General features: G+C 35.8%; 59 protein-coding genes and 1 tRNA gene (1 of these 60 running past the window's edge). 56 read left to right on the top strand and 4 right to left on the bottom strand.

Features of this window, described 5'->3' with window-relative positions; genetic code table 11:
- Positions 1–876, bottom strand: an 876-nt coding sequence (locus HR057_RS01825; protein WP_173729708.1) for a GNAT family N-acetyltransferase, incomplete at its 3' end; no start/stop codon positions are given.
- Between the two features lie 397 nt (positions 877–1,273).
- Here HR057_RS01825 and HR057_RS01830 point away from each other — a divergent pair.
- The 5 genes from HR057_RS01830 to HR057_RS01850 all read left to right on the top strand — a co-directional run bounded on the left by HR057_RS01830 (position 1,274) and on the right by HR057_RS01850 (position 7,091).
- Positions 1,274–2,839, top strand: a complete 1,566-nt coding sequence (locus HR057_RS01830) for a multicopper oxidase family protein (protein ID WP_173729709.1) — start codon at positions 1,274–1,276, stop codon at positions 2,837–2,839.
- A gap of 418 nt (positions 2,840–3,257) precedes the next feature.
- A complete protein-coding gene (locus HR057_RS01835; protein WP_173729710.1) occupies positions 3,258–4,640 on the top strand; it encodes a sensor histidine kinase in 1,383 nt (460 codons plus the stop codon).
- Entirely contained in the window at positions 4,637–5,302 is a 666-nt protein-coding gene (locus HR057_RS01840; RefSeq protein WP_173729711.1) for a response regulator transcription factor, read from the top strand. Before HR057_RS01835 ends, HR057_RS01840 begins: the two co-directional genes overlap by 4 nt.
- A gap of 435 nt (positions 5,303–5,737) precedes the next feature.
- Positions 5,738–6,469, top strand: coding sequence for an urease accessory protein UreH domain-containing protein (locus HR057_RS01845; RefSeq protein WP_173729712.1), 732 nt, complete (start codon positions 5,738–5,740; stop codon positions 6,467–6,469).
- Between the two features lie 448 nt (positions 6,470–6,917).
- Positions 6,918–7,091 (top strand): hypothetical protein, encoded by a 174-nt coding sequence (locus HR057_RS01850; protein WP_173729713.1) that lies wholly within the window; start codon positions 6,918–6,920, stop codon positions 7,089–7,091.
- 639 nt (positions 7,092–7,730) lie between these two features.
- Here HR057_RS01850 and HR057_RS01855 read toward each other — a convergent pair.
- Complete coding sequence (locus HR057_RS01855; RefSeq protein ID WP_173729714.1) at positions 7,731–9,239, bottom strand: long-chain-fatty-acid--CoA ligase; 1,509 nt, start codon at positions 9,237–9,239, stop codon at positions 7,731–7,733.
- Between the two features lie 226 nt (positions 9,240–9,465).
- On the opposite strand from HR057_RS01855, the gene HR057_RS01860 reads away from it, so the two are divergent.
- The 11 genes from HR057_RS01860 (at position 9,466) to HR057_RS01910 (ending at position 20,372) form a co-directional block, all read left to right on the top strand.
- A complete protein-coding gene (locus HR057_RS01860) occupies positions 9,466–10,659 on the top strand; it encodes a thiolase family protein (RefSeq protein WP_173729715.1) in 1,194 nt (397 codons plus the stop codon).
- Positions 10,660–10,670: 11 nt separating this feature from the next.
- A complete protein-coding gene (locus HR057_RS01865) occupies positions 10,671–11,453 on the top strand; it encodes an enoyl-CoA hydratase-related protein (protein WP_173729716.1) in 783 nt (260 codons plus the stop codon).
- Between the two features lie 11 nt (positions 11,454–11,464).
- Positions 11,465–12,610 (top strand): acyl-CoA dehydrogenase family protein, encoded by a 1,146-nt coding sequence (locus HR057_RS01870; protein ID WP_173729717.1) that lies wholly within the window; start codon positions 11,465–11,467, stop codon positions 12,608–12,610.
- A 20-nt stretch (positions 12,611–12,630) separates the two neighbouring features.
- A complete protein-coding gene (locus HR057_RS01875; RefSeq protein ID WP_230474322.1) occupies positions 12,631–13,503 on the top strand; it encodes a 3-hydroxyacyl-CoA dehydrogenase family protein in 873 nt (290 codons plus the stop codon).
- Between the two features lie 101 nt (positions 13,504–13,604).
- The gene (locus tag HR057_RS01880; RefSeq protein WP_173729718.1) at positions 13,605–14,246 is read left to right on the top strand and encodes a TetR/AcrR family transcriptional regulator; all 642 of its coding nucleotides are present in this window, start codon (positions 13,605–13,607) and stop codon (positions 14,244–14,246) included.
- Positions 14,247–14,667: 421 nt separating this feature from the next.
- Positions 14,668–15,945: an ABC transporter substrate-binding protein gene (locus HR057_RS01885; RefSeq protein ID WP_173729719.1), complete on the top strand. Its 1,278-nt coding sequence runs from the start codon at positions 14,668–14,670 to the stop codon at positions 15,943–15,945.
- A gap of 70 nt (positions 15,946–16,015) precedes the next feature.
- On the top strand, positions 16,016–16,888 hold the full coding sequence (locus HR057_RS01890) for a branched-chain amino acid ABC transporter permease (RefSeq protein WP_173729720.1): 873 nt from the start codon (positions 16,016–16,018) through the stop codon (positions 16,886–16,888).
- A 6-nt stretch (positions 16,889–16,894) separates the two neighbouring features.
- Positions 16,895–17,890: a branched-chain amino acid ABC transporter permease gene (locus HR057_RS01895; protein WP_196237820.1), complete on the top strand. Its 996-nt coding sequence runs from the start codon at positions 16,895–16,897 to the stop codon at positions 17,888–17,890.
- Positions 17,877–18,650, top strand: a complete 774-nt coding sequence (locus tag HR057_RS01900) for an ABC transporter ATP-binding protein (RefSeq protein WP_173729721.1) — start codon at positions 17,877–17,879, stop codon at positions 18,648–18,650. The genes HR057_RS01895 and HR057_RS01900 overlap by 14 nt, the downstream gene beginning before the upstream one ends.
- Entirely contained in the window at positions 18,637–19,341 is a 705-nt protein-coding gene (locus HR057_RS01905) for an ABC transporter ATP-binding protein (protein WP_173729722.1), read from the top strand. The genes HR057_RS01900 and HR057_RS01905 overlap by 14 nt, the downstream gene beginning before the upstream one ends.
- Positions 19,342–19,745: 404 nt before the next feature.
- Entirely contained in the window at positions 19,746–20,372 is a 627-nt protein-coding gene (locus HR057_RS01910) for a sunset domain-containing protein (protein ID WP_173729723.1), read from the top strand.
- A 258-nt stretch (positions 20,373–20,630) separates the two neighbouring features.
- On the opposite strand, the gene HR057_RS01915 is transcribed toward HR057_RS01910, so the two are convergent.
- Positions 20,631–20,702, bottom strand: a tRNA-Val gene (locus HR057_RS01915).
- Positions 20,703–20,782: 80 nt separating this feature from the next.
- Here HR057_RS01915 and HR057_RS01920 point away from each other — a divergent pair.
- The 39 genes from HR057_RS01920 to paaX all read left to right on the top strand — a co-directional run bounded on the left by HR057_RS01920 (position 20,783) and on the right by paaX (position 56,633).
- On the top strand, positions 20,783–21,667 hold the full coding sequence (locus HR057_RS01920; protein WP_173729724.1) for a fumarylacetoacetate hydrolase family protein: 885 nt from the start codon (positions 20,783–20,785) through the stop codon (positions 21,665–21,667).
- A 34-nt stretch (positions 21,668–21,701) separates the two neighbouring features.
- Positions 21,702–22,373, top strand: coding sequence for an SOS response-associated peptidase (locus HR057_RS01925; protein WP_173729725.1), 672 nt, complete (start codon positions 21,702–21,704; stop codon positions 22,371–22,373).
- A gap of 222 nt (positions 22,374–22,595) precedes the next feature.
- Positions 22,596–23,294: a DUF3889 domain-containing protein gene (locus HR057_RS01930; RefSeq protein ID WP_173729726.1), complete on the top strand. Its 699-nt coding sequence runs from the start codon at positions 22,596–22,598 to the stop codon at positions 23,292–23,294.
- A 628-nt stretch (positions 23,295–23,922) separates the two neighbouring features.
- On the top strand, positions 23,923–24,720 hold the full coding sequence (locus HR057_RS01935) for an enoyl-CoA hydratase/isomerase family protein (protein ID WP_173729727.1): 798 nt from the start codon (positions 23,923–23,925) through the stop codon (positions 24,718–24,720).
- Positions 24,721–24,924: 204 nt separating this feature from the next.
- Entirely contained in the window at positions 24,925–25,374 is a 450-nt protein-coding gene (locus HR057_RS01940; RefSeq protein WP_173729728.1) for an acyl-CoA thioesterase, read from the top strand.
- A 113-nt stretch (positions 25,375–25,487) separates the two neighbouring features.
- Complete coding sequence (locus HR057_RS01945) at positions 25,488–26,360, top strand: PaaX family transcriptional regulator (RefSeq protein ID WP_173729729.1); 873 nt, start codon at positions 25,488–25,490, stop codon at positions 26,358–26,360.
- A 39-nt stretch (positions 26,361–26,399) separates the two neighbouring features.
- Entirely contained in the window at positions 26,400–27,641 is a 1,242-nt protein-coding gene (locus HR057_RS01950; protein WP_329955825.1) for a benzoate/H(+) symporter BenE family transporter, read from the top strand.
- Positions 27,629–28,405 carry an enoyl-CoA hydratase-related protein gene (locus HR057_RS01955; RefSeq protein WP_173729730.1) on the top strand — a complete coding sequence of 259 codons (777 nt, stop codon included), beginning with the start codon at positions 27,629–27,631 and terminating at the stop codon, positions 28,403–28,405. The genes HR057_RS01950 and HR057_RS01955 overlap by 13 nt, the downstream gene beginning before the upstream one ends.
- Before the next feature lie 20 nt (positions 28,406–28,425).
- Positions 28,426–29,196 (top strand): enoyl-CoA hydratase/isomerase family protein, encoded by a 771-nt coding sequence (locus HR057_RS01960; RefSeq protein ID WP_230474323.1) that lies wholly within the window; start codon positions 28,426–28,428, stop codon positions 29,194–29,196.
- Between the two features lie 18 nt (positions 29,197–29,214).
- On the top strand, positions 29,215–30,189 hold the full coding sequence (locus HR057_RS01965) for an MBL fold metallo-hydrolase (protein ID WP_173729732.1): 975 nt from the start codon (positions 29,215–29,217) through the stop codon (positions 30,187–30,189).
- Between the two features lie 22 nt (positions 30,190–30,211).
- On the top strand, positions 30,212–31,429 hold the full coding sequence (locus HR057_RS01970; protein ID WP_407926107.1) for an ABC transporter substrate-binding protein: 1,218 nt from the start codon (positions 30,212–30,214) through the stop codon (positions 31,427–31,429).
- Positions 31,430–31,463: 34 nt separating this feature from the next.
- Positions 31,464–32,330 carry a branched-chain amino acid ABC transporter permease gene (locus HR057_RS01975; RefSeq protein WP_173729734.1) on the top strand — a complete coding sequence of 289 codons (867 nt, stop codon included), beginning with the start codon at positions 31,464–31,466 and terminating at the stop codon, positions 32,328–32,330.
- Complete coding sequence (locus HR057_RS01980) at positions 32,330–33,337, top strand: branched-chain amino acid ABC transporter permease (protein WP_329955813.1); 1,008 nt, start codon at positions 32,330–32,332, stop codon at positions 33,335–33,337. Before HR057_RS01975 ends, HR057_RS01980 begins: the two co-directional genes overlap by 1 nt.
- Before the next feature lie 42 nt (positions 33,338–33,379).
- On the top strand, positions 33,380–34,150 hold the full coding sequence (locus HR057_RS01985; protein ID WP_173729735.1) for an ABC transporter ATP-binding protein: 771 nt from the start codon (positions 33,380–33,382) through the stop codon (positions 34,148–34,150).
- The gene (locus tag HR057_RS01990) at positions 34,143–34,841 is read left to right on the top strand and encodes an ABC transporter ATP-binding protein (protein ID WP_173729736.1); all 699 of its coding nucleotides are present in this window, start codon (positions 34,143–34,145) and stop codon (positions 34,839–34,841) included. The genes HR057_RS01985 and HR057_RS01990 overlap by 8 nt, the downstream gene beginning before the upstream one ends.
- Before the next feature lie 179 nt (positions 34,842–35,020).
- Positions 35,021–35,875 (top strand): 3-hydroxyacyl-CoA dehydrogenase NAD-binding domain-containing protein, encoded by an 855-nt coding sequence (locus tag HR057_RS01995; protein ID WP_173729737.1) that lies wholly within the window; start codon positions 35,021–35,023, stop codon positions 35,873–35,875.
- Positions 35,862–36,626, top strand: coding sequence for a 3-hydroxyacyl-CoA dehydrogenase family protein (locus HR057_RS02000; protein ID WP_173729738.1), 765 nt, complete (start codon positions 35,862–35,864; stop codon positions 36,624–36,626). The genes HR057_RS01995 and HR057_RS02000 overlap by 14 nt, the downstream gene beginning before the upstream one ends.
- Complete coding sequence (locus HR057_RS02005; protein ID WP_173729739.1) at positions 36,623–37,825, top strand: thiolase family protein; 1,203 nt, start codon at positions 36,623–36,625, stop codon at positions 37,823–37,825. Before HR057_RS02000 ends, HR057_RS02005 begins: the two co-directional genes overlap by 4 nt.
- A gap of 81 nt (positions 37,826–37,906) precedes the next feature.
- On the top strand, positions 37,907–39,385 hold the full coding sequence (locus HR057_RS02010; RefSeq protein ID WP_173729981.1) for an aldehyde dehydrogenase family protein: 1,479 nt from the start codon (positions 37,907–37,909) through the stop codon (positions 39,383–39,385).
- Positions 39,386–39,485: 100 nt separating this feature from the next.
- A complete protein-coding gene (locus HR057_RS02015) occupies positions 39,486–40,283 on the top strand; it encodes an enoyl-CoA hydratase/isomerase family protein (RefSeq protein WP_173729740.1) in 798 nt (265 codons plus the stop codon).
- Between the two features lie 177 nt (positions 40,284–40,460).
- Positions 40,461–42,041 carry a benzoate-CoA ligase family protein gene (locus tag HR057_RS02020; protein WP_173729741.1) on the top strand — a complete coding sequence of 527 codons (1,581 nt, stop codon included), beginning with the start codon at positions 40,461–40,463 and terminating at the stop codon, positions 42,039–42,041.
- A gap of 246 nt (positions 42,042–42,287) precedes the next feature.
- Positions 42,288–43,220, top strand: coding sequence for a Phenylacetic acid catabolic protein (locus tag HR057_RS02025; RefSeq protein ID WP_173729742.1), 933 nt, complete (start codon positions 42,288–42,290; stop codon positions 43,218–43,220).
- Positions 43,221–43,222: 2 nt separating this feature from the next.
- The gene (locus HR057_RS02030) at positions 43,223–43,552 is read left to right on the top strand and encodes a metal-sulfur cluster assembly factor (protein WP_173729743.1); all 330 of its coding nucleotides are present in this window, start codon (positions 43,223–43,225) and stop codon (positions 43,550–43,552) included.
- Positions 43,549–43,785, top strand: coding sequence for a hypothetical protein (locus HR057_RS02035; RefSeq protein ID WP_173729744.1), 237 nt, complete (start codon positions 43,549–43,551; stop codon positions 43,783–43,785). Before HR057_RS02030 ends, HR057_RS02035 begins: the two co-directional genes overlap by 4 nt.
- Complete coding sequence (locus HR057_RS02040; RefSeq protein WP_173729745.1) at positions 43,782–44,402, top strand: Phenylacetic acid catabolic protein; 621 nt, start codon at positions 43,782–43,784, stop codon at positions 44,400–44,402. The genes HR057_RS02035 and HR057_RS02040 overlap by 4 nt, the downstream gene beginning before the upstream one ends.
- Positions 44,395–44,595 carry a PaaD-like zinc ribbon domain-containing protein gene (locus HR057_RS02045; protein WP_173729746.1) on the top strand — a complete coding sequence of 67 codons (201 nt, stop codon included), beginning with the start codon at positions 44,395–44,397 and terminating at the stop codon, positions 44,593–44,595. The genes HR057_RS02040 and HR057_RS02045 overlap by 8 nt, the downstream gene beginning before the upstream one ends.
- A gap of 373 nt (positions 44,596–44,968) precedes the next feature.
- Complete coding sequence (gene paaK, locus HR057_RS02050; protein WP_173729747.1) at positions 44,969–46,294, top strand: phenylacetate--CoA ligase PaaK; 1,326 nt, start codon at positions 44,969–44,971, stop codon at positions 46,292–46,294.
- 145 nt (positions 46,295–46,439) lie between these two features.
- Positions 46,440–47,405 (top strand): 1,2-phenylacetyl-CoA epoxidase subunit PaaA, encoded by a 966-nt coding sequence (gene paaA / locus HR057_RS02055; RefSeq protein WP_173729748.1) that lies wholly within the window; start codon positions 46,440–46,442, stop codon positions 47,403–47,405.
- Positions 47,406–47,422: 17 nt separating this feature from the next.
- Positions 47,423–47,779 (top strand): 1,2-phenylacetyl-CoA epoxidase subunit PaaB, encoded by a 357-nt coding sequence (paaB, locus tag HR057_RS02060; RefSeq protein ID WP_173729749.1) that lies wholly within the window; start codon positions 47,423–47,425, stop codon positions 47,777–47,779.
- Positions 47,779–48,612 (top strand): 1,2-phenylacetyl-CoA epoxidase subunit PaaC, encoded by an 834-nt coding sequence (gene paaC, locus HR057_RS02065; protein ID WP_173729750.1) that lies wholly within the window; start codon positions 47,779–47,781, stop codon positions 48,610–48,612. The genes paaB and paaC overlap by 1 nt, the downstream gene beginning before the upstream one ends.
- A gap of 120 nt (positions 48,613–48,732) precedes the next feature.
- Positions 48,733–49,224 (top strand): 1,2-phenylacetyl-CoA epoxidase subunit PaaD, encoded by a 492-nt coding sequence (gene paaD / locus HR057_RS02070; protein WP_173729751.1) that lies wholly within the window; start codon positions 48,733–48,735, stop codon positions 49,222–49,224.
- A 28-nt stretch (positions 49,225–49,252) separates the two neighbouring features.
- On the top strand, positions 49,253–49,561 hold the full coding sequence (locus HR057_RS02075; RefSeq protein ID WP_173729752.1) for an EthD family reductase: 309 nt from the start codon (positions 49,253–49,255) through the stop codon (positions 49,559–49,561).
- The gene (locus HR057_RS02080) at positions 49,554–50,330 is read left to right on the top strand and encodes an enoyl-CoA hydratase/isomerase family protein (protein WP_173729753.1); all 777 of its coding nucleotides are present in this window, start codon (positions 49,554–49,556) and stop codon (positions 50,328–50,330) included. Before HR057_RS02075 ends, HR057_RS02080 begins: the two co-directional genes overlap by 8 nt.
- 11 nt (positions 50,331–50,341) lie before the next feature.
- Entirely contained in the window at positions 50,342–51,115 is a 774-nt protein-coding gene (locus HR057_RS02085; RefSeq protein ID WP_173729754.1) for an enoyl-CoA hydratase-related protein, read from the top strand.
- A 21-nt stretch (positions 51,116–51,136) separates the two neighbouring features.
- Positions 51,137–52,654 (top strand): aldehyde dehydrogenase family protein, encoded by a 1,518-nt coding sequence (locus tag HR057_RS02090; protein WP_173729755.1) that lies wholly within the window; start codon positions 51,137–51,139, stop codon positions 52,652–52,654.
- Positions 52,655–52,758: 104 nt separating this feature from the next.
- Positions 52,759–53,619, top strand: coding sequence for a 3-hydroxyacyl-CoA dehydrogenase (locus HR057_RS02095; RefSeq protein ID WP_173729756.1), 861 nt, complete (start codon positions 52,759–52,761; stop codon positions 53,617–53,619).
- A 16-nt stretch (positions 53,620–53,635) separates the two neighbouring features.
- Positions 53,636–54,838, top strand: a complete 1,203-nt coding sequence (locus HR057_RS02100) for a thiolase family protein (RefSeq protein WP_173729757.1) — start codon at positions 53,636–53,638, stop codon at positions 54,836–54,838.
- A gap of 29 nt (positions 54,839–54,867) precedes the next feature.
- Positions 54,868–55,644 (top strand): enoyl-CoA hydratase-related protein, encoded by a 777-nt coding sequence (locus HR057_RS02105; protein ID WP_173729758.1) that lies wholly within the window; start codon positions 54,868–54,870, stop codon positions 55,642–55,644.
- A gap of 125 nt (positions 55,645–55,769) precedes the next feature.
- Entirely contained in the window at positions 55,770–56,633 is an 864-nt protein-coding gene (gene paaX / locus HR057_RS02110; RefSeq protein WP_173729982.1) for a phenylacetic acid degradation operon negative regulatory protein PaaX, read from the top strand.
- Between the two features lie 12 nt (positions 56,634–56,645).
- Here the strand turns inward: paaX and HR057_RS02115 are convergent, their stop codons facing one another.
- The gene (locus HR057_RS02115) at positions 56,646–57,179 is read right to left on the bottom strand and encodes a gamma carbonic anhydrase family protein (RefSeq protein WP_173729759.1); all 534 of its coding nucleotides are present in this window, start codon (positions 57,177–57,179) and stop codon (positions 56,646–56,648) included.
- A 72-nt stretch (positions 57,180–57,251) separates the two neighbouring features.
- Here HR057_RS02115 and HR057_RS02120 point away from each other — a divergent pair, with 72 nt between their 5' ends.
- A protein-coding gene (locus HR057_RS02120; RefSeq protein WP_173729760.1) for an NAD(P)H-dependent flavin oxidoreductase crosses the window boundary here: on the top strand, positions 57,252–57,671 show its 5' end (the start). Its footprint extends 540 nt past the window's final position; 420 of the gene's 960 nt are visible here — the first part of the coding sequence; the start codon lies at positions 57,252–57,254; its stop codon lies off the right edge, out of view.

The raw sequence follows: 57,671 nt of genomic DNA on the forward strand, positions 1-57,671 counted from the left end.
AAAGGAGTCGATGGCAATGTTCAGTACTTGTTCTTGTTTCGTTTCCACATTGTTTTTGTAGGCAGCGATTAAAACCATTCTCCAATATTCTTCAATGATTTTGGCATTGTTAAAGAAAATTTTTACCCATTTTGCGAAAGACGCCGGAACATGATCGCTTGTATATGTATAGTCTAACTGTTCAGTTTGATGGTTGGTTTCTTGGTTCAATTTGGGATTTTTGCGCTTTATTTCTCCGTTTGGATCTAATAACTTCCAGTAGGAAGGCCGATCATCTACAACATTTTCTTGCATTTGCGAACTATAAGATTGATAACTTTGGTTTACACTTTCTTTTGATTTGTCGTCTGTAGTCATTCCGTGCTGTGTGTGTTTGATTTCACCGTTATTTTTTACATCTTCTTTGTCATTCGAACGTTTCTTACGTTTATTAAAAATATTTTTAATAGTTTTTAATAAATATTTAGTTTTATTTGGCTGGTTCATTTTTTCCCCATCCGGTAGTTCATTGCTTGGAAAACGATTGAATACATACAAGTTGCTAGATTGGGATCCGTCTTTTCTTGAAGTTTCATAGACCGTTAAAATGCCGAGTTTTTTTGCTTTACCAAGCATTCGTTTAAATGTTGAGCGAGAGATGCCGTTGCCACGATATTCTTCATGAATAGCCTTCAAAACTGTTCCGATCTTTGCATTTGCCACGCCAGGAACTTTAGCTGCAAAACGAGCGAGCCACATGAAGCCGATGAGTTCTCCTTTTGTAAATTCCCTTTTATATTTTTCGCACCATTTTTCCATATGAGAGTTAAATTCTTCTAGATTGGAGAATTGAGAGTACTTTTGGAATTGTTCGATTTCGCTAGATATGATTTTCATAAATTTGCACCACCCTTTCACCATAGAAATAGTGAGTTTGAGCAAAAAAGGGGCAAGGGTGGGAAAATTTTTTTGTTTTTTTAAATTTGACCTAGGGGGCAACTTACAAATGGGTATGTAAAGAATAAAATTTGTATACCGAGGTAGTTTCATTTTTGAAAAAGGGAAGTAGGATGAATGGGGATAGTTTTCGGGCATTTGGACTAGCGCAGAATGAAGGAAGAAAAGTAACAAACTCTCGTTATTAAAAATGAATTTATTTGTGAAATTTTTTAGCAATTTTAAAAAAATGTGATAAATTTCCTTTACTTATTGAATTTTGTATTGTTATATCCATAATTTCTGCAAATTTATTTATTAAAATCCTCCTTGAATCAAAGAATTGGAGGGTTTTTAAATGATGTTAAAGCACACGGCATTATTAGCATCTGCTATTATCGCACTTTCAGCATGTGCATCCAATCAAAACAGCGAAATTAATCAAAAAAAGGAAGTAAATGTAGTACAGACTTCAAAAGAAACTAATCAAAAAGCTGGCACGACTACCAATATTGAGACTTTAAAAGGAAATGAATTTACGATTGTTGCAAAAGAAGCAACTCATCAATTAAATAGTAAACTTTCTGTAGAGGCATGGACATTTAACGGTTCAGTTCCAGGATCTCAAATTCGGATAAAGGAAGGGGAAAAAGTCAAAATAACATTGAAAAATGAACTTCCTGAACCTGTATCAATCCATTGGCATGGAATTCCTGTACCAAATATGATGGATGGCGTACCGGGTGTAACTCAAGATGCTGTCCAACCGGGTGAATCCTTCACGTATGAATTTACCGCAACCCATCCAGGTACGTATATGTACCATACCCATCAATCAGCAGTACATCAAATGGACAGAGGATTATATGGTTCCATCATTGTTGAACCAAAGGAAAAAACTTATGATCGAGATTACACCTTAATGTTAGATGAATGGATTGGCAATCCCTCATATTTTAATTCAGCCATGAATGACATGAGTGGAATGGATCATGGTAATATGCACCATGGTGCTTCCAGTCCTAATGACATGCACGGCAGCCCAACAATGGTCCATGATATGTCCATTTACGATGTATTTACTATAAATGGTAAAAGCGGTGATTTAGTAGAGCCTTTAAAGGTAAAAGAAGGGGAAACGGTTCGAATTCGTTTGGCGAATGTAGGGTTTTTATCACATAATATTCATTTACATGGACATAAGTTTAAGGTTGTAGCTATTGACGGTCAGGAGTTAAATGAACCGCAGGAAATTAAAGATCAATTAATTTCTATAGCTCCCGGTGAACGTTATGATATTGAGTTTGTAGCCGATAACCCAGGCATTTGGTATCTCGAGGATCATGGGGATACAAAAGGGACTGAAGGAATGAGAGCAATGATCCAATATGAGGGAGTTTCTGAATCAAAGGAACAATCTGATTTTAGAGAGCATTTACCGGTATTTTCATTTGTAAATTATGGGGCCAAGAAAAAAGGTGATTTCACTTTAGATCAAAAGTACGATGTGGAATATACAATGAATCTCGACGGAAATAACATGGATAATGTATTCACGATCAACGGTAAAACATTCCCTAATATTGATGGTCTATCTGTAAAAGAAGGAGATTTAGTAAAAGTAAAATTAGTGAATCACTCACCAGAAGGTGTGGACCATCCAATGCATTTGCATGGACATTTCTTCCAAGTATTAAGCAAAAATGGCAAGCCTTTAGAAGGTTCACCAATTATCAAAGATACGATTAATGTAAAACCGGGTGAAGAATACGTTGTTGCATTTAAGGCTGATAATTCGGGGAACTGGCTATTCCATTGTCATGATTTACACCACGCAACAGCAGGAATGGTGGATATAGTTAAATATAATGGATTCAAATCAAACTATACCCCAGATCCAAATGCAAACAATAAGCCTGAATAAGAAAAATGCGGTCGGTTTTTTGCTGGCCGCATTTTTCATGACTTCAATAGAGCATTAGGCAAGTTAAAAGTTTTTGCCGGGCTAACATATTCCAAGCGAATCCTATCCTTCTTTACTGCAACGGCCAGTACCAGTCTGTTAGGAATATAAATGTTCGGGTTTTTTAATGAAATTACTTTTTATAATTAAAATATCTATTTTAAAATGTAAAATCTCCCTAACCTTTTACTATTTTACTGTTTTTGAACTTTTAATGTATTTTGCACCCTCTCGAAAGTTTCTGCAAATTTTTCTTCTATATTTGAAATAAAAGAAAATTGTACTTTTACTGGGCAATAGGGAAAAGAAGTAAAATGACTCAAACAACCAACAATATGGTTCAATTAATTATAATTTGAAGTATTTGAAGGAGAATCTTATGAATAAACTTTCAGTTTGGTTAGGATTGTTATTTTTTATTTTTATATTATTAATTGAGACGATGCTGTTTTTCTTTTTATATCAAGGAATTATAAGTGAAAGAATTCAGAGTGAGACAGGAAATCTCCTTGCAAGAGGAACAACTCACCGAAATGTTTTAGAAAAGAATTTTCACGAATCAACAATCGAACATGTTGCATTAATGGAAACTGAAGCAGCAACAGATGTTGTTATTACCGATGAAAATTATAAAGTTATTCAATCTTCAAATAAAATAACAGAAGGTATGCAAGAGTTGATAAATAATAGTAAAACTATAAGTTATACGCATCATGGTATATTGTTGGAAGACAGATGGAAAACAGAAAAATATTTAGCAACTGTCAGTCCGATTGTTGTAAATAAAAAGATTGTTGGATTTGTGTATATGTTCCTAGAAACAGTGCCAATTCGTAATATGATCCATCAATTAACGAACCAATTTTTATTAATTGGTGTCATTTCAATATTCATCACTTTAATTACAATCTTCCTTTTATCGAAATTTATTGTTTCACCATTGCTAGAGATGAAGCGGGTCACAGAGCAATTAAGCAAGGGAAATCATGAAATTAAATTGAATACAAAACGTGATGATGAACTGGGAGATTTAGCACGTTCGATTCAACTTCTTTCCGATAATCTTCATCGCTTAAAAAAAGATCGCAACGAATTTTTATCAAGTATCTCCCATGAACTTAAAACACCGCTAACTTATTTAAAGGGCTATGCGGATATTGCAAGAAGGCCAAACATTACAAATGAACAACGGGATGAATACTTATCCATTATCAAAGAAGAAGCAGAAAATGTTGTTGTATTAGTAAACAATTTATTTGAATTGGCGAAGATGGATGAAAATCAATTTACGATTAATAAACAACCAGTAAGGTTGAAAGATCTTTTAGAAAAAATTAGACAAAAATTCCAGCCGGCCTTTCATGAAGAAAAAATTGATTTGAAAATCATCTGTCCGCCTAATATATCGGTTTCCGTCGATGCAGTACGATTTAGTCAAGTGATTAGTAACCTTTTAGACAATGCACTTAAACATTCCCCAGCTAATACAACAGTAACTGTTGAAGTTAAGCAAAATAAAACTGGAACGACTATTACCATTTCTGACGAGGGAGAAGGAATTCCAGAAGAAGATCTTCCAAATATTTGGGACCGACTATATAGAGTAGAGAAATCCCGATCCCGTTCAACCGGAGGAAGTGGAATTGGGCTTGCGATAGTAAAAAAAATTGTAGAAAGCCATGGCGGTGAAATATCAATTAAAAGCATCGTTAATAAAGGAACAACCTTTACTATTCATTTGAAGGATGGTGGTGCAATTTGAAAAAATTATTATTAGTAGATGATGAAGTGAGGATGTTGCAATTGTTAAAACTCTATTTGGAGCCACATGGTTTTGAATGCATGACGAAAACAAGTGGAAAGGAAGCCATCAAATATCTGATGGATCATAAGGTTGATTTAGTTTTACTAGATATTATGATGCCAGAAATGGACGGTTGGGAAACTGCTAAAAATATAAGAAGTTTTTCAAAAGTCCCAATTATTATGCTAACAGCAAGGGATCAAAGCTCTGACATGATAAAAGGACTGGGAATTGGTGCGGATGATTATATTACCAAGCCTTTCGAGGAAGAAATACTTTTAGCACGCATCAAAGCGTTACTTAGAAGAGTTAGTCCTCCAAGTAAGATTGAAGAGAACGGCTTAATTTGGAATGAGGGTAGCCATGAACTAACGTATAATGGGGAAGAAATCAACCTCACTCCGAAAGAGTTTGAAATGATTGGACTTTTAATAAAAAATAAGAAAACTGTTTTTAGTCGTGAAAAGTTAATTGAAATTATATGGGGTTTAAATTCTAATACCGAAGAGAGAACAGTAGATTCCCATATTCGAAATATACGAGACAAATGTAGAAAAGCTGGATTTCCAATTGAGGAACATTTAAAAACCGTGTGGGGTCTCGGATATAAATGGGAATGAACTCTTAAGTGTAGACCCCTAAAAGGCGATGAGACGGAAGAAATGATGAACTGGCTTGACCACTGTCTAGGGTCCAAGGCGGTGGTATGATGATTAGAATGATAATTTTTTGGATAATATTGATTTTTCTTGGGTTCTATTTCTTAAAAACATTGCTGAAGGAAAAAATCTAAAGGTCAGACACATATGAATATTTTAAAAGAACGATTGGTTAGGGAGAGAAATATCTGAAGAAGAATATAATCGTTTAAAACAAACTTTAATAGAATAAGAGTTGCCACCAATTCAAAAACAAGCTGAGAGGCAAGTGGTTGTTCAAACAGTCGTCGTATTTTCGAGGGTGATGTGTCCTTCTCCTAATTTTGTCCATTGGCAAATAAGCATTTTCAACCTAGAATTTTCGAACCCCCCCTATCGGTAGAGGTGATTATAATAGTGTATGAAGTTTTTAGTCAAATAAGTAATTTTCTAAGCCAACCATTGATGCGTTTTGCGTATGGATTTGAAGGTACTCCAATTCTCGCTGCATTGTTTTTAGGATTAGTGGGGGCAGTTGCGCCTTGCCAATTTACAGGCAATTTAGGAGCAATTGCGATATACGGCAATCGTTCATTACAGAACAACATCCCATGGTTTCAAATCATTTGGTTTACATTAGGAAAGATCGTTGTCTTTTCAGGATTAGGTTTGTTCGTGTGGTTACTTGGGCGAGAATTTCAAGATTCGTTAACGTTATTTTTTCCATGGATCCGAAAAACAGTAGGACCTATTCTCATCTTTATCGGTCTTTTCATGATTGGAATCATTAAAATGAATTGGTTTTTTACTCTTGGGAAAATTCCTGAAAGATTAAAAGAAGGACCATTAGGAGCATTCTTTTTAGGCGTTGGGTTTTCATTAGGCTTTTGTCCAACGATGTTTATCTTATTTTTTGTAACATTAATGCCTATTGTTTTTTCAACATCTTACGGCGTCATTTTACCGAGCGTTTTTGCAATCGGTACATCTTTGCCATTAATAATTGCCATTTTCTTCATTTGGTATTTCGATATGAGCGGTGTCAGCATGAAAAAGAAGGGCCGAAAAGTAGGGGCCATCGTTCAAAAGATAGCTGGTTGGATGATGATTATTTTAGGAATTTTAGATGCGGTGACTTATTGGGTTTAAATATTAATCTTGTTTCGCTCACACCATTGGATGAAAATTTTAGAGGAAAATTCAAGAAGAAAAAGGAAGAATAATATTTTTTTCGTTTAACGGATCTGTTCCATCTAGAAGTATTTATGGAGAGAAATTTAGACTTAAGACAAATAAAAACAATTTGTTCATTTATTTAACTGTTCTATTGACTATTTTTTTAACTTTTACATTTTTACGGCCATTAATAAATGTAAAATTCGTTAATAACGAGGGCTTTCTCTTCCAATATCAGTGTTCTTGCCCCCCCATATGGGGATCCTTATAGATACGTTGCCCTTTCATCGTTCAAAGGTAAAACTAGAAGAATTGTTAGAAATTCCACAGGAATGGTTTCATTAGGCACATGTTTGTGATGCAACAGGAGAAATACCATTAACATAGAAAAGACCTTATACATACAGCAAGAGAAGAGCGATTGTACTTGGGAGAAGGAAGGATTGATGTTGCCTCCATTCTCAGCCGGATGCCGGACATTCCTTATTCTTTAGGAATTCCTCATATTAAACGTGCGAGTGAATTAGGATACGAAGAATATGCGCGTCAATGCTTACAAACAGCAAAGGCATATTTTAACAAAAATGACTTCTAAAAAGAAAGCAGAAAAATAGGAACATGTTCCATATTAAATGATCTTTTAACAGTGTGCAAACAAATTGAATTTTTAAAAGGAAAAATTATCGCCTATCTTCTCCTTTTTTGGTTTCTTTAAAGTCACAAATTTAAATAGTCAATAAGAGCTATAAAGACTTCCTGATAGCTCGATTAGAAAAACTAAAAATTAAAAACATATGTATTATAATTTTATTTTTAAATAAGAAAGCCTAAACCAATTGATTTCAACGGTTTAGGCTTTCTAATGATTATTGATTTATTTTTCACTTGTTTTATTAAAACGAAAGCCAGGAGGGAACTTAGGCTTCCTATTGGACTTGACCTTTTCTGCTAATTAGTTTTTCCTAACCTCCTATCATATTAGTGCTAGATTTAACTGTATTGTATGTTATACTCGTTGTTCAGTATTTTGGAGATTATAGAAAGAAAATCTAATCATTTCATATAGTGGTAGGAGCTCCAGTTTTCGTATTGTACAGACTGTTATAATTAAAGCAAATCATTTCTGAATTTGTACTTTAAAACATTAAAAAAATACCCAATCCACCTCTTAATCTCAAAAGATAATTCGGAAATCTAATAGAATTCATTGTCCAAACAAATGTACAGTTTCAGGTTATGAATGTGAAAGCGCTCTTAATTTTTGTTTTAAAATTTTACCACTCATTGTTTTAGGGAGTTCATCCATTTGTTCAAAGTATTTTGGAATTTTATATGGAGCTAAATATTTTTTGCAAAAGTCGCTTAACTCCTCCTTAGTGATTGGCTTTGATGTATCTTTTAATGAATAAAAGGCTTTTAATTCTTCGCCCATAATTGGATCCGGAACACCAATGACACTAGCTTCAAATATATTCGGATGGCGATATAATACTTCTTCAATTTCCCTAGGATATATATTTAGGCCACCTCTTATGACCATATCTTTTTTTCGATCTACAATATAGAAATAACCATCCTCGTCTTGATAGGCAATGTCTCCTGTATATAACCAGCCATCTTTGATTGTTTTAGCTGTTTCTTCAGGTCTATTCCAATAACCTTTCATTACGTTAGGACCTTTCACGATTAATTCGCCTTTTTCACCAAATGGTAATTCATTTCCTTCTTCATCTACAATTTTAACTTGGACTCCTGGTATTGCAGGGCCAATAGAGCCTACTTTTTTAACGTCTTCTGGCTTATGGTTACATACGATTGGGGAACACTCAGTCAATCCATAACCTTCAAGCAATTCAAACCCAACAATTTCTTTCCAGCGATTTAATATTTCAGCAGGCACAGGAGCAGCTCCAGTAAATGCGATTCGTAATGATAATTTTGTTTCATAGATCTTTGGATGTTTTAATAACATTGCATAAACACTAGGTGGCCCAAAGAAAAATGTGATTTTTTCTTTTTCGAGCAAATTTAATACTTTTTCAGTTGAAAACTTTGGGATCACCATATTTGTTGCCCCAGCAATAAACATCGTTAACATACAATTTGTTTGGGAAGCGGAATGAAACAAAGGGGCATATATTAAACTTTTATCTTCTTTGGTGCAATGCAATATTTCTTTATAAGTCTTAGCGTTACTATATAATCCATAATGTGTTAACATCGCACCCTTTGGTTTTCCGGTTGTCCCAGAAGTATATAATATTTCACATACATCGTCTGCATTTGTTTTGTAAGGTTCGAAAGTTTCTGAGTAATTTTGGATGAAATGTGAAAAATGGTCGGCTACCTGATTAGAATCGATAACATAGACACCTAATAAATTTTTACTTACATTTTGAACAACTTCTATATTTTGCCTTGCAGTTTCCTCGCATATGTAAAGAGACGGTTGGCAATCTTGAGCAATAAATGAAATTTCATTTTTTGTAAATGCTGGATTTACAGGTACGACAATAGCCCCACACTTTATTGCAGCAAAAAAGTTGTAAACAAATTCGAATTTATTTCCAATTTGTAAAAGTACACGGTCACCCGGTTTAACTCCCTTATCGACCATTGCATTTGCCACTTTATTAATAAATTTTTCAAGTTGAAGGTAAGAAATGAGCCTATCCTCATTCATTAACGCTACTTTATTAGGGGAGGAAATAGAATGTTCAGTAATAATTGATGCTAAATTCATTTTTCTCGCTCCTTTATACAAAATTTGGGTATTTTTGTGTAAATGTCTTACAATTTCAAAACTTATTATAACAAATATGCTTAAAAAATCAAAAAATTCAAATGATTAAAAATATATTGACAACAAAAAGAAAGTTAGATTAATATTATTTGTGAGGTTAACCTCATTTGTTGGTTGTTATTATAAAAAATTTTCAAAACCACCACACATTGATTAGGAGGAAGGTATGGAAGACGTTTACATTGTTGATGGAATTCGAACTCCAATCGGAAAGTTTTGCGGTTCACTAAGTGATTACTCAGCAAAAGATTTGGCGAAAGTCGTCATGAATGAGGTATTAATAAGAACTAATTTAAATCCAGAGTACATAGATGAAATCATTACAGGAATTGCCAACCAACCGACAGATGCTTCGAATATAGGACGTGTTGCTGCTTTAGAACTTGGTTTTTCAAATAAAATTCCTGCTTATTCTGTAAATCGCAATTGCGGGTCTGGTATTCAAGCAATTTACAATGCTTTTCAATCCATTCGTTCAGAGGAATCAAATATAAATTTGGTTGTTGGGACTGAAAATATGAGTCAGTGGCCGTATCTACTTCGTGGTGCCAGACAAGGATTTATAATGAGAAATCAAGTTTTAGTTGATAGTCTTTGGGATTCATTAGAAGACCCAGTTGTTCATTTAATGATGGGGCAAACAGCAGAAATTGTTGCCAATGAGGTTGGCATCACCCGTGAGGAACAAGATCAATATGCCTTTGAAAGCCACCGAAAAGCAATCAATGCTAGAAATCAAGAAATCTTTTCGAAAGAGATCGTAAAAGTCGTTAAAAAGGACAAACGTGGAAATGAGGTTATTATCGAACATGACGAAGGACCGAATGAATTGACCACAGTGGAAAAATTATCAAAGTTACCTCCTACCTTTGAAAAAGGTGGTACGATTACAGCTGGAAATTCCTGTGGTATTAATGATGGAGCAGCTGCTTTGTTGGTAACTAATTTCAGAAGTTTACAAGAACATAAATTGAAACCAAGAGCTAGAATAGTATCCATTGCTTTCGCTGGATTAGAGCCTGAAAGAATGGGCCTAGGACCTGTTTACGCAGTTCCAAAAGCACTTTCAAAAGCAGGGCTAAGCCTCCAAGATATTGACTTAATAGAATTAAATGAGGCCTTTGCTGCACAGACATTAGCTTGCATGAAATTGTTAGAGTTAGATTCTGCAAAAGTAAATATTCACGGGGGAGCAATCGCATTAGGTCATCCAATTGGTGCGACTGGTGTGAGATTAATTATATCGCTATTGAATTCTCTTGAAATGTTAAATAAGAAATATGGTGTTGCAACTCTCTGTATCGGTGGAGGACTTGGTGGGGCGATTGTAATTGAAAATTTAAACTATAAAAAAGGGTAAAGGAGAGTTCGATGAAAGCTATTGAGCATATACGATTAAAAGTTGAAGGAGCAATTGCAATTATTACGATAGATCATCCTCCTGTTAATGCATTAAGTATGCAAACGATGGCTGAATTACATGAAGTGTTAACTGAAATTGAACAAAAAAAAGAAGTGAAAGTCGTTCTATTAAGAGGAAATGAAAAGTTATTTGTTGCAGGTGCTGATCTGTACGAACTATTAAAAACTGAGACTAATGAGGAAGCATATAAAATGTCTAAACTTGGTCATGAGTTAATGGATCGTATTGAAAATTTTCCAATTCCAGTCATTGCTTTAGTTGAAGGAGCATGTCTTGGAGGTGGTTTGGAATTAGCCATGGCGTGCCATATTAGAATTGCGAAAGATAATGCTATATTTGGGTTACCGGAAATTACTCTGGGCATCATCCCTGGTGCTGGAGGGACACAAAGGTTACCTAAATTAATAGAAAGTTCCAAAGCAATTGAAATGATCTTAACTGGTCGTAGAATTTCAGCTGGTGATGCGAAAAATTTAGGCTTAGTGCTAGATGTATATTCCGAGGAATCTTTTGAACAAGAAGCCTTTTCGCTTGCCAACAACATTGCAGATAAAGGGAAAGTTGCCATAACTTCTGCTTTAAAAGCTATTCAAGCAGGTCTTCATCATTCTGAACAAGAAGGATTCGAAGTAGAAGCAAATCTTTTTGGATTATGTTGTACGACAAATGATAAACAAGAAGGAATTAGTGCCTTTTTAAATAAAAGAAAAGCCAAATTTGAAGATAGATAGGAGAGAGCTTTATGGTGATAACAAAACAAGAACTAGATATTTTTTTAAAAACTATTCGTCAATTTGTAAAAGAAAGGATAGCACCACATGCTGCTTCTATTGATGAAAATCAAAAAGTACCAGAAGATTTAATGCAAGAAATAAGGGATATGGGATTATTTGGAGTGGCATTTCCAGAAAAGTATGGTGGTAGTGGCATAGGTTGGCGTGCTCAATTATTAATGACAGAAGAAATCGCAAAATATGAAGGTTCCATTCCATCTATAATAGGAGCTCATACGACAATTGCCGCTAATTCGATTTATATTGCAGGAACCGAAGAACAAAAGCAAAAATATTTAAAACCTTTAGCGGAAGGAAAATATTTAGGTGCATTTGCTTTGACTGAGCCAGGTGCTGGATCAGATGCAGCCGGCATACAAACAAAAGCAATTAAAACCGATAATGGATGGGTTCTAGATGGAAGAAAATGTTTTATTACTAATGCACCATCAGCAGATGTATTTATTGTTTTTGCAGTTAACGATCCTTCCAAAGGTTCACGGGGTGGAATTACAGCTTTTATTGTCGAAAAAGGTGCTCCTGGGTTAACGATTGGAAAGATTGAACATAAAATGGGAATCCGCGGATCGGAAACAAGTGATGTCATTTTAGAAAATGTTGAAGTAAAAGATTCGCAAGTATTAGGAGAAGTAGGGCAAGGTTTTAGAATTGCTATGCGTGTAATGCAAAATGGTCGTTTAAATATTGCTGCAATCTCCCTTGGAATGGCGAAAGGAGCCTTTGAACTTGCTTTGAATTATGCGCGAGAAAGAAAACAATTCGGTAAAACTCTTTCAAACTTCCAATCTATACAAAATAAAATTGCTGAAATGAAAATGAATATTTTTGCAATCGAATCTATGCTAGATCGGGCAATTACGCTAATGGAAGAAGACAAACCATTTAACTTAGAAGGAGCGATTTTGAAAGCATTTGCTTCTGAAAAGGCAGAGTGGATCATTAATGAAGCTTTGCAAATCTATGGTGGATATGGGTACATGAAAGATTATCCTTTAGAAAGAATGCTTCGTGATGTGAGAATTAATAGGATTTTCGAAGGGACAAGCGAAATTCAAAGAATGGTTATTGCCAAAGAAGTATTTCGGAATGAATAGAATGATGGAGAGTGGAGCATTTGCAAACAAATCATCTATTTTCTAAAGTAGGTGTTATTGGTTCAGGTATTATGGGGAGTGGGATTGCTCAAGTCATTGCTCAAGCGGGTTATTCTGTAAAAATATTTGATTTAAAAAAGGAAAATTTAGATCAAGCTTTCCTGCTTATCCAGAAAAATGTAAGAAAATGGTGTGAGAAAAAAGGAAAAACTGCAGAAGCAGAAATGATAATTAGTAAATTATCTAAAGCTGATCATTTAGAACAATTCAATGATGTAGACATTATAATTGAAGCGGTGACCGAGAAATTAGAAGTGAAAAAAGATTTGTTTTCTACACTGGAACAAATCGTTGATCAAGAAACTATTCTAGCATCGAATACTTCTGGCATTTCTATTTCTAAGATAGCAGAAGGATGTGTGCATAAAGAACGTGTAGTTGGAACTCACTTTTTTAATCCTGCTCATAAGATGCCGTTAGTTGAAATTATTCAAGGATTTGAAACATCAGAAAATACAATTACTAAAGTTATAGATTTTGTAAAAACACTTGAAAAAAGCCCGGTTCGTTGTCTAGATGTTCCTGGATTTATAGTCAATCGTATCGTAACACCAATGTTGAATGAAGCAATACATGCTCTAGAAAAAGGAATTGCTACAAAAGAAGATATCGATGAAGCTTTGAAAAAAGGTATGGGGCATCCAATGGGGCCTCTTCAACTGGCGGATTACATCGGATTGGATACACTGCTTTACTTTATGGATCATGTATATAAAGAAACTGGGAATGAAGCTTATAAGCCAGCTAAATTATTAAGAAAAATGGTAAAAAATGGTGAAATAGGTATGAAGACTGGGAAAGGATTTTATCAATACAATTTAATAAATTCTTAATTGCAAATGTGTATCCGTATTCCCCCCTTCATAAATAATTAAATAGCCTAACGTTATGGTACAATTTATATCAAATCATATTGACAGATGAAGGAGTAGTTATGGCTAAAAAAACTGGAGAAAAAGTACCTATTATTTTACAAGCAGCAAAAGAAATTTTTGCGCAATCAGGTTATCATCAAACTTCGATTGCAGCAATTGCAAAGAAAGCGGGAATAGCTGAAGGAACCGTCTATATTTATTTTGAAAATAAGGAAGATATTCTTATTACTTTATTTGAAACAACAATAAGAGATGAATTTTTAAACAAATTGGAGAATCATTTACCTTTTTTTAAAGATGCTAATCTAGCATTATATGAAATAGTTCGAGCTCATTTTGAATTTTTTGGAAAGGATCGTCAGTTAACAAGGGTTATTCAAATTGAGTTAAGGCAAACAACCCCAACTTTTATTGAAGCGATTAAACCTGTATTAAAAAAGCACTCAGTTATTATTGAAGAAGTAATTAGAAAAGGGCAAGAACAAGGGGTTTTTCGAAAAGATATTTCTTGCAGAAATGCTCGAAAACTTGTTTTCGGAACACTCGATGAAATGGTTACTTGTTGGGTGTTATCTACGAAAGAGTATGACTTATTTGAAATGGTAGAACCTGCTTATAAATTGTTCTATCAAGCTTTAATGAATTTATCTGATGAACCACTTGTTTATAAAGAAAGAGGTTCCTATGAAAATCAAATTTAGTGCTAGAACATTTGGGGTTGTTCTTTAAAGGTGTTGATCAATCTTTTGAATTCAAGAAACATTTTTAGAATGATTATCTAAAGGAATTTGAAAAAAATAAACCGATTCAGTATTGGCATAGGTTTGACGAAAAGCGGTTTTAACACAGCTTCAGTTGATACAAAGATGGCCTATGCCAAAGGACATCGGTATATTTTTTCGATACATTCAATCAATCTTCCTTAGTATCGATTGTGAGGCAATAGATTCAGAAAAGTAAATAGAAAAGGAAATTCAATGGTTTTTTGCAAACTTGAAAAATTCAATTGTAATAAATTGAAATCAATGGAGATTAAAGAGCGGTAATGCCTATTGTTTTGCTTTTTGTTAAATTATCAGAATATTAATAAATATTAGTAAATTCGAAAAGGAGGAAGAATGGATGAAGTATCGTAATTCGTTTATTTTTTTGATCCTATTTGTGATATTTGTTTTATTATTAAGTGCTTGTAGTACTGGTAGTCAATCAATATCACAATCTACTTCTTCAAGTTCATCTTCAGAGAATAGGAAAGGTTACCCACAAGGGGTTAGCGATAATGAAATTGTAATCGGTCATTTTGGTCCTCAATCAGGACCAACAGCAATTTATGATTCTGCACGTAAAGCAGCTGAATCTTATATTAAATATATTAATGAAAATGGTGGTGTAAACGGTCGTAAAATAAAAATGATTTCATATGATGATGGGGGACAGCCGGCAAAGGCAACACAAGCTGTTAAAAGATTGGTTGAACAGGATAAAGTTTACGCAATTGTTGGTGCTATCGGTACTGTTTCAAATCTTGCTGTACTGGATTATTACAAGGAAAAAGGAATTCCTGTCATCATGATGGGGAGCGGATCAACAAAGTTAGTAGAACCACCTATTCGAAATGTAATTGGTCTAGGTGTTATTAACTATGGTGTAGAAGCAAAAATTCTTTTAGACTATACAGTCAATGAATTAGGAGCAAAAAAGATTGCGATTGCTTATCAAAATGATGACCTCGGTAAAGAAGGTTATCAAACAGTGAAAATTAATATTTCTAAATACAACGGAGTAGAAATTGTGCAAGAAGTGAACTTCTTAACTAGTGATGTAGAATTTACAGCTCATGCGCAAAAAATTGCAGAATCAAATCCAGATGTTGTTATGGTGTTTTCATCACCGAATCCCGTAGCAAACTTAAAGAAAGCTCTCTATAAACTAGGTATGAATAATGTTCCGTTTGTTGTGAATTCTGTAGGTGCAAATGATACAAAAATGTTTGAATTAGCAGGACCGGAAGTATGGGAAGGAACAATATCTGCTGCTACCATACCTATGCCTGGTACTTCAGATAATGAAAGCTTAAAACTATTTGTAGAAAGATTTAGTAAAGATTTTCCTAATGAGCCTATTGTTGGAGTAAGTCAATCTGGTTGGGCACAGATGGAAGTGTTTGTTGAAGCAGTAAGATTAGCGGGAGAAGACCTATCTTGGGATAATCTTCTTAACTCGTTGTATAAGTTTGACAAATGGAAAGGGTCTATGTATGCTGGTGTTTCCTTCTCTCCAGAAAATCACTATGGATCAACTTCATTATTTATGACGAAAGCTGAAAAAGGAAAAATTGTTCCAATCTCAAAGATTATGACATATGATCCAGCTACAAATACGATTTCGATCGAGCAATAAACAATAACTAAGTAAAGGGCAAGTCTTTTTCTTACTTGTCCTTTCTTTTAAAGAACTCTTTGAAAGGAAGATGCTCGTGCAAATCATTGTAAGCGGTTTAATATTTGGGTGTGTCTATGGTTTAGCTGCTCTTGGGATGGTTTTAATTTTTAAGACAACGGATGTTGTCAACTTTGCTCAAGGTGAAATGGCTATGGTAACGGCCTTTGTAAGTTATGTTTTCTTATCACAAATGAATTTGTCATATATTTTCTCATTTACTCTTTCTTTAATTTTTGCAGCTATTCTTGGAATTGTTTTATATTTAGTTTTCATGAAAAGGGTGCAACATGCACCACCGTTAAATCAAATGGTCGTAACTCTAGGTTTGTTTCTTGTGTTAAATGGTGTTGCTGGTTTAATTTGGGGGCATCATTCTGCCAGTTATCCAGAGGCATTTCAAGGGGAGCCGATTAGGATTGGAGGAGTTTTTATTTCACCTAATGAAATTTTCATTGTTATTTTAACAATTATCCTTATGCTTATTTTCTTCTTTATTTTTAAATATACGAAAATAGGATTAATGATGCGTGCGACCGGTCAAGATATGTTTGCGTCATATTTAATGGGAATAAAGGTTTCGAAAATTTTCAAGTTTATTTGGGGTGTTGGTGCAGTTTTAGGCGGAATTGCAGGGATGTTGACAGCACCAATTACGTTTCTATCACCCAATATGATGGTTGATGTCTTAGTGATGGCCTTTGCAGCAGCAGTTCTAGGGGGATTTGTAAGTTTACCTGGTGCTTTTATTGGTGGTCTAATTATCGGTGTATTTGAAAATCTAATCAGCTATTATATTTCACCAGAAATGAAGCTTGTGTATACATTTTTATTAATTGTGGTCATTCTTTATGTTCGCCCTCAAGGTATTTTTGGTGGTACGAAATTGGTGAAAAAGGTGTGATCAAAATTGAAATTAATAGTATTTAATCATAAACTTTGGTTTTATCTTGTACTTACCTTTTCTATATCTTTTCCTTTTCTATTTGGACAATCAGGCTATTTTTTGTCTTTATTTATATTAATTTGTATATTAAGTATTGCCTCCATGTCCTTAAACTTACTCGTTGGATTTGGTGGCCAAGTTTCTGTAGGAAATGCCGGATTTTTAATGATTGGAAGTTATACTGTTGCCATTTTATCAAACACCTTTCAATTACCATTTTGGCTTTTACTACCTTTAGCAGGAGTTATAACTGGAATTATTGGTTTGGCCATCGGAATACCTGCAGTTAGACTAAGTGGCCATTTTTTAGCAGTAGCAACCCTAGGTTTTGGAATATCCATCCCACAAATAGCTTTAAATTGGGATTCAGTTACGAATGGATATGCTGGTTTATCTGTATCTCGCCCAGCAATATTATCAAGTGACTTGAGCTTATTTTATTTTATTGTTTTTATGACAATCGCTATCTTTTGGTTCATAAAAAATATCGTATATAGTCCGTTTGGTAGAGCCTTTATTGCCATTCGTGATAGTGAAGTTGCTGCCCAAACGATTGGTATAAATATTTCTTTTTATAAAGCTATGATGTTTGCTATTAGCGCTTTTTTCACTGGTATATCAGGTGGTTTATATGCTTATTGGTATGGTTTTGTTAGCCCTAACGACTTTTCAATAATGACATCATTATTACTTTTAGCTGGAATTATCGTAGGTGGTTTAGCTTCTATTCCTGGAGCGATTATTGGGGCAGTCTTTCTTACATTAATTCCTCATTTCACAGCTGCCTATAATGGAATGACAAATATTGTGATTGGTTCACTCGTCATCCTTATTATCATGTTTAAACCAGATGGTATTGTTCACTTTTTTGATTTTTTAAAGAAACCTGTTGAAAATAAAGCGAAAGAGCAAATAGTTTTTACTGCGATGGAAGGAGGAACGGAAAATGCTAAGCTTTAAAAACGTTACAGTTCAGTTTGCGGGTTTAGTCGCAATCAATAACTTATCATTTGAAGTTCCTCAAGGGTCTATCTATTCCATAATAGGTCCAAACGGTGCTGGAAAAACAACTATTTTTAATTGTATCAGCCGATTTTATACACCTATTTCTGGATCTATTTTCTTTAATGGATATAATTTATTAAAGTTAAAACCTCATCAAGTCATTCAAGCAGGAATTGCACGTAGTTTTCAAAACGTTGAACTTTTTTCAAAAATGACGGTTCTAGAAAATTTATTAACCGGCTTACATCCGGTTGTTAAGAAAAACTTATTTTCAGCTGCCCTAAATCTTCCATCAGTGAGAAGGATTGAAAAAGAATCATGGCAAAAAGCTTTTGAAGTCATGGAGCTATTGGGTATTTCACATCTAAGTAACGAAATCGTTTCAGATTTATCATTTGGATATCAGAAAATGGTAGATATAGGACGCGCCATGATGCCGAATCCAAAACTTATTTTATTAGATGAGCCGGTTGCAGGTATGAATCCAACCGAAACAGAACGACTTAGTAAATTAATTGTTCGTTTAAAAGAAGAGTTAGGTTACACGGTATTATTAATCGAACATGATATGTCATTGGTAATGAAAATATCTGACTTTATCACAGTCCTTAACTTTGGAGAAAAAATTGCAGAAGGTATCCCGAGTGAAATTCAAAAGAATCCAGCAGTGATTGAAGCTTATTTAGGAGAGGAGGTAGAGGATGTTAAAGCTTAGGAATGTGCATGTAAAGTATGGCCATGTTCACGCTTTACGGGGCATCTCGCTTGAGATACAAAAAGGACAAATTGTTTCATTATTAGGTGCTAATGGTGCAGGAAAATCTACGACATTAAAGATGATTTCCAGACTAGTAGAACCAAATCAGGGTGAATATATCGTTGATGGAACAAATATGTTAAAGAAATCTTCGAGTGATGTTGTAAAAGCAGGAATTATCCATTGTCCTGAAAATAGAAGGGTTTTCCCACAATTAACAGTTTATGAAAACTTAAAAATAGGGGCTATTCTACGAAAAGATAAAAAACAAATAAATAAGGATTTTGATAGAGTATTTACTTATTTTCCAAGATTAAAAGAACGACTAAACCAACTAGCTGGCACTTTAAGTGGAGGAGAGCAACAAATGCTTGCCATTGGAAGATCTTTAATGGGCAACCCTTCCTACCTTTTATTAGATGAGCCTTCACTAGGGATAGCACCGTTACTAGTGAAAGAAATTTTTGAGATAATAAAAACAATTAATCAGGAGGGTACATCGATTTTATTAGTGGAACAGAATGCACATATGGCTTTGCAAATATCAGACTATTCATATGTTTTAGAAAATGGGAAAATTGCTTTAGAGGGTCAATCTCAAAAATTAAAAAATAATGATCGTATTCGGCAACTATATTTGGGAGCATAATGAATAGGAAAAAGATTGATAGTATTTATTAAGGTTTTTATCGACTGTTATCAAGAAATTAATTAAGAAATAGCCTTTGATTTGAGTTTTTAAAACATCTGATATTGTACACGCTAGCGGAAAATACAAAAAAATAAAAGGGAAAAGTATCGCTTTTAATTCCATTTTCCTACAAAAACAAAAACTGTTAACGATAATAAAATTGTCATTTTTAATAATAAGTGACTTTTTCATTTGAAATTTAATGATGAATAATCTTAATGCCTCTACAGATATTAGGTAATGTGGAGGTGATTTTTATTTGGATAAAAATCAAGAAAGGACGATTTTAGAATACATAAAAAAATCTAGGAGTTCTAAAAGAAGAATTAATAAAAGCATTCGATTTTCTTGGATATGATGAAGTGAATACCTTTGTTGATCAATCAAAAGAAATATATAAGAAAAATACAAAAGATGGTATTAAGCTATATATAAAACGACTAGGATGCGGTTGTGGGAGCGGGAGTGGGTGCTGGTGTTTAATTATATTTATTTTGTTCGCAATAATCGCATCATGTGTTGCCTCTTTTGGTGATGATAAGGAACAAGATGAATCTGCACTTCAGCCAAAAGATCAAAATGTAGTTGTAAAACCAAAAAGTAATATTGAGCAAGAAAGAAAATCAGAAGTAACACAATTTTCAGAGGAAATTACTGTAGATGATAACAATAAACAAGAAGTAGCCCAATCTTCGGAAAGTTATAATAAGGAAAATGAAAATAAATCAGAAGTAATCCAATCTCCAGAAAGTAAAAGTGAGGAAAATGTCAATAAATCAGCAGTAACAGAATCTAAAGAAAAAGAAGCCCAAAAAACAAAGGATAAAAACGAAGGTTGTACAAATCCAAAGATTAAAGGAAATATTAGTGGTGGGGAAAAAATATACCATGTTCCTGGCGGTGCTTATTATGAAAAAACAGAAGCAGAGGAAATGTTTTGTACTGAAGCTGAAGCAATTGCAAAAGGATATAGAAAATCCAAAAGATAAACTTATCTTAATATGGTCTAATATGTAAAAAAGGGATTGTGGTAATTGCCCACAATCTCCTAAAATTGGTGGGTACACGCCATTTATTTTTAAAAAAAGGAAAAACAGCGAATTGGAAAACTCATCGTTTTCTTACTTCGCTGTTTTTTGTTACTTTTGGTCAAGCCCTTTTCTATATATTACTAGTTCATTCGTTATTTTACTGTTATAATTCATATAAAATGAAGAAACCCTTGGATTCTCCAAGGGTTTAAATGATGGTCTGTACTGGATTCGAACCAGTGACACCTTGCCTGTCAAGCAAGTACTCTCCCACTGAGCTAACAGACCATTATTTGAGACATTTTTTATTATAATGAATGGCGGTAATATAGTCAATAGTTATTGTAAAAGAATTTGGGGGTATGAGGATGAAATTATTAACCTTTAAACAAGATGGAATTTTAAAGGTAGGGGTTCTAACAAAAAATGGCGTCTTAGACCTTGAAAAAGGAGCACAAGAAACGAAAATACAATATCCAGGTTCCATTGAAAATATTATACATAATGGAAAAGAAGTAATTGGAAAAATTCAACAAATTATAGAAAAAGCGACAGATCTACAAGATCCAAATCTGTTTTTAAAAGAAGATACATTGGCCTTTGGGCCATGTGTTCCAAACCCAGGCAAAATTATTTGCGTTGGTTTGAATTATCGAAAACATGCAGAAGAATTTAATATGGATATTCCTACTGTACCTGTATTGTTTAATAAATTTAACAATTCTATCAATGCCCATGGTGAAGTAATTCCGATTCCAAGTGGTGTTGAACAAATGGACTATGAAGCAGAACTTGGTATTGTTATAGGGAAGAAAGCAAAGAATGTTTCTAAAGAAGATGCATTGGATTATGTATTCGGTTATTGCAATGGCAATGATGTTTCTGCCAGAGATTTGCAAATGCGGACAAGCCAATGGCTGTTAGGAAAGTCTTGCGATGGTTTTTGTCCAATTGGTCCTTATTTAGTAACAGCAGATGAAGTAGGGGATCCGAACAATTTGGACATTTCTTTAAAGGTGAATGGTGAGACTAGACAATCTTCCAATACAAAATATATGATCTTCCCTTGTAACGAATTAGTGAGCTATATTTCAAAGTATATGACGTTGGAACCAGGTGATATTATTCTTACAGGCACACCGGATGGCGTCATTTTAGGCTACCCAAAGGAACAACAAGTTTGGCTAAAGAAGAATGATGTAATGACAGTTGAAATTGAGAAATTGGGTAGGCTGACAAACCGTTTGCAATAAATGATATTTTCACGACGAAAAAGGAGGGGAAGATATGTGTGGAAGGTTTTCTTTAACAGTACCGCTTGAAGAAATAATTGAATTTTTCGATTTAATCAATGGTGATGAACTGGATTATGAAATCAGCTATAATATTGCCCCTAGTCAAAATGTGTTGTCAATCGTTTCTGATGGCACCCATAACCGGGGAGGTTATTTGCGTTGGGGTTTAGTGCCGTTTTGGGCGGATAGTCCGGCCATCGGCTATAAAATGATCAATGCTAGGGCGGAAACGATTGATCAAAAAGCAAGTTTTAAAAATTTGATAAAACGAAGACGCTGTTTAATCGTCGCGGACGGTTTTTATGAATGGAAAAAAGATGAAAAAGGCAATAAACGCCCCTATAGGATGATTAGAAAAAATAATGGATTAATGGCGTTTGCTGGACTCTGGGATCGGTGGGAAAAAGGAGGCACCATATTACATACATGTACGATTATTACAACACGACCAAATGAATTAATGGCTGAAATTCATGACAGGATGCCGGTCATTCTTCCAGAAGAAAAGCAAAAAATTTGGCTTGACCGAACGATTGAAGATGTACAGTTTTTAAAGGATTTGTTACAACCTTATCCAACAGAAGATATGATTGCTTACGAAGTTTCAAGTATCGTGAATTCACCCAAAAATAACCAAGAGGAATGTATTCAACCGCTGGTTTAGTTATTTGGAATAAAGGAGAAGCCCTCATAATGTGCTTCTTTTTTAATATCTGTTTTACGGTGCCAGACCCCTCTGTAGCACCATCTGCGGCACCATCTGCGGTGCGGTGCCAGACCCTTCTGGTGTACCTTCTCCTGTACCTTCTCCGGCACTTTCTGTGTAACATGCCAAGCTTTTTTGTGCATATGTTATGAAGAATAGTTTTAGACGGGAGGAGTAAATATGTGGACGTTTTATCCGTATGGTGCTTATGGGTACCTAAATGGAAATCGCACTTCTTATTTTCCGCCTTTTCAGCACCAAGGTATGAATTATTATTACAATAGTTATATTGATCCACATCAATACATGAACGATTACCGTCAGCGTCCAATTCGGGGGCAAGCAACGTGGACGACTGGAGGACAAGTTACAAAATGCGGAATTCCTTGGTCGAAAAATGAGTATATGACAGTAGCTGTTGGAGAAAATTCTCCATTTAAATGTGGGCAAACATTGAAAATAAGAAATCTCTCCTCATTAGGTCAAAGGGAAATCATCGTTACTGTTGTGGATACTGTCCAAGGTTATCCTGCCAATAAAATAAATCTTCACCGCAATGCCTTTATCGCACTTGGTGCAAATCCAAATGTCGGGATTATTGATGTTGAGATCATTCCATCACCCCAACTAGAGGAAGAAAGATGGGGCAAGTATTTATTAGAAATTGCCCAGATGGCATATCCTACCTATAACGTTACCGAATATAATTTTGTTAGTCGAAGCCAGCTATCTCCTTCTCGGACGAGGGAAACGTATGAATTCATTTTGCAAGCACCAGAAGGTAGTATAAAAATCCAAGGAAATGTTATATATAATCCAATCACTGATAAAGTATTGTCATTAGATATGAAGGAAGTAGAACATTTCCGTTATTACTGAATAAAAAAATAAACTATCTGCATGGCTATCTCAAACGTCGAGCGATCGACAAAGAGGAGCCTTTTTCTGTGAAAGGTGAAAGAAAACTATTTTCATTCATGGTTTTGGTCGAATGGCTATAAATATTTTAATGAATTTAATCTATGCAAAATGAACCACAACTGCCCAAAGCGAGAAAAGGGATAAGGCCACCTCCCCAAATGTTATTTGAGAACAATTTCCTTCTTCTTATAGTATTTTTACAAACGTTTACTAATCCCCTGTCCGCTCTCTAGAAATCGAAATCTCCCAAGTTTTCAAATTGCTAGATGAACGCTTGTATCCTTATTTTCGAAAATTAAACTTTCGTTTTAGTTACACATAATTATAATTGCAATAATGTATAAGAAATTTTGTTGATAACTTATAATATTTTGCTATCAAGTCACTTAACACTATTAGTAACTTTAAAAGTATAAAATATTTAATTTATAGTAAAAATAAGAGAATTAACGAGAATTTAAAAGAAAAAGACTACTTTTTAAAGGTTTTTCCCATTTTTGTTAATTTGAAAATATTTTGAATATTTAATATTATGTAATACAAACGGAAGTAATAATTCCATAATAAAAATAAGGAGGCTAATTATATGACGACAAGTGCTTTAGAAACTAAAACATTAACATTGAAAAAAGAAAATGGAATTGCAGAAGTGCATCTACACATTAATAAATCGAATGCTTATGATCTTGAATTTTATCGAGAACTAAACGCAGCTATCGATGACATCCGCTTTGACACTGACATTAAAGTTGTCGTTCTTATGAGCGATATGCCAGGATTTTTCAGTTCAGGTGCTAATATTGCATTTTTAAAAGCAGCAGATCCTCGTTTTAAAACACAATTTTGTTTATTCTGTAATGAAACATTAGATAAAATTGCCCGTTCACCGCAAATTTGGATTGCATGTTTAGAAGGACATACGGTTGGCGGCGGTTTAGAAATGGCGTTGGCATGCGACTTGCGTTTCATGGGAGATAAAGCTGGAAAAATCGGTTTGCCTGAAGTTACATTAGGCGTACTCGCTGGCACAGGCGGTACACAACGTTTAGCACGTTTAGTTGGCCACTCAAAAGCATTGGATTTAAATATCACTGGTGAACTACTAACACCACAAGAAGCATTAGATATACAATTAGTAGACCGGGTATTTCCACAGGAAGAAATTCGCGAAAAGACGCTTGAATATGCACGAAATATAGCCAGCAAAGCTACATATGCTGCATCGAATATTAAGCTATCAATTATGAATGGAAAAGAGATGCCGTTAAATGTGGCAATCCGCTATGAAGGAGAATTGCAAAATTTATTATTCCGTTCTCAAGATGCACAGGAAGGCTTAAGTGCATTTCTTGAAAAGCGTAAGCCAAATTGGACAGGGCAATAAACTTGCCCTATAAAAACATTTTTTCAAGGGGTGTCTTCAAGTGTCCGGCATTTACTATATAAGAATTTAAAAAATTTCCATATAATTGGAGTTTACGCAGCCTTGCCTTATCCGGTTTTGACCACCCCTTTCATTTTAAAAAAATAGAAGGATATTGAAACAAAGGACCTGTCTCCGTGTTTCAAAAAAAGAAAGGAGCAGCCAATGAGAAAAAATTCATTTAACATGAGAGTGAATTGGGGAGATACAGATAAAGCAGGTATCGTTTACTATCCTAATTATTTTAAATGGTTTGATATAGCCGGACATCAATTTTTTAGAAGTATTGGTCTCTCCCCTGCTGTTCTTGAAAAAGAGCGGGGAGTAATTATTCCTCTTATTGATGTAAGATGTACGTTTGTAAAACCTTTATTTTACGATGATATAATTACCATCCATACAGAAGTATCCGAGATTCATAATAAAGTATTTAAATTGAGTCATGAAGTTTATTGTGGTTCTGATAAAACAGGCTACGGTTATGAAGTGAGAGGGTGGGTAAAAAATATTGATGGAAAATATAAGGCAGTCCCCATCCCGGAAGATGTAATTACTATATTAAAACAAGACATAAAAAGTGATGAATCAAATCTTAATCCTCAATTAAATGCCTAATTAAATGAAAAAAAAATGGCTCCTTTTCCTTCTAGCGTAAATTTGATATATTTTTGTATAAAACTAAAGATACTATAAAGAAGCATCTTTGGACTAGGGGAAGGGGAGTACATATGAAGCCAAGATCTTTAATAACAACTTTATTCGGAGATTATATTCAATTCTACGGTTGGGAAATTTGGGTAGGAAGTTTAATTAAATTAATGGAAAAATTTGGGATTTCTGAATCATCTGTAAGAGGCGCCATTTTACGGATGAATAAGCAAGGATTACTGACTGTTAGAAAAGTCGGGAACAAAAGCTATTATTCAGTAACTCCGAAAGGGAAACCTAGAATAGAAGATGGAGTAAGAAGGGTTTATTCAATTGGCAATAGAAAATGGGATGGAAATTGGAGAATTGTATCCTACTCAATGCCAGAAGAATTGCGCGATTTAAGAAACCAAGTTCGGAAAGAATTATCTTGGATTGGTTTTGGTATGCTTTCAAACAGCTTATGGGTCAGTCCAAACTATATTGAAAATCAAGTAATGGATATGATTAAAAACTATAACCTGGAAGATTATATGGTGCTGTTTTCTTCAAGCAAAATTGTATCCCATCGAAATGAGGATATTATTCAGAAAGCATGGGATTTCAATGAACTATCAAAAGATTACGAGTGCTTTATCTCAACATTTCAAGAGAAGTATGAATACTTTAAGGAAAAAGCTTGGGAAGGGCATTTATCAGACGAGGAATGTTTTATTGAAAGAACGTATCTTGTTCATGAATACAGGAAATTTTTGTTTAAAGATCCAGGATTTCCAAATGATCTACTCCCGGAAAATTGGATTGGAAACCGGGCAAGAGAGTTGTTTTTTAATATCCATCAATTAATTTCAATTGGAGCTGTCCGGTATTTTGAAGAAATCTTTGTAAAAGCTCCAGATCAAGATATTCAAGTACGACGTGAACAAGCGGTTAACCCATTTTCTGACTTTTAATTTAGATGTCAGGAGGCGAGGACTGTTCATATTATAAAGATCTTTTTTAAAGATTGTTCATTTGTAAATATTTCGAACGGGACCGTTGCTTGGCTGTTTGGAATTTCAGGACCGCTCATCATTGTATTATCGTCAGCGGCGAAAGGACAGTTATCTGAGACAGAGCTCACATCATGGGTTTTTTCCATCTATGTTGTCGGAGGACTATTGTCGATCATTTTGTCTATGTATTACAAACAGCCAATCGCAGTTGCTTTTACGATACCAGGTGCTATTATTGTTGGAAGCGCTTTAGTTCATCATTCCTTCCAACATATAATCGGTGCCTATGTCATTACGGGAATGATCATTGTTTTGTTAGGGTTATCTGGGATCATTTCTAAAATAATGACATTCCTTCCAATGCCGATTATGATGGGGATGGTTTCAGGCGTTCTCCTCCCATTTGGAATCCATATAATAGAAGCAATTAAGGAAGATCCGTTCATTCATGGAGCCATTTTTGCAACCTATTTAGTTCTGACTTTTTTTAGCAATAGTTTGAAAAAGTTTCCGCCCATTATTGGAGCGATGTTGGCTGCAGCCATTTTGTACAGTTTGTTTCGGCCCATTACTATAGAAGGGATTACATTTGCCGTTGCAGTTCCTAAGCTGTTTGCTCCTTCCTTCAACTTGGCGACAATCGGGGAAGTGGTTGTTCCGTTATTGCTTACTGTTATTGCGATCCAAAATGCACAAGGGATTGGAGTATTAAAAAGTATGAACTTTAATCCACCTGTAAATGCGATGACAAAGTGGAGCGGCATCGGTTCGATCATCAACAGTTTTTTCGGTGCTCATTCCGCATGCATTGCAGGTCCAATGACCGGTATTCTTGCTAATGTAAAAGCTAAAGAAACAGCTTATACCGGTGCTGTTTGGATGGGAATACTATGGGTGGTATTCGGTTTTTCTGCGCCCTTTGCTGTTTCATTAACAGCCGTATTGCCATCTTCATTCATATTATTGTTGGGCGGACTGGCTTTACTTGGCGTTTTGAAAAATACGTTGGAACAAAGCTTTTCTTCAAATTTCAAAATGGGAGCGTTATTTTCTTTTATGATCACGATTTCTGAAATCGAATTTCTTAATATTGGTGCTCCGTTTTGGGGTCTTGCTTTCGGTACGATCGTTTCTTTCATAATGGAAAAAGAAGATTTCAAACTAATGAACATTAATTTCAGAATATTCAGAAAAGAAAAGGGTTATGAAAAAGAAGGAGAGGTTGGATGGGAAAAGTAATCGTCGAAAAGGACGGCTATTTAACTACTGTCATCCTAAATAGACCGGAACAATTAAACTGTTTTGATTTTGAAACTTTATTGCAGCTCGAAGAAGTACTGGAAGATATAAAGACAGATCTCGAAACACGAGCAGTTATTTTTACTGGCGCAGGAGAAAAAGCATTTAGTGCCGGTGCTGATTTAAAAGAAAGGAAAACATTATCCGAGCGGGAAGTTCGGAGAAATGTTTTTAAAATTCGAGATGTTTTTAATGCAGTTGAAGATTTGCCGCAGCCAACGATTGCTGCCATTAATGGTTTTGCGTTAGGAGGCGGATTTGAACTAGCGCTCGCTTGTGATTTTCGCTATGCAGTACCAGAAGCAGAAATGGGATTAACGGAAGTAAGTTGGGCGATCATTCCAGGAGCAGGCGGGACACAGCGTTTGCCGAGATTAATTGGTCCTACCAAAGCAAAAGAATTGATTTTGACTGCAGAAAGAATTACAGCTGATGAAGCGCTTAAACTTGGAATTTTGAGCGGGGTCGTTGAACGTAAAGAACTGTTGAAAAAAGCAAAGGAATTAGCTGAAAAAATTATGAAAAATGGTCCAATTGCTGTAAGACAAGCTAAATATGCCATTAACAATGGTTTGAAAGGGGATTTTTATACTGGCATTGCGTTGGAATCAAAAGCTTATGAGGTTACCATTCCAACAACTGATCGTCTAGAAGCTTTACTTGCTTTTCAAGAAAAGCGCAAGCCTCTTTTTAAAGGAAAATAGGTTGGAAAGGGAGATGGATGTTGACACGATTTTCTACGATTGAATTTACGATTCAAGACCGGGTGGCACAATTAGTGTTAAACCGACCGCCTGTCAATGTACTAAACATTGAAATGATGGAAGAAATTTGTGCGGGCTTAACGAGCTTATTAAATCAAAGTGATGTCAATGCACTTGTCATTCGGGCTAAAGGTAAAGTTTTTTCGGCTGGTGTTGCAATAGAAGACCATCTAGGTGAAAAAACAGAGCCTATGATTCATTTATTTCATAAAATGTTTCATTTATTGGTCCAAATTCCATGTCCTTCCATTGCAGTCGTCGAAGGTGCAGCATTGGGCGGAGGATGCGAGATTGCAACTTTTTGCGACATGACAATTGCAACGAAAAATGCAAAGTTTGGACAGCCTGAAATCAATTTAGGATTATTTCCTCCAGTTTCTATTGTTTCGTTTCCGTTGTTAACTAGCTTAAACCGAGCAAAAGAGCTGTTATTAACAGGTGAAACAATATCTGCAGAAAAAGCCTATGAGTGGGGGCTTATCAATCGTGTTGTTGACCCAGATGCTGTTGAAAGTGAGCTTGAAAGATTGCTAGAAAATTTAAGGAACAAAAGCGCTGCAGCCTTAAAGTTAACTAGAGTTGCCATTCATAGAGGATTAGCATCAACTTTTGCGGCATCAATTGGAGAGGTGGAGCAGCTTTATCTTCAACAGTTAATGAATACGAATGACGCGCAGGAAGGGTTGCAATCTTTCCTTGATAAAAGGCAGCCAAAATGGGTTCATAGTTGATCAGTTAGGATGGTTTACATGCAGGAACACATTGAAGAAGTTGCAAAAAATATTTATCGGATTCCAATACCTGTTCCATTCCCAATGAAATATGTATATTGTTATTTATTAAAAAACGATGAGGAATGGGTGATGATTGACACAGGTCTTAATTATAAAGCGGCACGGGATGCTTGGCTAGAAACTTTCAACCAATTACAAATTGACCTTATGCAAGTGTCTATGATCTTTGTGACGCATTTTCATCCCGACCATTTTGGTCTTTCCGGCTGGCTTCAGGAGAAAACTGGTGCAAAAGTGTTCATGAGTGAAGTGGAATACAAAATGGCTAGGACGGTGTGGTTTAAAGAAGGAATTCAAGCGGAGGCAATTGCCAATATGATGCGTAGTCATGGAGTTTCTGATGCGCTTGCTTCGAGTATGGCTGATAATATGATACATTTGCGAAAAAATGTCCTTCCGTTGCCAGAGGTTTCTATCCTTCGCTCGAAAAAGCTAACAATAGCCGATAAAGAATGGGAAATTATTGAAGCGTCTGGACATAGTGATGGTCAACTATGTTTTTATGATAAAAAAGATCGAATGATGATTGTTGCGGACCAAGTGTTAAATAAAATTACACCGAATATAAGCAAGTGGCCGAATGCATCAGACAACCCACTTTTTCAATATTTTAATTCATTAAGTATGTTAAAGGGGTATGATGTTAAACGGGCATTGCCTGGTCATGGTGTAATAATTGATAACTTTATAATGCGAATCGATGAAATTTTAAAACATCATGAAAATCGGTTACAAAAAATTAAAAATGTGTTGAAAGGATTCACAACCGCTTATGAAGTTGCTTGCCAAATTTTTAAAACTGAATCATTTACCCCGCATCAATGGCGGTTTGCAATGGCTGAGACACTCGCTCACCTTGAATATCTAGTAAGCACAGGGGAAATTGAAAGACAACAAATCAATGAAAGATTCTATTATTCTATCAATTAAAAAATTAAAGGAGTAGATGTTTGTGAAAGTAAAACAATTATTTTTAACCGCTATCGTCGGGTGTTTATTGTTTATTACGGCATGTTCGAGCACATCTTCGAAAAGTAATAGTTCATCTGAAGGCACTTCAACGCAAGATTCGTCTTCAGACACAATTAAAATTGGCGCCTTGTTGCCAAGTTCAGGTGTTTATGCCTCTTTAGGTGAAAACTTAGGCAAAGGGATGGAACTGTACTTTGACAGTGTAGATTGGAAGATTGGCGATAAAAAAATTGAATTATTAAAGGAAGACACAGAAGCTGATCCTCAAGTAGGTCTTCGGAAAGCAAGGAAGTTTATCGATGAAGATAAAGTTGATATTTTAACCGGCACAATTAGTACGGCAGTTGCTTATGCGATACGCGATGAAGTTGATGCAAAGAAAGTTCCCTTCCTTGTATCCCATGCCGGTGGCAACGATTTAACGAGAAGTATGCGAAGCGATTATATTTGGAGATCATCATTCTCATCTTGGCAAATTGGCCATTCAATGGGGCAATGGGCTTATGACCATGTTGGGAAAAAGGTAGTTATTGTCGCAGCAGATTATGCGTTTGGGCAAGAAGTGTCAGCAGCTTTTAAGGAAGCATTTGTAAACGCTGGCGGTCAAATCGTAGATGAAATTTACCCTCCATTAGGGAACAATGATTATGCTTCTTACTTAACGAAATTGAACAATACGAATGCAGATGCCGTTTACGCATTTTTTGCCGGAAGCGATGCTGTTCGTTTTGTGAAACAATATGAAGAGTTTGGATTAAAAGGAAAACTTCCATTAATCGGTTCCGGTTGGTTAGTTGCAGAAGATACTAGACCTGCACAAGGAATGGCACCTGAAGGAATTAAAGCGTCTATTTTCTGGGATTACAATTTAGATACTCCTGAAAATCAAAAGTTTGTTGCAGATTATGAAGCGAAATATGGTGAGCGTCCAAGTCTTGAATCTTTAGAAGGTTATGATGCAGCAAGAATTATTGTGGAAGCGCTGTCATCGGTTAACGGAGATACATCCGATCCGAAAAAAATTGTTGAGGCGATCGCAAATGTTGAATTTGTAAGCCCTCGAGGTCCTATTAAATTCGACCAAGAAACTCACCATGTTATTCAGAATATGTACATCGTAGAAAACGAGATACGAGATGGTCAAACTGAAAATAAAGTGATCCATACAATTGAACAAGTAAAAGATCCAGGGCAATAATACAATAAAAATTTTTAGGAAGGGGGATTTAAGGTTGGAAGTTTTAGGAGTACAACTAGTGAATGCATTGTCATATGGAATGCTGTTATTTATCATAACAAGCGGCTTATCACTAGTGTTTGGAATTCTGGGAGTTCTTAATTTGGCCCATGGTTCTCTATATATGCTAGGAGCTTATATTGCTTATTCATTAACAATGAAATATGTACCTGTTTTTTGGCTGGCAATACTTATAGCATCAGTCATAGTTGCTTTGCTTGCTTTAGTAGTGGAGGTAGGGCTTCTACGTCCTACCTACCATTTGGGACATTTGTCACAAGTATTGCTTACATTTGGCCTCGCTTATGTGTTTCATGATGTTGCCAAAGTTTTATGGGGGACACAGGTGTTGTCGTTGACATTACCGATTGAACTATCTGGTTCTGTTCAAGTATTTGGGCAAACCTTTCCAATCTATCGGCTTTTAGTCATTGGCATCGGGCTTTTCGTTGGCGCTTTTTTATGGTTTTTACAAGAAAAAACCCGTTTTGGTGCTATTATCCGTGCAGGATTAGTTGATAAAGAGATGGTAAGCGGACTTGGTATCAATATCAAACTAGTGTTTACGAGCGTATTTTTAATCGGCGGTTTATTAGCTGGATTTGGCGGTGGGATTGCCGCACCGATTTTAGGCATATATCCAGGAATGGAATTCCAAACGCTCATCTTAGCATTAGTTGTCTTAGTAATCGGCGGTCTCGGTTCATTTTTAGGAACATTTACTGCAAGTCTCTTAGTTGGTTTACTTGAAACGTTTAGTAAATACTTTTTACCAGAAGTTAGCTTGTTCATTATTTTTGTATTCATGGCTGTTGTTTTAGTAACGAAACCAAACGGGTTATTAGGAAAGAAGGTGGGGTAGTGAAAAGTAAAAATCTACTTTTGCAGATCTGTTTCATTATTTTCTTGTGCTTCGTTCCTTTTCTCTTTTCCAACTTTTATGTAAGCGTAATAACTGAAATTCTCATTCTCGGTATTTTTGCATTAAGCTTAAATATTTTACTCGGCTATACAGGTTTAGTTTCATTAGGACATGCTGCGTTTTTCGGTGTTGGGGCGTATATGGCCGGATTAGCTGCTAAACATATTTCCAATCATTTATTCGTAACGCTTCTTGTTGCACTCGTTGCGTCTGTATTCGTTGCTTTCGTCATCGGTTATTTTTGTACGAGAGTTAGCGGTTTTTATTTTTTAATGCTGACACTTGCATTTTCGCAATTGATTTATTCTGCGTTTCACCAGTGGAGGTTTGCAGGCGCTTCAAACGGTTTGACTGGCATTCCTAAGCCTGCGCTAACACCAACCATTGTTTTTTCCCACTCGATATCGCTATATTTTTTAATTTTGACAATCTTTTTGATTGTCGTCTATTCAGTCAGGATTTTTATTCAGTCACCAACCGGCCATGTTCTAATCGGGATCCGGGAGAACGAAACGCGTATGAAAGCCATGGGCTATAATACAAGATTTTATAGTCTTCTTTCTTTTGTATTGGCAGGTGGTTTGGGAGGTTTGGCTGGCTGTTTGTACAGTTATTTTAATGGATTTGTTTCTCCGAACGAGCTTTATTGGACGATGTCGGGTCAAGTGCTAATTATGGTGCTTGTCGGTGGTGCAGGAACAATTATCGGACCGGTGCTGGGAGCAGCTTTTATTGTGTTTTTGGAAACAATCATAAGTTCTTACACTGAACTTTGGATGCTGATTATCGGTATCGTATTTATACTGTTTGTCGTGTTTGCTCCTAAAGGAATTGTCGGTCTTGCGAATCAATTTCTAGCAAAATTTTTTGCGAAAAAAATAAATGAAGAAAGCATTGATCGAGTGCCTGTCAATATTGAAAATCAAGAAAAAGCTGCGAATCAATGATGCTTCCCTTCGTAACATAATAATCGTGTTGGAGTGGTGACGATGGATGTGTTAAAACCGTTGATAAAAGTTGAAAATGTTGGTAAGCAATTTGGAGGGTTAAAAGTTCTCAATTCTATTTCCTTTGAAGTGAAAAAAGGAGAGCGGATTGGCATTATTGGCCCAAACGGAGCTGGAAAAACTACTCTTTTTAATATGATTGCTGGAGATCTAGAACCTTCCCATGGGGAGATCTATTATAAAGGTCAATTGATAACGAATTTGCCAAATTTTAAAAGGGTTCGTTGTGGAATTGTCCGTACGTTCCAAAAAAATAATTTGTTAACGAATTTAACAGTTCTTGACAATCTTTTATTAGTATTGCAGCAAAAGATGAATGTAGAAAAAATTTGGTTTAAAAGCCGCATATCAAAAAAGTTTTTGCAAGTTTATGAAAAAGCAGATGAACTTTTAAATACTTGGGGATTGTTTGATAGGAAGGATGAAGCGGTCAAAAATTTATCTTATGGAGAGCAAAGGCAGCTGGAGATTATTTTAGGGATTGCCCGTGAACCGGAAGTTCTATTGCTTGACGAACCGACAGCAGGTATGTCCAATGCGGAAACCAAATATATTTTAAGGTTGTTAAATGAACTTTCGAAAGAACTTACAATTTTAATTATTGAACATGATATGGATGTCATTTTTGGTTTAGCTGATAAGATTATTGTTCTTTATAATGGCGAAGTATTAATAGAGGGAGACCGTGAAACCGTGCTCAGAGATGATAGAGTGAGAGAAATTTATTTAGGAGAGGAGGTTCTTCATGCTTAAAGTAGATCACATTCATACGTACTATGGGGATAGTCATGTTTTGCATGGGGTTTCTTTAAAAGTTGAAAAAGGAAAAATGACTGTTTTGCTTGGTAGAAATGGCATGGGAAAAACGACGACCATTCACTCTATTATCGGCTTTAACTCTCCTAAAAAAGGTAAAATTTATTTTAATAATGAAGAAATTCAACACTTGCCAAGCTATCAAATTAGTAAAAAAGGGATCGGGATCGTACCTCAAGGAAGACGTATTTTTTCTAATTTAACTGTAAAAGAAAATTTAACGACAACAGCTCGAACGACCAATGGGAATGAGTGGACTCTTGAAAAAATTTATAAACTATTTCCGCGGCTTGAAGAGCGAAAAAAATCACTAGGAGGAAATTTAAGCGGTGGAGAGCAATCGATGCTCTCCATTGGCCGGGCATTGATGACAAATCCTCGATTATTACTATTAGACGAACCTTCTGAAGGTTTATCGCCTTTAATGGTTAAAGAAGTGATGTCTATCATTAAGAAATTAAAAGAAAATGGATTATCCATGTTAATGGTTGAGCAAAACTTGGCAATGGCTTTAAATGTTGCTGATTATGTGTATGTCTTAAACAAAGGCGAAGTTGTATTTGACGGTACTCCTGAAGAGCTTGAAAGAAATCAAGAAGTAAAAAACAAGTATTTAGCTTTGGGATAACAAGTTAATATTATTTTTTTATAAATTAAGTATAAAAAGTTTTCAAAGTTCATTGACAGAAAATTCATAATGTTATATATTATCTTTGTAAGACGTTAGTTATAAAAACGTAATAAAAAATTAATATTTTTTAAAAGTTTGAGGTGTCAAAGGAAGAATTAATGAGGTGTAATTGTTCTATGAAAATTACGAATGTGGGCATTGTTGGTTCAGGGACGATGGGATCCGGCATTGCTCAACTATTTATTCAATCTGGATTCAACGTTGTTTTATATGACATTGCAGTAGACATTGTTGAAAAGGCAAAAGATCAAGTTATTACGAGAATTAAACGTTTGATTGAAAAAGGAAAGATTGATAAGGAAGAAGCTGAGCAGGTGAAATTGAAATTAGCCACAACGGCACATATTGAAGATTTAAGCTGTTGCCAACTGATTATTGAGGCTGCTCCTGAAAAAATAGAAATTAAGAAAGATTTATTTGAAAAACTTGACTTGCATTGTTCAGAAGAAACGATTTTAGCTTCGAATACTTCTTCTTTTTCAATTACTGAAATTGCAAATTGTTCAAAAAGACCGGAGAGGGTCGCTGGACTGCATTTTTTTAATCCGGCACCAGTAATGCCACTAGTTGAAATTGTTAAAGGAGCACAAACATCCATAGAAACAATTGAATCTTTAAAAAAGATTGCATTGTTGATAGGAAAAACGCCGGTTCAATGTGAAGATACGCCTGGCTTTATAGTTAACCGGGTGGCGCGTCCTTTTTATAATGAGGCAATTAAAATTTTTAAAGAACAAATTGCTTCGATTGAGCAGATTGATCGCATTATGAAATATGCGGGACATTTTAAAATGGGACCTTTTGAACTTCAAGATGCAATCGGCATTGATATTAATTTTGCAACCACTGAATCCGTACATCAAAGTTTCTTTGGAGACGCTCGGTTTCGACCTCATTATTACCAGCAAAGGATGGTTCAATCCGGCCGGGTAGGGAGAAAGGCAGGTGCTGGCTATTATGAATACGAGTAACTTAAGAATGGTTGTTGTCGGCAACAATAAATTGGCCGATACGATCAATATGTTATATTCTAATCTATCACTAGTTGAAATTGAAAAAATAGATGTAGAGGAAATTCATAAACGAAATATATTTGCTAATGTCATTTTTGAAACTGAAAATGTCGATCTTCGAAAAAAGAAAGAAATTTTGCAAAAAATAGAACAATCTACCACAAATGATGCACTGATTTTAACAAGTATTTTAGGAGTGACAGCGACTGAAGCTGCATCTTGGTTGAAAAATAGCTCACGCGTAGTAGGTTTTGCATTTTTTGCAAATATTGTAAAGGGAGATTTAATTGAAATTGCTCCTGCCTTACAAACGAAATCTTTCTATCTTGAACGCGCAAAACAATGTTTCTTAAAAGTAACAGAGAAAATCGAAGTTGTCGAAGATGAAGTTGGACTAGTTTTTCCCCGAATTTTGGCGATGATCATTAATGAAGCCGTATTTGCTCTGATGGAAAAAACAGCGACCATTGAAGATATCGATATTGCAATGAAAAAGGGAACAAATTACCCATATGGACCATTTGAATGGGCAGATGACATAGGTTTGGATGATGTATACGCCGTTTTAGCAGGGCTCAAAAGATCGTTAGGTGAAGAACGTTATCGTCCGGCATCTTTATTAAAAAAGATGGTATTAGCGAAATGGATCGGCAAGGGCAGTGAACGAGGGTTTTATTTCAATAGAGAAAAGAAGGAGATTATGACATGAGGGAAGCTGTAATTGTTGATGCTGTCCGTACACCGATTGGCAAATTTAATGGAAGCTTTACGAATGTAAGAGCAGATGATTTAGGGGCACATGTAATTCGTGAACTGTTGAAGCGAAATAAGGTTGCTCCTGCTGAAATTGAAGATGTAATTTTCGGCTGTGCCAACCAAGCTGGAGAAGATAACCGGAATGTGGCAAGGATGAGCTTGCTTTTAGCAGGACTACCGCAAACTGTTCCAGGAGTTACGGTCAACCGATTGTGTGGATCGGGACTTGAAGCAATTAATGAAGCAGCTATTCGAATAAAAGCTGGTTTAGGTGATATTTACATCGCAGGCGGAACTGAAAATATGACAAGAGCACCGCTTGTTATGATGAAAACCCACCTTTCTAATGAACGGGGGCATCAAACGTTATATGATACGATGCTAGGCTGGCGTTTAGTCAATCCGGAAATGGAGAAATTATATCCGCCCATCAGCTTAGGAGAAACAGCAGAAAACGTTGCTGAAGAGTATAGGATTACGAGAGAAGAACAAGATGAATTTGCTTTTAATAGCCATATGAAAGCTTCATCCGCCATATCACAAGGCAAATTTAATGCTGAAATTGTTGCTTATCGCATACCGCAAAAGAAAAACGATCCTATAATTTTTCATACAGATGAACATGTCCGTCCAGACACAACGATCGAAGCTTTAAGCCAGTTAAAACCTGCTTTCAAGAGGAATGGCACAGTTACTGCAGGAAATTCTTCTGGCATCAATGATGGAGCTAGTGCTGTGTTAATTATGGAAAAGAAAACAGCTGAAAGGCTCGGTTTTAAACCACTAGCCAAATATGTTACTTCAGCTGTTCATGGTGTAGACCCTTCTTACATGGGAATTGGTCCGATTCCGGCGACAAGAAAAGCTTTATCTCGAGCCAATTTAAGTGTAGATCAAATTGATCTTATTGAAATTAATGAGGCATTTGCCTCTCAAGTCCTTGCTTGTGTAAAAGAATTGAAATTTAATATGGAAAAGGTAAATGTGAATGGCGGTGCCATAGCTTTAGGACATCCATTAGGGTGCAGCGGTGCGAGGATCGTAACGACGCTGGTCCATGAAATGCAGCGCCGTGATTGCCGCTATACGTTAGCAACGATGTGTATCGGCGTCGGACAAGGAATTACTACTATTTTTGAAAAAATAGAATAGTAGATAAAACCTATCATTTTTTATAAAAAATTTACAGAATTTTTATATTATTATGTATAAATAATTTGGTTAGGAGGAAAAATTTTGAAGAAACATTATCAATTGTTTATTAATGGAGAATATGTAGATAGCACAAATGGTGAATATTTTGAAGCTTATAATCCTGCAACGGGAGAATTGCTTGCAACGGTTGCTAAAGCGACGAAAGAAGATGTAGATCGTGCTGTTGAGGCTGCTAGGAAAGCATTTGAAACTGGTAAATGGGCCAATTATACCGCAGCTCGGCGTGGAAGAATATTAAATAAAATTGCAGATATTATGAGAGAACGCTTTGATGACTTGGTGAAAGCTGAAGTTCTAAATAGCGGCAAGACGGTTGGTGCAGCAAAAGGACAAATTACTCAAGCGATTGAAGACTTTGAATTTTTCGCTGGAGTAGCTTTAACAGCAGGTGGTCGAACAAATCAAGTTCCGAATGGATTTTTCAATTATACATTAAAAGATCCTGTAGGAGTGTGTGGACAAATTATTCCTTGGAATTATCCGCTTATGATGGCTGCTTGGAAAATTGCTCCTGCTTTAGCAGCTGGATGTACTGTCGTGTTAAAGCCTGCCAGCTATACACCGATCACCGCTTACATGTTAGCAGAGATTTGCCATGAAGCCGGTGTCCCTGAAGGAGTAGTTAACGTCATTACTGGAAGCGGCTCTGAAATTGGACCCTACATTTCTGAGCATCCTGGCATTGATAAAATAGCCTTTACAGGTGAAACGGAAACTGGAAAGGATATTATGGCGCGTGCTTCAAATACATTGAAAAGAGTTACATTGGAGCTTGGAGGCAAGTCCCCAAATATCGTATTTGATGATTGTGATATAGATGCAGCTGTTGATGGATCGTTATTTGGGATTTTTTATAACACAGGCCAATCTTGTGAAGCGCGGTCTCGATTATTTGTCCATGAAAAGATTTACGATGAGTTTATGGAGAAATTTATTAGCAAAGCGAAAAAGATTAAAGTGGGAGATCCATTTGATAAAACCGTCCATATGGGTGCTGTCATTTCAGCTAGCCACGAAAAAGTCATTGATAGTTATGTAAAGTTGGCTGTTGAAGAGGGAGGCCAAATCTTGTATGGAGGTAAGCGCCCAGAAGGACCTGAGTTTGAAAAAGGCCATTGGTACATGCCGACGATCATTGGCAATGTTACAAATGATATGAGAATTGCTCAAGAAGAAGTTTTTGGACCTGTTGTTGTAGTAATGAAATTTAATGATGAGAAGGAAGTCATTAAACTTGCAAATGATACAATTTTTGGACTTGGCTCAGCTGTTTGGACAAAGGATAATGGCCGTGCCCATCGAATTGCCAAGGCAATACGAGCAGGCATAGTCATGGTAAACTGTCCGATTTCAGCTTTTCCAGGTACTCCTTTTGGTGGTTATAAACAATCTGGTTTTGGCCGTGAATTGGCTATTGAAACATTGGATTTATATACAGAAACGAAAAGCGTTGTAACTTACACAGGAGAAAAACCATTGAATTTATTAGGAGTTTAGTTTTTGCAATAATGTCGATTTATGCTATTAAACTACTATTTTGATAGTAGTTTTAATATAAAGTTTGAAAAATATGACGAAAATAAGAGGAGGAAGTTTTATGACTACTGCTAGCTTACAAACTAAAACATTAACAGTGAAAAAAGAGAATGGTATTGCGGAGGTGCATCTACACATTAATAAATCGAATGCTTATGATCTTGAATTTTATCGTGAACTTAACGCAGCTATCGATGACATCCGCTTTGACACCGACATTAAAGTTGTTGTTCTTATGAGTGATATGCCAGGATTTTTCAGTTCAGGTGCTAATATTGCATTTTTAAAAGCGGCAGATCCTCGTTTTAAAACACAATTTTGTTTATTCTGTAATGAAACATTAGATAAAATTGCCCGCTCACCGCAAATTTGGATTGCATGTCTTGAAGGACATACGGTTGGCGGCGGTTTAGAAATGGCGTTGGCATGTGACTTGCGCTTCATGGGCGATAAAGCAGGAAAAATCGGTTTGCCTGAAATTACATTAGGCGTACTCGCTGGTACAGGTGGTACACAACGACTAGCACGTCTAGTTGGCCATTCAAAAGCATTAGATCTAAATATTACTGGAGAACTATTAACACCGCAAGAAGCATTAGATATTCAATTAGTAGACCGGGTATTTCCACAGGAAGAAATTCGTGAAAAGACCCTGGAATATGCACGAAATATTGCTAGCAAAGCCACATATGCTGCATCTAATATTAAGCTATCAATTATGAACGGTAAAGAAATGCCTTTGAATGTTGCGATTCGCTATGAAGGAGAATTACAAAACTTATTGTTCCGTTCCAAAGATGCACAAGAAGGCTTAAGCGCATTTCTTGAAAAGCGCAAGCCAAATTGGATTGGCCAATAATTCGTCTATTAGATCATTGTTTTCCTTCCTAAAAAAAGAAATAGTAGCAATGCCAATAATTTATTATTGGTATTGCTATTTAAAAAAATATAAAATTCGACAATATTATTATACCATTTTTTCAAGTTTTGACAAATAATTCAGTCTTTTTACAAAATCTTGAAAAGGAGCGATAGTGTGAACCTCTTAACTAATTCACATGTTCGTGGAATCGCTAGTAAATATAATGCTGCTAGTTTTTTCATTGATAAGAAAATAGAGGACGGACTTGGGCAAGAAATTGCTATTTATTATAAAGATGAAAAAATTACTTATAAAAAATTGCAAGAGAAAATTAATCAGTTTGGAAATGTTTTACTAGCACTCAATGTCGAAATGGAGCAGCGGATTCTTATTGTTTGCTATGATACACCTGATTTCATTGCAGCATTTTTTGGTGCTATTAAAATTGGAGCAGTACCGATCCCTGTGAATACGAATATGCAACCACATGATTATGAGTATTTCTTGAATAATAGCCGATCAAAAGTATTAGTCATTCATCAAAATATTTGGAATCTAATTAAAGATCGTAGACAAAATTTTGTCTATTTAGAGCATGTCGTTGTGATTAGTGACGAGCCTGTTAATGAACCGGATACGAAGGATTTTTATAATTGGATGCAGCAGGCATCGACCGAACTGGACTGTGCACATACGAGTAGAGAAGATGCTGCTTTTTGGTTGTATAGTTCAGGCAGTACTGGCAGTCCGAAAGGCGTCATTCATTTGCAGCATGATATGCAATATGCATATGAAAATTACGCGAAGAATATTCTGAAAATTAACAAAAATGATATTACTTTCTCTGCTTCAAAACTATTTTTTGCCTATGGATTAGGCAATGGCATGTACTTTCCTTTAGGTGCAGGCGCTTCCACGGTACTAGTCCCTGAAAGGCCGACTCCAGAGGTTGTTTTTGAGACAATAGAAAAGTATAGGCCAACGATATTTTTTGGGGTTCCAACGCTCTATGGTGCAATGTTCAATTATTTAGAACAGACTGGTAAAAAATATGATTTATCATCTTTAAGAGTATGCGTTTCCGCAGGAGAAGCATTACCAGCAGCATATGTTACGAAATGGAAAAAGTTATTTAACTTAGATATTTTAGATGGAATTGGTTCGACAGAAGTTTTACATATTTATTTATCGAACCAAATTGGCAATGTACGGGAAGGAAGTTCAGGAAAAGTTGTTCCGGGTTATGAGGCAAAAATACTTGACGAAAACGGTTCCATTTTACCTGATAAAGAAATAGGTAATTTGTGGATAAAAGGAGATAGTATTGCGGATCGATATTGGAATCTGCACGAAGAAAATAAAAAGCGTTTTCATGGGGAGTGGTTTCATACTGGAGACCGGTATTATCGTGATGAGGACGGGTACTATTGGTATTGTGGGCGTGCAGACGATATGATGAAAATTGGCGGAATATGGGTATCCCCAATTGAAGTTGAATCTTCATTGTTGGAACATGAAAGCGTTTTAGAAACAGCTGTTGTTGGTGTTACAAATGAAGATGGTCTAGTGAAAACGAAAGCATTTGTCGTTTTAAAAGAAGGGTTTGAACCATCTCTACGTTTAGAAAACGAACTTAAAAATTTCGTAAAATCAAGATTAGCATCGTATAAGTATCCAAGAATAATTGAATTTGTAAAAGAGCTGCCTAAAACAGCTACAGGTAAAATTCAAAGATTTAAATTGAGGCAATTATAAGCTTCACTTTTTTTGTAAATAAATAATGAACGATGTAAGGCTTTCCCTTGATCTCCTTTGACTAAAGGGACAGCCCACTTTTTTACAATCTTTTAATATTATGTTTTTTAGACGAAAGTTAAAAAAATAAAATAAAAATTTTCAGAATATTATTGACAACAAACTTAAAATATTTTATATTATGAAATGTATACGAAAGTTAAAAAAACATAATAAAATAAAAATAATAAAAAAGAGGTGGATCAAATGACAAAACAAGAATTGCTCGAAAAGATCAAGAAAGGGTTTATTTTAGAAAAGAAGGAGGATATGAACGAAGAGTACTTTGAAGCTTTAAGACAAACGTTAACAATTGTTGCTGATACAGAACTGTTAAGTGTGCCGCCATTGTTAACGGTATATGACCAAGCTCCAAGTTTAAACTTGAAAATTACCGCATTAGCAGTCATGCAAGATGAAATTGGCCATGCTCATATCGCTTGGCGCTTATTGAAAGACTTAGGTGAGGATATTGAAAGCCTTATGTTTAAACGAGAACCTAACCGCTGGAAAAATCCATATGCATTCGATTTTAAATTAGATAATTGGATTGAATTAGGAGTATTTAATGCATTCTTCGATCGAGCCGGTTACACGCTTTTAGGAGATGCATACAAACATACAACTTATGGTCCTTGGAAACGCGCCCTTGTTAAAGTGGATAAGGAAGAATTATTCCATCTCCGCAACGGGGAAGTGATTATGCGAAATGCGATGAAAAATCCTGAAACAGCCAAACAAGTTCAAGAAGCAGTCGATTGGATGTTCTTAATGGCGCTAGAGTTCTTTGGTGTAGCTGACAATTTGAAAAGTAGATCTGCTCAATTGGAATACAAATTAAAAGGCAGCACAAATGATGAATTACGGCAAATTTGGTTATCAACGGCTGTTCCATTCTGTGAAAGCATCGGTGTAAAAGTACCGGCACATTATGATGAAAAGACAGGAAAATATGTATTGGATGTACCATTCCCATGCGAATTCGATGTAGAAAAGAAAAAATGGAATTTTGACAAACCAGATACTTGGGAAAATGTCGTTAAACGTTTTAAAGCACGTGGACCACAAAATAAAGAATTTGTAGAAAGAGTACAAAGAGGTTTTTACGAATTAGAAAATCTTCGTAAAGAGGTGGTATAACAATGGGTCAAACAATGACAGCAAATGAAGAAAAATATTGGAAAGCGCTTACGGAAGTGATGGATCCGGAATTTCCAGTGAGCGTTGTCGATATGGGCCTCATTTATGATATTAAAGAAAAAGATGGCGTTGTCGATGTGAAAATGACATTTACTGCTTCATCTTGCGGCTGTATGCAATTTATTGAGAGTGATGTTGAAGAACGTCTGTTGCAAGAAGAAGGCGTAAAAGAAGTGAATATCCAAATCGTTTGGGAACCAGCATGGACGGTAGACCGCTTAAGTGAAAAAGCAAGAGAACAATTAAAATATTGGGGTGTGAGCACAAAATGATAAAACATGAATATTACGTGTTTACGAGAATTAAACGTGGCGACGATCTAATGTTTATTGGTTCAGTTGATGCTGAAACTGATAATCTAGCAAAAATTTATGCAAACTTTATGTATGATGAAGAAGATTGGTATGAAATGTTTGTCGTTCGAAAAGATAATTTCTTAAATGTTCAACTTTCCGATGGTGTTATGAATTACAAAGAACGTGTACAAGGAGCTGAGTTAATATGAGTAAAAATGCTTTAATTCAAGTGATCGAGGGCATTGCTGATAATAAATATGTTTTAGGTGACCGCTTGGCACTAGTTGGATTTAGTGCACCGGATATAGAATCTTGCGTAGCCTCAATGGCAATGGCGCAAGGGGAACTGGGACATTCAAGAATTTTGTATCACTGGGTATTAGATATAAAAGGTCATAAAGGTAAAAAACCTGATATTTCTAATGAGACGGGCAAATCGTTTACAGAATTAAGAAAAATTGATGGTTGGGTTAAATTAATTGCTGGATTTTATGTGACAAATGTTGCGATGGATGTAATTTTAGATGCAATGATCGAATCGAATAATCCGGATGTAAGATCTAATATTAATAAATTGTATTTAGAACATAAAGAACATTGTATTTATTCTGAAGGCTGGGCTTTGAAACTATTGAATGATATTGGCGGTGTCCCAAGAAAATTCAAAGAAGAGCTAAATAAAATTTTACCGCAAGCAGAAGCGTGGCTGAAAGAGGTTGAAACTATTCAAGGGTTGGATGAATATATTGTTCAAAAAAATCTGCTTTCAAGATTTCAAGAACAAATTGCCAAAGTAACAGGTATTGGGGCGGTTACAAATGCGTAAAAAGAATGATAAGCCGTTTTGCGCTTTCTGTAATTCAGAAAATGTAGAACTCATTGCTCCGTTTGGAACTGCTCAATTAGTCAGACAATTCCATTGTAAAGACTGCCAAAGCGTGTTTGAATATCTTCGTTGGCGAACAGAGGATACATTTGAGCATGTAGAAAACTCAAAACAATATATTCGAAATGCTTAAAAGAAAGTGAGAGAGAAAAGTGGTTGGCTGACCGTTAATGGTCGGCTTTTTTTATGAAAAATGGTTTTTCAAACATTGCATATTTGCTAAAATAAAATTGTATATAAAACTTTAAAAAATAAAAAAATTCTGGAAAAAAATTGCACAATTTACAAACTTAAAAAAGTAAAATATCTAAAAAATCTGAAAAACCATTGACATTTAGATTAAAGAGATGTACATTTTAAATTAAACATAACAAAAAATATATAAACGTAAATTAAACGTCATATAAATAAATGTGACGCTTTATTTACGAACGAATTGTAAACGCTTTTTTGCATAATTTTTTAATAATTATGTTGTTTAATTAAAAATTTAAGGAGGAACTAGAATGATTTTACACTCTATTGAAACAGAAAATCGGCAGACTATTGAAAAACTTCAGCTTGAAAGATTAAAAAGCACGGTTGAACGCGTATATAATAACGTACCTTTTTATAGAGAAAAATTTAATGAAAGAAATATTACCCCAGATGAAATTAATAGTTTAGAAGATATTACAAAGCTGCCATTTACAAAGAAGCAAGATTTACGTGATAATTACCCATTTGGGTTGTTTGCAGTAGATAGAAAAGAAATCGTTCGCATTCATGGATCATCAGGTACAAGTGGAAAACCAACCGTCGTTGCATATACAAGAAACGATATTAAAAATTGGAGCGAAATTGTAGCAAGAGCAATCGTTATTGCCGGCGGAAAACCAGGGGAAATGCTACATAATGCCTATGGTTACGGCTTATTCACTGGTGGATTAGGTCTTCATTATGGCAGTGAATATTTAGGAATGTCAACTGTTCCAGTATCAGGTGGAAATACGGAACGACAAATCACATTAATTGAAGATTTCCAACCTACAGTTATTTGTGGTACACCATCTTATGTCCTAAATATCGCTGAGCATATGGAAGAAATCGGAAAAGATCCGCGGAAGACTAGCTTAAAATACGGCATTTTTGGAGCAGAGCCTTGGTCAGAGGAAATGAGAAGAACTTTGGAAGAAAAGTTTGATATTAAAGCCTGTGACATTTATGGATTAAGTGAAGTAATGGGGCCAGGCGTTTCAATGGAATGCCATATTGCACAAGATGGTCTCCATGTCGCTGAAGATCATTTCTATGTAGAAGTAATTAACCCGGAAACTCTTGAACCTGTAGCTGATGGAGAAGACGGAGAGCTTGTTTTCACTAGCTTAACAAAGGAAGCGTTCCCAGTCATCCGTTATCGCACTGGAGATATTGCTTCAATTACTAGAGAAAAATGTAAGTGCGGCCGTACAACGATTCGTATGTCTCGTGTTAAAGGACGCATTGACGATATGATTATTATCCGGGGTGTAAATGTATTCCCATCTGAAATTGAACATTATATGCTTACAGTTGAAGAATTAGCACCATTTTATCAAGTTCACCTTGTGAAAAAAGGAATCATGGATGCAATTGAATTAAATGTAGAAGTAACAGATTCTTTCTATAAACAAATACAAGGAAACATGAATAGTGCTCTAGTTCAACAACTGAAAAAGAAAGTTCAACATTTAATGAAAAACCACTGTCTTGTTTCAATGGATGTAACCGTTCACCCACCTAAATCAATTAAAAGATCGGAAGGAAAAGCTGTGCGGGTCGTAGATAAAAGAAAGGTAAGTATGAGCGTTTAATCAATATTTTTGTATTTTTTGTATTAATAATCTTAAAAATTTAATAAATAATCTTGCAATATATATGACAGAATATTATAATAGCGTTGTAAAAACGTCATACTAATATGCGTTTTAATAATTTCTAAAGGAAGGTGGAATTCGAATGGCTATGCAAGTAGCAAATTCATCAGAAGAGATCAAGTACCGGGAATTTATGAAAAAAATCGAATCTGGTGGAAAGATCGAAGCAGACGACTGGATGCCGGAAGAGTATCGCATGGCATTGATTAAATTGATTTCAATGCATGGAATCAGCGAAGTGATGGGAGCGCTACCAGAAAAAGAATGGACACCAAAGGCACCATCTCTCAGAAGAAAACTTGGAATTATGGCCAAGGTTCAAGATGAAATGGGACATGGACAACTATTGCTTCGGGTAGCAGAAGACTTAATTAAACCTTTAGGAAAAACACGGGAAGATTTAATTCAAGATTTGTTTAAAGGAGATTTAAAGTTTCATAACGTTTTCCATTGGAAAACTGAATCTTGGGCTGATGCAGGATTGATCGGATGGTTAGTTGATGGTGCTGCAATTATAACTCAAACAAATATGTTGGACTGTTCTTATGCACCATATGCAAGAGCTTTAAAGAGAATTGCTGCAGAGGAAGTATTCCACGCACAACATGGTGAAGCGATTGCAGTAGCATTAGCAAGAGGAACAAAAGAACAAAAAGAAATGCTTCAAGATGCCTTAAATCGCTGGTGGCCTGCATTAATGATGTTCTTTGGACCGCCAACAGCTGAAACAACTGGCTCTTCGAAGCAAGACATAACGATTAAATATAGAATTAGAAAAAATACAAACGAAGATTTAAGACAGTTCTATCTTACTAAATATGTTCCAAGAATTCAAGGGATCGGCTTAACGATTCCAGATGAGACACTCCGCTTTGATAAAGAAACAGGCAACTGGATCTATAAGCAGCCTGATTGGGAATATTTCAAAAAGATTATTCGTAACGATGGACCAATGTCACAAGAAAGACTTCGCATTAGAAAATTATCATATGAAAATAATGCTTGGGTTCGTGAAGCATTAGGATTAAATAGTGCAATCGTTGGTTAAGGGAGGGAAAAAGGTATATGGAACAAAAAAATAAAGTTCAATTTTATGAAGAATTTCAAGTGTTTAGCAGAAAGTCTCCGACGGCTCCAGTCCAAGAGCAATTTACATTGCTTGCTCCAAATCACGAAATCGCACTAGTGATGGCACAAGAAAACTTTATGCGACGTGAGGATGTTTATGATATATGGGTTGTCAAACGTTCTGACATTCGTTCTATGAATGCTGAAGAAAGAGAATCATTGAAACGGATTGATAATAAAGATTACAGAACGACGAAAGGTTACGGATATTTAGCTAGAATTTGGCGTGAAGTTGAACAAGGAATGTTGGACGAGGCAGAGATCTTGTCTTGGAGTAAGGGGCGTGTTAAATAATGAAAATTACTTCTGCACAAGAATTAAATGAATTAAAAAATGTTGAATACAAGAAAGCTTTAATAGATTTATTGTATCAGTTGGCAGATGATGATTTCATCATCTCATATAGAGGATCTGAATGGCTTGGATTAGTACCGCATATTGAAGAAGATGTTGCATATTCTTCAATTACGCAAAATACAATGGGACATGCAGCAATTTATTATCAATTATTAGAAGATCTTGGTGAAGGAAAAGCTGATGATATCGCTCATGGCCGTGCCAATACTTCTGATTGGAAAAATGCGATTTTATTAGAAGAAGTGAATGGTCCTGGAAATTGGCTATATCAAGATCCTAAATATGATTGGGCGTTTACTGTAGTCCGCAACTATTTCTATGAAGTTATGAAAAAGATTAAGATTGATTCATTGAAAAATAGTTCATATGAACCGCTTGCTCAAGTAGCTATTAAAGTACGCTCTGAGGCACTTTACCACTTAATGCATTGGAGAACATGGTTTAATCAATTGGTATGTGCTGAAGGTGAAGCAAGACGGAGAATGAAAGAAGCAATTGACAAAGCCTGGAAAGATGTTGCTGGATTATATTCACTTGGACCAAATCGCGATGCTATTGCGAAAGCTGGTTTAATTGAAAGTGAAGAAGTGTTGAAAGAGCGCTTTATTGCTGCTATAAAAGAAGCATTTGAAAAGCTTCCTTTGGAATTTCCGGGCGAACCGGGAATGGAGCGTGGAGATGGCAGAGCTGGCGTCCATACACCAGATTTAAAAGATGCGATTGATACGCTTTCTGAAGTATATAGACTAAATCCTGCTGTTCCTTGGTAAAATATTAATTTTCCTAATTTTCTAAATATGCTGCGGCATTTTCGATTTGACCATCAGCAAAAATACCGCAGCATATATATTTCAATTAAAAATTCACTGATAAGTGGTGGTGAAATGGGTATGACAATTTCTTTATTAGAAGAAAAGGTAGTTAAACAGTTGGAAACAGTGTTTGACCCTGAAATAGATACAGTGAACATTGTTGATTTAGGAATGGTAGGGGATATTTCTGTCTCTAATAACACTGTAACAGTCAATCTTCTTCCAACATTCCTAGGCTGTCCTGCCTTAGGGATTATTAAGGATAACGTAATAAAAGCTTTAAATGCAATTAGTGAAATTGAAAATGTTGAAGTTAACTATGTTAACAATCCTCCATGGACATCGGATCGAATTACAGAAAAAGGGAGAGAAGGCTTGAAACAATTTGGAATTGCACCACCTCCTGTTCAATTGGAAAGCGATGGATCTTGGCAAGTCGACTGTCCTTACTGTGGCTCACCGTATAATACACTTGAAAACATCTTCGGACCTTCCGCTTGCAGAAGTATTTTATACTGTAAAGATTGTAAAAACCCTTTCGAAGCAATGAAGCCGATTTCCACCCTATAATTAATTTTTAATGATCGGAGGTTAAAAAATGATAAAGTTTGTTGCTCTATACAAACATCCGGAAGATAAAGAAAAATTTGATGAACATTATTTTAACGTACACGCACCACTTACGAAAAAAATCCCAGGTCTATTAAAGATGGACGTAACAAAATTTGTAGGAAGCCCGATGGGGGGTGAAAGTGAATATTACTTAATGTGTGAAATGTACTATGAAAGTATGGAATCATTTAAAGAAGCCATGAAAACTGAGGAAGCAAAGGCAAGTGGAAAAGATTTAATGTCTTTTGCAAAAGATATCGTTACTTTAATGATTGGTGAGGAAAAGAATGAATAAGTACCAATATATAAAGGTAGAAAGTAGAGATTCGATTGGTTTTCTTGTTCTTAATCGTCCGAAAGTGCTCAACGCATTGAATCGAAAAATGGTTCGAGAAATTGTTGAAGCACTTGAAGCATTCGATCATGATGATTCAATAAAAGTAATTGTATTATCTGGTGAAGGCCGCGCTTTTGCAGCTGGAGCAGATATTGATGAAATGGCTGAAGATGATTCGATTCGTCTAGAATTACTGAACCAATTTGCAGATTGGGACCGTATTGCACTGATTAAAAAACCGATTATTGGAGCTGTTCATGGATTTGCTTTAGGCGGTGGATTTGAACTAGCTTTATGTTGTGATGTACTATTTGCCGCTGAAAATGCACAGTTTGGTTTTCCTGAGATCAATATCGGCGTTATGCCTGGAGCTGGGGGAACTCAGCGTTTAACAAAACTAATGGGAAAAACGAAAGCGTTGGAATGGCTATGGCTTGGGGAACCAATGTCAGCCAAAGAGGCGCTTCATTATGGAGTCGTAAATCGCTTAATTGCACCAGAGATATTAATGGAGGAAACTACACGCTTTGCACAAAAACTAGCGACGAAGCCCCCACTTTCTCTAAGGCTTATAAAAGAGGCTGTTTATAAAGCCGTCGATTATTCTTTATACGAAGGTATGCAATTTGAACGCAAGAATTTCTACTTGTTATTTTCTTCTTATGACCAAAAAGAAGGAATGAAAGCATTTATCGAAAAGAGAAAGCCGAAATTTGAAGGAAGGTAGGGAGGCAATTTATGTTTGAAACAATAAAATTCGAAGTAAAAAATGGTGTTGCTTGGTTAACACTAAATCGGCCTGATAAGCTAAACGCATTTACTGAACAAATGAATAAAGAAATTACTAATGCACTGAAAGAAGTTGCTAAAAATTCGGACATTCGTTGTTTAGTTATCACAGGTGAAGGCCGCGCCTTTTGTTCTGGTGAAGATCTTGGCAGCATCGGCGAAGAAACAAATCATGGAGAGATTCTTCGTAAACGCTATAATCCGATGGTCAAACAGCTGGCTACGCTTGAAAAACCGGTCATTGCTGCTATTAACGGAGTAGCTGCTGGAGCTGGAGTAAGCCTTGCGTTAGCTTGTGATTTTCGAATTGTTTCTGAAAAAGCTAGTTTTGTAGAAGCGTTTATTCATATAGGTTTAATACCAGATTCAGGAAATTTATATTATTTACCACGATTAGTTGGCCAAGCAAAAGCACTTGAGCTAGCAATATTAGGAGAAAAAATATCAGCTGAGGAAGCAAAATCAATTGGCTTGGCAACGAAAGTCGTACCTCATGATAATTTTCAAATGGAAGTTGCTAATTTTGCTGAAAGATTGGCTAGTATGCCAACGAAAGCAATTGGTTTAATAAAACGTTACTTGTATGAAAGCTGGAATTCAAGCTTAGAAGAAATGCTAGAAAAGGAAGCATATGGACAAAGAACTGCTGGTTTAACAGAGGATCATAAAGAAGGTGTAGCTGCTTTCTTAGAAAAGAGGAAACCAGTATTTAAAGGTTGTTAATTAATGAAAGGAGCGTCATAAATGTCTACAGTAAAAGCAGAAAAAATGGAAAAGTTAGAGATGAAACGCGAATATTATCAAATGATTATTAATGGTGAACGTGTAGATGCGTTATCGAAAGAAACGTTCACTACATATAACCCGGCTACAGGTGAACCGTTGGCAAAAGTTGCAAAGGCTTCTAAAGAAGATGTTGAGCGTGCAGTACAAGCAGCTCGTAATGCATTTGATAATGGACCATGGAGAAAGTTCCCAGTCAATAAACGTGCACGCGTTTTAAATAAAATCGCTTCAATTATGAGATCAAGATTTAATGAATTAGTTGAACTTGAAGTTTTAAACAGCGGAAAATCAATTTCAGCAGCTCAAGGTCAAGTAATGCAATCTATTGAAGATTTTGAGTTTTATGCGGGAGCGATTGTTGGCCATCGCGGGCAAGTAAACAATCTTCCTTATGGCTTTTTAAACTATACACAAAAAGAACCAGTTGGTGTTTGTGGACAAATTATTCCTTGGAATTATCCATTAATGATGGCTGCTTGGAAGATTGCACCAGCTATCGCAGCAGGGTGCTCTGTTGTTTTAAAACCTGCAAGTTTAACACCATTAACTGCGATTATTTTAACAGAAATTTGCCATGAAGCTGGAGTACCAGAAGGTGTTGTCAATATCGTAACTGGACCAGGTTCAAGTGTCGGTGACGCAATCGTAGAACACCCTGATGTCGATAAAGTTGCCTTCACGGGTTCTACACCAATCGGTAAGGATATTATGGAAAAAGCTTCGCAAACATTGAAGCGAATTACACTTGAATTAGGTGGAAAATCACCAAATATTATTTTTGAAGATGCTGATATCGAAGCGGCTGTTAACGGTTCTCTCTTTGGTATTTTCTACAATACAGGACAATCTTGTGAAGCTCGTTCACGTTTATATGTTCATGAAAATATTTATGACGAGTTCATGGAAAAATTTGTTGAAAAAACGAAAAAATTACGCCTTGGCGACCCGATGAATCCAGAAACGCAAGTAGGTGCAATCATTAGTAGAGGTCAATTAGAAGTTATTGATGGTTATGTAAAATCTGCAATCGAAGATGGTGCAACAATTCTTGCTGGTGGTCATGAAGTGAAAGTTGAGGGCTTTGAAAATGGATATTGGTATGCTCCGACAGTTATTGCTGATGTAAATCATGACATGAAGGTTGTAAGAGAAGAAATTTTTGGTCCTGTCGTTGTAGTGATGAAGTTCCGTGATGAAAAAGAAGTTATTAAACTAGCTAATGATACAGAATATGGGTTAGGCTCAGCAATTTGGACAAAAGATCAAGGTACTGCAACTCGCGTAGCTAATCAAATTCGAGCAGGTATTGTGATGGTTAACTGCCCATTCTCAGCATTCCCAGGAACTCCATTTGGCGGTTATAAGCAATCAGGATTTGGTCGTGAGCTTTGCATTGAAACGCTAGATTTGTATACAGAAACAAAGAGTATCGTATCTTATTATGGTAATAAGCCGTTAAATCCATTGGGTGTGTAATTCAAACAAGTCGGCAAATGCAAGAATTAAAAACGAGCACCGCCATTTTAAAAGCGGGCTCGTTCGTTTTTTCAATATTAAAAAGAGATATTGGAGGTTAGACGATGGTTAATCATATAGTCGTTATAGGTTCAGGTACGATGGGAAGGGGAATTGCTTATGTTTCGGCAGTAGGCGGCTTTCAAGTTAAGCTTGTCGATGTGAAACTTGAAGCGTTACAATCTGCTGAAAAAGAAATAAATACAATTTTTGAAAAAGGAATTGAACGTGGAAAACTGACGTTAGAACAAGCTGAGGATGCTAAGAAGCGGCTAACATATGAAACTAGTTTAGAAGATGCTGTTAAACAAGCTGATTTAGTCATTGAAGCTGTACCGGAAATTCATGAAATAAAGAAAAATGTATTTGAAACTATTGATGCCCATGCCCCAGAGCATTGTTATTTCGCAACGAATACATCAACGATGAGTCCTACAGAAATAGGGTCTTTTACAAAGCGCCCTGAAAAAGTGATTGCAATGCATTTCTTTAATCCTGTTCATAAAATACCGTTAGTTGAAATTATTCGCGGTCTAGAAACAGCAGATGAGACAGCGGAAATTGCGAAAAATGTGGCTGAAAAAATGGGTAAAGAAACAGTTGTTGTGAACGAATTTCCTGGATTCGTTACAAGCAGGATCAGCACTTTAATTGGAAATGAAGCATTTTATATGCTTCAAGAAGGTGTAGGAACTCCTGAAGAAATAGATAAAGCGATTAAACTAGGTTTGAATTTTCCAATGGGACCTTTCGAGCTTGTCGATCTTGTCGGTTTAGACGCTCGTTTAAATAATTTAAGATATTTGCATGAAAAATTGGGAGAAAAGTATCGTCCTGCACCACTATTAGAGATGTATGTTAAAGCTGGCCGCTTAGGTAAAAAAGTGGGAAAAGGCGTTTATGACTATACAAATAAAGAAAAATAAGAGAGGAGCTTACTCGATGACTGAAGTAGTAATCGTTGATGCTATTAGGACCCCAATCGGAAAATATAAAGGGGCATTAAAATCGGTGCGCCCGGATGATTTGGCAGCTATTGTGATTAAAAAAATTATTGAAAGAAATCCGAATGTTCCGGTAGAACAAATTGAAGAAGTTGTGTTAGGAAATGCGAATCAGGCGGGAGAAGATAACCGTAACGTGGCAAGAATGGCAGCATTGTTAGCTGGACTCCCTATTGAAGTTGGGGGAACGACTATTAATCGTTTATGCGGTTCAGGATTAGATGCTGTTAATTATGCTGCCCGGGCTATTTTAGCTGGAGAAGGAGATATTTTTATTGCTGGCGGGACAGAAAGCATGACAAGGGCTCCATTTGTTATGGCAAAACCTGAAATGGATTACCCTCGTGGAGATATACAAATGTTTGATACGACCATTGGCTGGCGCTTTACGAACCCTAAACTACACGAAATGTATGGCTCAGATACAATGCCACGGACAGCAGAAAATGTTGCCCAGCGATTTAATATTTCAAGGGAAGCTCAAGATCAATTTGCTTATGAAAGCCAGATGAAAGCTAAAAGAGCGATGGAAGAAAACCGATTTGCTGAAGAAATCGTCCCAGTTGTCATTAAAGATCGTAAAGGAAATGAAACGATCGTTGATAAAGATGAACATCCAAGACCAGATACTACGCTTGAAAAGCTTGCCAAATTGAAGCCGCTGTTTGAAAACGGTACAGTTACTGCCGGAAATGCTTCCGGAGTGAATGATGGTGCGTCTGTTCTTTTATTAATGTCAGCTAAAAAAGCTAAAGAGCTGGGCGTAAAGCCACTAGTCAAATATAAAGTTTCAGCGATTGCAGGCTTGGAACCAGCAATTATGGGATTAGGACCAATTTACGCAACAAGAAAAGCATTATCAAGAGCAGGATTAACAATTAATGATATCGGTTTAGTTGAGCTAAATGAGGCATTTGCTTCCCAATCGCTTGAGTGTATTAAACAACTTGAATTGAACAAAGAAATTGTGAATGTTAATGGTGGTGCCATTGCATTTGGTCATCCACTTGGAGCGAGTGGTGCTAGAATATTAACAACTCTCATTTATGAAATGAAAAAACGAAATGTACAATACGGTCTTGCCACCATGTGTATTGGTGTTGGGCAAGGGATTGCAACGATCGTTGAAAATGTTGAATAAAGAATTATAGATAAAAAGGGGAACTTTTGATGGAAAAGGTTATCTATGAAGTGAAAAACAATATTGGTTATGTTACGATTAACCGCCCGGATGTGTTAAATTGTTTTGACTATGAAACATTAACGATGCTCGGGAATATTGTTGAAGAAATACGTACAAATAAAGATATAAGAGTTGTTATATTCACAGGATCTGGAGAAAAAGCGTTTAGTGCAGGAGCCGATTTAAAAGAACGAAAAACATTAACAGAATCAGAAGTTCGTAGAAATGTAAATAAAATTCGAAACGTATTTAATGATGTTGCTACACTTCCGCAGCCGACTATTGCTGCAATCAATGGCCACGCTTTTGGAGGCGGATTTGAACTAGCTTTGGCATGCGATTTTCGGATCGCTGTAAAAGGAGCTTTAATGGGTTTAACTGAATTAAAGTGGGCCATTATTCCAGGTGCCGGTGGAACCCAGCGCCTTCCGAGATTAATTGGTGAAATGAAAGCAAAGGAGCTCATTTTGACTGCCAAAAAAGTGACAGCAGATGAGGCGTATTCGCTTGGCATATTAACAAAAGTGACTGAGCGTGAAACTTTAATGGATGAATGTTTGACACTTGCAGAAGCCATGATGGAAAATGGTCCGATAGCATTGCAACAGGCAAAATATGCAATCAATTATGGAATGGGTGTCGATTTACAAACAGGTCTTGCAATTGAAGCGAAAGCTTATGAGATTACAATCCCTACGAAAGATAGAGTCGAGGCATTGAATGCATTTAACGAAAAAAGACCGCCAGTATTTATTGGACAATGAATTTTTGAAATAAATGTAAATAAATTTGCTTAATATATTTGCTATCAATCTTATTGTATATTAATATATAGGAGATGAATAAATATAAAGGATGAATTTAAGTGACTCATATAAATACTCGCTCGATGATTTTTACACTATACGGAGATTATATAAGCCACTATGGCAATGAAATTTGGATTGGAAGCTTAATACGTTTGTTGGAAGAGTTCGGTCATAATGATCAATCTGTTAGAGCTGCAATTTCAAGAATGTCTAAACAAGGTTGGGTTACATCAACTAAGAAAGGAAATAAAAGTTATTATTCTCTTACGAAGATGGGTGTGGCCCGTATTGAAGAAGCCGCAAAGCGGATTTTTAAATTAAAACCAGAAAAATGGGATGGGTATTGGAGAACTTTAACATATACAATCCCGGAAGATAAACGCAGTATTCGTGACGAATTCCGCCAAGAATTAGTATGGAGCGGCTTTGGAATGCTTTTAAATGGTTGTTGGATCTCCCCGAACAACTTAGAAAATGAGATAAAAATATTAATTGAAAAGTATCAAATAGAGCCGTATGTACATTTTTTTGTTTCAGAATATAAGGGCCCGGCAACGAATGAATCGTTAGTTAGAACATGCTGGGACATTGATAATATAAATGCAAAATATGAAGAGTTTATTAATGAATACAGTAAAAAATACGTGATTGATAAAAATAAAATTGAAAGTGGAGAAATGACGGATGCTGCTTGTTTTGTTGAAAGAACAAAACTAGTTCATGAATACCGCAAATTTTTATTCATAGATCCAGGTCTTCCGGAAGAATTGTTGCCAAGCAAATGGCTAGGAGGACATGCTGCATCTCTATTTTCTGACTATTATAAAACTTTGGCCGAACCTGCCAACCGATTTTTTGAAAGTGTATTTGAAAAAGACAATGAAATTAATAAAAAAGATAGTGATTATGAAGTATTAAACCATCCATACATGATAAATAAATGAAAAAGAGACCGATTATTCGGTCTCTTTTTGAAAATTCTTGAATTGCTCTTTATATTCTTTTCCTTTTTGAACATACGTTTCAACCGATAGTTTTAAAAGTTCATAGTCTTTTTCTGTTAATTCTCTCACAACTTTTCCTGGTGCACCTACGACTAAAGAGCGTGGAGGTATTTTCTTTCCGGAAGGGATTAACGTATTTGCTCCAATAATCGTATATTCGCCAATTTCAGCACCATCTAATATGGTAGATCCCATACCGATCAGTGCGCCTTTTCTTACCGTACAGCCGTGTAAGATGACATTATGTCCAACTGTAACATCATCTTCAACGACGAGAGGAAATTGTTCGTATAGATGGCATGTAGTATTGTCTTGAATACTGCATCTTTCACCAATGAAAATTGGTGCTTCATCGCCTCTTAGTACAGCGTTAAACCAGATGCTTGATTCTTTTCCAACTGTTACGTCTCCTATGACTCTAGCACCTGGTGCGATGAAAACACTTTCATCAATTTTCGGCATTTTATTTTTATATGGATAAAGCATAACCAAGCCCCCTAAATATAGTAATTAATTTACAAAATTTATTATAACATTTTTTATACGGAGGAGTAAAAAGTGAATCAATTATGTGAAATTTTTGGAATTAAATATCCGATTTTCCAAGGAGGGATGGGGAATATTAGCAATGCGAATTTGACTGCAGCTGTATCCGAAGCAGGTGGACTTGGGACGATCGGTGCAGGCACAATGACGCCAGAGGAATTAGAACAAATTATTTTGCAAACAAAAGGAAAGACAGAAAAACCGTTTGCAGTAAATATTGCTTTAACCGTATCACCTTATGTTGATGAAATTATTAATCTGCTCATAAAACATAATATACCTGTTGTTTCTCTATCAGCTGGAGACCCAACTCTATATATAAAACGTTTCCATGACGCTAATATGAAAGTGGTTAGTGTTGTAGGTTCAGTTAGACATGCCCAGAAAGCAGAAGCTGCGGGAGTAGATGCGATTGTTGCAGAAGGTTATGAA

It is taken from the genome of Calidifontibacillus erzurumensis (assembly GCF_013303125.1).
Classification (GTDB): domain Bacteria; phylum Bacillota; class Bacilli; order Bacillales; family Bacillaceae_J; genus Calidifontibacillus; species Calidifontibacillus erzurumensis.

Coding starts and splice junctions, on each gene's coding strand:
- HR057_RS01830 (WP_173729709.1), top strand. CDS start 1,274: ATGATGTTAAAGCACACGGCATTATTAGCATCTGCTATTATCGCACTT.
- HR057_RS01835 (WP_173729710.1), top strand. CDS start 3,258: ATGAATAAACTTTCAGTTTGGTTAGGATTGTTATTTTTTATTTTTATA.
- HR057_RS01855 (WP_173729714.1), bottom strand. CDS start 9,239: ATGAATTTAGCATCAATTATTACTGAACATTCTATTTCCTCCCCTAAT.
- HR057_RS01860 (WP_173729715.1), top strand. CDS start 9,466: ATGGAAGACGTTTACATTGTTGATGGAATTCGAACTCCAATCGGAAAG.
- HR057_RS01865 (WP_173729716.1), top strand. CDS start 10,671: ATGAAAGCTATTGAGCATATACGATTAAAAGTTGAAGGAGCAATTGCA.
- HR057_RS01870 (WP_173729717.1), top strand. CDS start 11,465: ATGGTGATAACAAAACAAGAACTAGATATTTTTTTAAAAACTATTCGT.
- HR057_RS01880 (WP_173729718.1), top strand. CDS start 13,605: ATGGCTAAAAAAACTGGAGAAAAAGTACCTATTATTTTACAAGCAGCA.
- HR057_RS01885 (WP_173729719.1), top strand. CDS start 14,668: ATGAAGTATCGTAATTCGTTTATTTTTTTGATCCTATTTGTGATATTT.
- HR057_RS01890 (WP_173729720.1), top strand. CDS start 16,016: ATGCTCGTGCAAATCATTGTAAGCGGTTTAATATTTGGGTGTGTCTAT.
- HR057_RS01900 (WP_173729721.1), top strand. CDS start 17,877: ATGCTAAGCTTTAAAAACGTTACAGTTCAGTTTGCGGGTTTAGTCGCA.
- HR057_RS01905 (WP_173729722.1), top strand. CDS start 18,637: ATGTTAAAGCTTAGGAATGTGCATGTAAAGTATGGCCATGTTCACGCT.
- HR057_RS01920 (WP_173729724.1), top strand. CDS start 20,783: ATGAAATTATTAACCTTTAAACAAGATGGAATTTTAAAGGTAGGGGTT.
- HR057_RS01925 (WP_173729725.1), top strand. CDS start 21,702: ATGTGTGGAAGGTTTTCTTTAACAGTACCGCTTGAAGAAATAATTGAA.
- HR057_RS01930 (WP_173729726.1), top strand. CDS start 22,596: ATGTGGACGTTTTATCCGTATGGTGCTTATGGGTACCTAAATGGAAAT.
- HR057_RS01935 (WP_173729727.1), top strand. CDS start 23,923: ATGACGACAAGTGCTTTAGAAACTAAAACATTAACATTGAAAAAAGAA.
- HR057_RS01940 (WP_173729728.1), top strand. CDS start 24,925: ATGAGAAAAAATTCATTTAACATGAGAGTGAATTGGGGAGATACAGAT.
- HR057_RS01945 (WP_173729729.1), top strand. CDS start 25,488: ATGAAGCCAAGATCTTTAATAACAACTTTATTCGGAGATTATATTCAA.
- HR057_RS01955 (WP_173729730.1), top strand. CDS start 27,629: ATGGGAAAAGTAATCGTCGAAAAGGACGGCTATTTAACTACTGTCATC.
- HR057_RS01965 (WP_173729732.1), top strand. CDS start 29,215: ATGCAGGAACACATTGAAGAAGTTGCAAAAAATATTTATCGGATTCCA.
- HR057_RS01985 (WP_173729735.1), top strand. CDS start 33,380: ATGGATGTGTTAAAACCGTTGATAAAAGTTGAAAATGTTGGTAAGCAA.
- HR057_RS01990 (WP_173729736.1), top strand. CDS start 34,143: ATGCTTAAAGTAGATCACATTCATACGTACTATGGGGATAGTCATGTT.
- HR057_RS01995 (WP_173729737.1), top strand. CDS start 35,021: ATGAAAATTACGAATGTGGGCATTGTTGGTTCAGGGACGATGGGATCC.
- HR057_RS02000 (WP_173729738.1), top strand. CDS start 35,862: ATGAATACGAGTAACTTAAGAATGGTTGTTGTCGGCAACAATAAATTG.
- HR057_RS02005 (WP_173729739.1), top strand. CDS start 36,623: ATGAGGGAAGCTGTAATTGTTGATGCTGTCCGTACACCGATTGGCAAA.
- HR057_RS02015 (WP_173729740.1), top strand. CDS start 39,486: ATGACTACTGCTAGCTTACAAACTAAAACATTAACAGTGAAAAAAGAG.
- HR057_RS02025 (WP_173729742.1), top strand. CDS start 42,288: ATGACAAAACAAGAATTGCTCGAAAAGATCAAGAAAGGGTTTATTTTA.
- HR057_RS02030 (WP_173729743.1), top strand. CDS start 43,223: ATGGGTCAAACAATGACAGCAAATGAAGAAAAATATTGGAAAGCGCTT.
- HR057_RS02035 (WP_173729744.1), top strand. CDS start 43,549: ATGATAAAACATGAATATTACGTGTTTACGAGAATTAAACGTGGCGAC.
- HR057_RS02040 (WP_173729745.1), top strand. CDS start 43,782: ATGAGTAAAAATGCTTTAATTCAAGTGATCGAGGGCATTGCTGATAAT.
- HR057_RS02045 (WP_173729746.1), top strand. CDS start 44,395: ATGCGTAAAAAGAATGATAAGCCGTTTTGCGCTTTCTGTAATTCAGAA.
- paaK (WP_173729747.1), top strand. CDS start 44,969: ATGATTTTACACTCTATTGAAACAGAAAATCGGCAGACTATTGAAAAA.
- paaA (WP_173729748.1), top strand. CDS start 46,440: ATGGCTATGCAAGTAGCAAATTCATCAGAAGAGATCAAGTACCGGGAA.
- paaB (WP_173729749.1), top strand. CDS start 47,423: ATGGAACAAAAAAATAAAGTTCAATTTTATGAAGAATTTCAAGTGTTT.
- paaC (WP_173729750.1), top strand. CDS start 47,779: ATGAAAATTACTTCTGCACAAGAATTAAATGAATTAAAAAATGTTGAA.
- paaD (WP_173729751.1), top strand. CDS start 48,733: ATGACAATTTCTTTATTAGAAGAAAAGGTAGTTAAACAGTTGGAAACA.
- HR057_RS02075 (WP_173729752.1), top strand. CDS start 49,253: ATGATAAAGTTTGTTGCTCTATACAAACATCCGGAAGATAAAGAAAAA.
- HR057_RS02080 (WP_173729753.1), top strand. CDS start 49,554: ATGAATAAGTACCAATATATAAAGGTAGAAAGTAGAGATTCGATTGGT.
- HR057_RS02085 (WP_173729754.1), top strand. CDS start 50,342: ATGTTTGAAACAATAAAATTCGAAGTAAAAAATGGTGTTGCTTGGTTA.
- HR057_RS02090 (WP_173729755.1), top strand. CDS start 51,137: ATGTCTACAGTAAAAGCAGAAAAAATGGAAAAGTTAGAGATGAAACGC.
- HR057_RS02095 (WP_173729756.1), top strand. CDS start 52,759: ATGGTTAATCATATAGTCGTTATAGGTTCAGGTACGATGGGAAGGGGA.
- HR057_RS02100 (WP_173729757.1), top strand. CDS start 53,636: ATGACTGAAGTAGTAATCGTTGATGCTATTAGGACCCCAATCGGAAAA.
- HR057_RS02105 (WP_173729758.1), top strand. CDS start 54,868: ATGGAAAAGGTTATCTATGAAGTGAAAAACAATATTGGTTATGTTACG.
- paaX (WP_173729982.1), top strand. CDS start 55,770: ATGATTTTTACACTATACGGAGATTATATAAGCCACTATGGCAATGAA.
- HR057_RS02115 (WP_173729759.1), bottom strand. CDS start 57,179: ATGCTTTATCCATATAAAAATAAAATGCCGAAAATTGATGAAAGTGTT.